This is a genomic window from Paraburkholderia sp. BL25I1N1, assembly GCF_003002025.1.
In the GTDB taxonomy this organism is placed as follows: Bacteria; Pseudomonadota; Gammaproteobacteria; order Burkholderiales; family Burkholderiaceae; genus Paraburkholderia.
Map to the genome: position 1 here is coordinate 172,832 of NZ_PVZB01000016.1, position 44,307 is coordinate 217,138.

Sequence of the window (44,307 nt, forward strand, 5' to 3'; positions counted from 1 at the left end):
GCCGGCGATCGGCGCGGCGAAACGGCTCTTATGGGTGTCGCTGGCGAGCGTCGGCGTGAACGGTTTTCTCAATTACGGCCTGATCCACGGCGCCTATGGCCTGCCGCGGCTCGGCTTTCTCGGTTCGGCGGCCGCGACCTCGATCACCGTCTGGCTGAGCGCGCTCGTGTTGATGGCGCTGTTGCATTTGCGGCCGCGTTATCGTCATTTTGTCGTCGCCACCCGGCCGAACGTGCCGCTGATGGGCGAATTGTTCGGCATCGGCTGGCCGGTCGCGATCACCTACGGCGTCGAGTCGACGCTCTTTCTCGCCACCGGCCTGATGGTCGGACTGCTCGGCGAGTCGCAACTGGCCGCGCATCAGATCGCGCTGAATGTGGCCTCGGTGGCCTTCATGGTGCCGCTCGCGATCGGTCAGGCGGCCAACGTGCGCGTCGGCTTCTGGTCCGGGGCCGGCCAGCCGCTCGCCGCGCGCCACGCCGGTTTCGTCGCGCTCGCGCTCGGCGTCGCCTTCATGACGCTGTCGGGCCTCGTGCTGATCGCCGCGCCGCACTGGATCGTCGGCCTCTATCTGCATCTCGACGACCCGGCCAATGCGGCCACGGTCAAACTCGCGAGCTCGCTGCTCGGCGTGGCGGCAATCTTCCAGATTGTCGATGGCATGCAGACGGTCGGCTCCGGCTGTCTGCGCGGCTTGAAAGACACACGCGTGCCGATGATCGCGGCCGCCTTCGGCTACTGGGTGATCGGTTTTCCGACCGGCTACACGCTGGCGTTTCACTTCGGCCTCGGCGCGCGCGGGTTGTGGTGGGGGCTAGCGGCCGGCCTCGCCAGCGTCGCGCTGCTGATGACGCTGCGCTTCCACAAACTGAGCCTGCGGCGCGTGCCGGCAATGTCCGGCGGGTCGCCGGTCAAATCCGTTTGACGTTGGGTTAGAGGCGCCGTGTTGCCCGAGCCCGCCGGGTCGCCGATCAATCACGCGCGAAGTTACACCCACGGCGCCATCGGACAACGCGCGGCCCGTCGTCGGCCAAATCCACGTGAAGCCTAACCATCAACGCGGTACTGCCACGCTCGGCGCGCCGCCGCCCGCCCCCAGTGGAACGGTGCGCACCTGGTTGCGCGTGCAACCATAGACGCACGTGCAATGCGCCGCGAACGGTAAAATATCGCGTTCCGGCTGAGAGACGCGCACCCGCGCCTCACGCCAAAAACCCGCTCGCGCGCCTCAAAAAGGCCAGCGCCGCCCGAAGGCCCATCATCCGCCGACAAGGCTTGCCGAATTCACGCGGCAGACTCCCGCAAGCGCGCCACCGCCGGTGGCGCGCCGCTCGACCAACCCTGCTTCTCGCCATAAAACATAATCAAGGACCACCCGTCATGCTCGCCCGCGTCACCCGTCTTTTCCCGCTCTGGGCCGTGCTCGTTTCGATTGCCGCGTACTTCTCGCCCGCCTCGTTCGCCGGCGTCGCGCCGCACGTCACCACGCTGCTGACGATCATCATGCTGGCGATGGGCGTCACGCTCTCCGTGGCCGATTTCCAGCGCGTCTTCACGCGGCCCGCGCCGGTGATCGCCGGCATCGTGCTGCACTAACTCGTCATGCCGCTTGCCGCCTGGGTGATCGCCAAGGCGCTGCGCATGCCGCCCGATCTCACCGCCGGCATGGTGCTGGTGGGCAGCGTGGCAAGCGGCACGGCGTCGAACGTGATGATCTATCTGGCACGCGGCGACGTCGCGTTGTCAGTCACGATCAGCGCGCTGTCGACGCTAGTCGGTGTCTTCGCGACGCCGCTGCTTACGCGTCTGTATGTGGACGCGTCGATCGCCGTCGACGTGCACGGCATGCTGATGAGCATTCTGCAAATCGTCGCGTTGCCGATCGTGGTCGGCCTGATCGTCAATCACCTGTTCGGCAAGTTCGTGCGCAAGATTGAACCGATCCTGCCGCTGATCTCGATGGTCGCGATCGTGCTGATCATCGGCGCGGTGGTGGGCGGCACGCAGAAGAGCATCGCGTCGGTCGGCCTCGTGGTGATGCTGGGCGTGGTGCTGCATAACGGGATCGGTTTGCTCGGCGGCTACTGGGGCGGCCGTCTGCTTGGTTTCGACGAAGCCGTGTGCCGCACGCTCGCAATCGAAGTGGGCATGCAGAACTCGGGCCTCGCCGCGACGCTCGGCAAGCTCTATTTCACGCCGATCGCGGCCTTGCCCGGCGCGCTGTTTTCGGTGTGGCACAACCTGTCGGGCTCGCTGCTCGCGGGGTACTGGGCAGGACGTCCCGCGAAAGGTTCGACGCATGTGGACGGCGGAGAGGTGTTGAACGCCGAACGCGGATAACAGGCGAGCCGCGCGCGTTGCACCTGTCACGGCCCGATGCGCGCGGCCTGCACGATCGGCGTTCAATAACGGTTACTGCGGTTGTCTCCATGGCGTAACCGCAGAACCCGCAACGCGCGTGCTTCAAGGCGAAAGCGCGCCGCCGCGCCCATCTGCAAGATCAAAAGCCCAGCAGCCTGATTCCCCTTAGAATGGATTTCTCGGCAGCGTGAGCCGTTCGCCCGCTGCCGCCATGACAAGTCTGCAAACTAGGGGAAAAGCGTGCCGTCGCATCAAGATCAAAGCCGGGCCGCACTGCAACGCATAGGCGAGTCCGGCATGCCTCAACGAAAATCCGCCTTGGGGACAACGAGACATTTCTTCCTTCTGTGCTGCGCAACGGCATTTTTGACTGCCTGCGCGAGCCGACCGCCCGCCACCGCATTCGACCGTCAGGTCACCCACGCACTCCCCGCCACGGAAACGACACCGCTGCACACGGCGCTCGCGCCGCTCGAAGCCGCGCATCCGGATCAATCCGGTTTCCGCGTGCTCGCAAGCGGCACCGACGCCCTGCAGATGCGCATCGCGCTCGCACGCGCCGCGACCAAAACCCTCGACATGCAGTACTACATCGCCAACGAGGACACCACCGGCAAGCTGCTGCTCGGCGCCGCGCTTTATGCGGCCGACCACGGCGTGCGGGTGCGCATGCTGGTCGACGATCTGAACTTCAAGGACATCGACCGGGTGATGGCGGGCCTGAACTCGCACGACAACATCGAGATTCGCGTGTTCAATCCGTTTGGCAGCGCGCAACAAGGCGTATTCGAACGCACGACCAACGTGTTCACGCAGATCGGCCATTTCACGCGCCGCATGCATAACAAGGCGATGATCGCGGACAACCAGATCGCGATCGTGGGCGGCCGCAATCTCGGCGACGAATATTTCAGCGCGAGCGAAACGCTGCAGTTCCGCGATCTCGACGTGCTGGCCGCCGGCCCGATCACCGCCGACATCTCCGCGAGTTTCGACGACTACTGGAACAGCAGCATTGCCTATCCATTGCGCGTGCTGAACAAGCAGAAGTTCGACGCGAAGGAACTGGACCAGACGCGCGACGACTTGCGTCAGCACTGGCGCACCAACGCGGATCCGTACAACGCCAAGCCGCTGAACGCGACGCCGCTCGCCGCGCAGATCGCCAACGACCAGCTCGGCTTGACCTGGGCGCCGGCCGAGTTCAAAGCGGACTTGCCGGAGAAGATCGTGCATCCGTCGCCGGATTATGTGAGTCCGCCCATGGAGCGGCTCGGCGAATTGATGCGCGACGCGCAGAAGGACTTCCTGATCATTTCGCCCTACTTCGTGCCGCACGATTCGGGCGTCAAGGCGGCCGGCGAACTGACGCATCGCGGCGTTCGCATCGCCGTGCTGACCAATTCGCTCGCCGCCACCGACGCGGTCGCCGTGCAGGCGGGCTATAGCCCGTTTCGCGTGCCGCTGCTGAAACAGGGCATCGAGTTATACGAATTCAAGCCGCAGCAGGACACACCGACCGCGGGCGTTGCCGGCTCGCGCTCGCGCGCCAGTCTGCACGCGAAAACCTATGTGATCGATCGCAAGATTCTGGTGATCGGCTCGATGAATCTCGACCCGCGTTCGGCCAATCTAAACACCGAACTTGCGCTGGTGATTCACAGTCCGCCGCTCGCCGAACAGGTCGCGGGAATTTTCGAGCGCGCCACCGGGCCCGAGGAAAGCTATCGCGTCACGCTCGCGGACGACGCGCAACTCGCCTACCTGCGCTCGATCGGCGCGCCGCTCTCGCCGCTCGTGTGGACCGACGTCGAAAACGGCGCGCACCGCACCTACATTTTCGATCCGCAGGCCGGCTTGTACCGGAATGCGCTAACAGGTCTATTCTCCCTATTGCCCGTCAACGCAGAACTTTGATCAGCGGAGTGGAACATGACTGAAGACGTACGAATGGAGCGCGACACGTTCGGCGAAATCGCCGTGCCGAACGCGCGTCTGTGGGGCGCGCAGACCCAGCGCTCGCTGCAGAATTTCCGCATTTCGACCGAGAAGCAATCGCCCGAACTGATCACCGCGCTGGCCGTGATCAAGCGCGCCGCCGCCGAAGTCAACCTGGGCCTCGGCGTGCTCGACGAAAGCAAGGCGAAGGCGATCATGCAGGCCGCCGACGAGATCATCGAGGGCAAGCATCCGGATGAATTTCCGCTCGCTGTGTGGCAGACCGGCTCCGGCACGCAGACCAACATGAACCTCAACGAGGTGATCGCGAATCGCGCCAGCGAGCTGCTCGGCGGCGAGCGCGGCGAAGCGCGCAAAGTGCATCCGAACGACGACGTGAATCGCGGGCAATCGTCGAACGACGTGTTTCCGACCGCCATGCACGTGGCCGCGGCGTACGCGATCGTCAAGCATTTGCTGCCGGCGCTGAAGACGCTGCGCGACACGCTCGACGGCAAAGCGAAGGCGTTCGCCGACATCGTCAAGATCGGCCGCACGCACTTGCAGGACGCCACACCGCTTACGCTCGGTCAGGAGTTTTCCGGCTACGTCGCGCAACTGGATCATGGCAGTCGTCACGTGGAATCGGCGCTGCCGCATCTTTACGAGCTGGCGCAGGGCGGCACCGCGGTCGGCACCGGTTTGAACGCGCATCCGCAGTTCGCCGACAAGGTGGCGGCCGCGATCGGCAAGCTGACCGGTTTGCCGTTCGTGTCGGCGCCGAACAAATTCGAAGTGATGGCCGCGGCCGATGCGCTGGTGTTCGCGCACGGCGGGCTGAAGACTGTGGCGGCGAGTCTGAACAAGATCGCCAACGACGTCCGCTGGCTGGCAAGCGGCCCGCGCTGCGGCCTCGGCGAACTGTCGATTCCGGAGAACGAGCCGGGTAGCTCGATCATGCCGGGCAAGGTCAATCCAACCCAGTCAGAAGCACTGACAATGCTGTGCGCGCAGGTATTCGGCAACGACGTCGCGGTGAATATCGGCGGCGCGAGCGGCAATTTCGAGTTGAACGTGTTCCGGCCGATGATCGCGCACAACGTGCTGCAATCGGTGCGTCTGCTCGCCGATGGCGCGCGCAGTTTCAACGACAACTGCGCGGTCGGCATCGAACCGAATCACGAACGCATCGGGACGTTGCTCAACGAATCGCTGATGCTGGTGACGGCGCTCAATCCGCACATCGGCTACGACAAGGCCGCGAAGATCGCCAAGAAGGCGCACAAGGAAGGCACCACGCTGAAGGCCGCGGCGTTGGCGCTCGGTTTCGTCACCGAGCAGCAGTTCGATGAATGGGTGCAGCCGAAGGATATGGTCGGCAATTCGGCGAGCTAAGCGAATGCCTGTGATCACGCGCGCGGCGGCTGGCCGCGCCGGTCGCGTGCTTCGCCGAGCAGCGTGATTCAAAACGACGGCAGTCCGCGCGGATTTCAGCTTCGCGCGGCCCGCGAGCGGCGCCTTCAGGCGTCGCTTAAACCTTCCCCTGCGCCACCTCTTCCGGCTTCAGTTCGACGATCGCGTCGAGCGCTTCCTTCACGTCCATCGCGTACCTGGCGAGGCGCTTCTGTTCGTCCGTCTCCGGTACGAAGGCCGGCACGGGCACCGGCTGACCGTTCTCGTTGACGGCGACCATCACGATCAGGCAATCCGTGGTTTGCAGCAGTTCGCCGCCTTTCGGGTCGCCCGCGTGGACCGAAACATGAATGTGCATGCTGGTGCGGCCCGTGGCCACCACCCGGGCGCGCAGCTCGACCAGGTTACCGACGAGAATCGGCCGGCGAAAGCGGATATTGCCCACGCTGACCGTCACGCAATAGCGACCGGACCACACCGCCGAGCACGCGTACGCGGTTTCGTCGATCCACTTCATCAACGCGCCGCCGTGCACCTTGCCGCCGAAGTTGACCGAGCTCGGCTCGGCCAGAAAGCGGAAAGTGGTTTCGGAACGGTCCAGCGGCGCTACGGAAGGGTTGCTCATCTTGACTCCGGTCAATCGGATGCATTGAAAGGAGGCGATTATACGAGCGCAATATTGACCCGTCGTAGCTCGGCATGCAGCGCGCGGGAAAAGTCCTCTGGGAGCGCGAGTTTGGCTTTCGGGGAGCTTTCGCTGTGGTTGCGCGTTCAACCCGCCTCGGCAATCTCGGAGGCGGCCTCGGGAACGGCCGCGTTTTGCGGCGCGGCCGCCGACATGAAGCGCTCGCGATAATCGAGCGGCAGCACGCCGAAACGCCGCAGAAAAGCCCGCCGCAAGTTCTGTTCGCTGCCGAATCCGCAGTCGAGCGCGATCCGCTTGAGCGGCCGTCGCGATTCGGCGAGCGCGCGCGAAGCCGCTTCCAGCCGCAGCGCCGAGACGGTTTTAGCCGGCGTGCGGCCGACCTCGTCGACGTAGCGCCGCGCGAAGGTGCGCGGGCTCATCAGGGTTCGTTCAGCGAGCCGCTCGACCGACAGGTCGTCGCGCAAATGCGCCGTCATCCAGCTATGCAGCGCCTCGAACGGCCCATTCGCCGAGGCCTGCGCCGCCAGCGCCGCGCTGTACTGCGACTGGCCGCCCGGCCGCTTCATGAAGACCACCAGCCGCCGCGCCGCCTGCATCGCGACCGCGTGGCCGACGTCCTCCTCGATCAGCGCCAGCGCCAGATCGATGCCCGCCGTCACGCCCGCCGAGGTCCACACGACGCTGTCGCCTTCGCCGCGCCCGGCATCGCGGATAAAGATCGGATCGGCATCCACGCGGACGTTGGGAAACCGCTGCGCGAGGCGCGGCGCTTCGCGCCAATGCGTGGTCGCGCGACGGCCGTCGAGCAGGCCCGCCGCCGCCAGATAGAACGCGCCGGTGCACACCGAGCACACGCGCCGCGCGCGCGGCGCATGGCGCCGGATCCACGCGACGAGCTCCGGCTGCAGCGTGCAGTGTTCGTCGACGGGGACGCCGGGAACGATGAGCGTGTCGATCGGTTGATCGTCGAGTGAATCGAGCCGTTCGGTGACGATCGGCAAACCCGGGAAGGTCTGCAAGATGCCGCCGTCGATCGAGGCCACTGTCGTGCGGTAGGCCACGGGTTGCGGCGCGCGGCGACTGGGGCTGGGTGAACTGGCCGAAGTGGCTGAACCGGCTGCACTAGCCGCGCTGTACGGATTAGCCGCGTCGTCCGAACTAGCCGAACTTGCCGAATTACTTGAATCAGCCGAATTGGCCGAACTGACCGATATGCCCGTTCGGCCCGCGTCGCGGCTAACTCCCTTGTCTCTGTCCAGAGCTTGGGCGACGCCAGCGCCGGCCGTTCCGGCGACCGTCAACTCCGCACGCCAGAACGCCTCCAGCGGTCCGCAGGCGTCGAGCAGCACCAGATCCGGTGCGACCGCGAACACGATATGACGCACCGCCATCAGGACACCTCCGCCATTAACTGCCGCTTGCGCGACCACGCGTACCCGAGCGTGGCCAGCGCCGCCGCCGCGAGCAGCGGAAATATCGCGGCATTGATCGTCGCCCAGCCGAAACGGGCCAGCAATTGACCTGCAAACAGCGAACCCAGCGCGGAAAACGCGAACGTCGTGAACTCGCTGGTGGCCTGCGTCTTGGCCCGCTCCGACGGCCGGTACGATTGCGCGAGCAGCGTCGAGCCGCCGACAAACATGAAATTCCAGCCCACGCCGAGACAGGCGAGCGCCGCATAGAAATGCGGCAGATCGGTCGAACGCAAGGCGAGTACGCCGCACAGCGCAGACAGCGCAATGCCCGCGCCGATCACCCGCAGCACGCCGAAGTGCTTGATCAGCCGCGCGGAAAAGAGCGACGGCGCGAACATGCCGACCAGGTGCCACTGGATGATCTGCGCGCCGTCGCCGATCGTGTGGCCGCAGGCGACCGCGGCGATCGGCGTCGCGGTCATCACGAACATCATCACGGCGTAGCCGAGCGCGTTGTTGGCGAGCGCCGCCGCGAAGATCGGCTGCCGCACGATCTCGCCGAGCGGCCGCGCCGCCTCGTGAGTTGCCGCTGTGCTCGCGATGGGCGCCTTGTCGCGATACAGCAGTGTCAGCAACGCAATCGATAAAAGCCCGAAGCCCGTGACCAGCGCATACGAACCCGCGAATGCGACCGGCGCCAGCCAGTCTTTGCTCCACGCGGCAAGCAGCGGTCCGCAGACGGCGGCCACCACGCCGCCCGCCAGCACGGTCGAAATCGCGCGACTTTTGTCGTCGATGCCGACTGCATCTGCGGCGGCGAGCCGGTAGTACTGCGCGAATGCCTGGAACACGCCAACTGTCGCCGTGCCGGCACAGAAAGCCCAGAAACTCTGATGAAAGATCGCCCATACGGACACCGCGCCGCCGAGCGCGCCGACGCCCGCGCCGAGCAAGAAGCCGGCACGTCGGCCCACGCGCGCCATCAGGAACGACGCGAAGATGGTCGTCAGCGCGGCGGCGACGGTGATCAGCGAGAACGGCAGTGTGGCGAGCGCTTTATCGTCGGCGAGTGTGTAGCCGACCAGACCGGTCAGCGTCAGATCGATCGATACCGATGACGTGTACAGCGCCTGGCACACGGCCAGCACGCGCGCGGCGCGCCGGTCGTGTGGATCGCTGCCGCGTAGGCCGGTTGAACGGGCGGAGATGGTGGAAGCGGCGGACGGTGGCATCGAAAGGTCCAAGGCGGCGGAAGGGAGATGACCCGATCGTCACATGAATGCCGGTGGCAGAAATGCCAATGGTGCATCAATTTCTGCCACACGTGATCAGTGGCCGGCCGCTCGCCTATTTGCGGACCGAGATACCTTCGTCGATGGTGCCGTACATCGTGATGCTGCCGGTGCCCGCGCCTGAGCCCGACGCGCCGCCGCCCTGCGCACATGCGCCGAGCAGCAATGCCGCGGCAACGACGGCAAGGAGAGTTTTCATGGCTGCTTGTTTCCTGCTAGGACAGGCTTCGATTCTAGCCTGGCGGTCTTGGGCGGCACCGAAGCGCGGCTCGGGGGCCAACAGCCAACCCGCGACACGCTACCCGCCTGCCAGGTTTTCGTAGCTGCTGCATCCGACACTTCACGCTAAGCTGAAACATCGAATCGCGCAGGCCGATACAGTGGCCTACATGGCGCGACAAAAGCGCCGCTCTCCGGAGACATCAGATGCCTGCCACCCTCGCAGACGAACAGAACCAGCACCATTTCCCCGGCTTGAGCCGCATCGGCGCACTGCTCGCCGATCCCGGCCGCGCCGCCATGCTGTGGGCACTGATGGACGGCAGCGCTCGCCCGGCCGGCGAACTGACGATGATCGCGGGGCTCTCGCCATCGGCGGCCAGCGCCCATCTCGCGCGCCTGACCGACGGCGGCCTGCTCGCGCTCGAAGTGCGTGGCCGGCATCGCTATTTCCGGATCGCCTCGCCGGATATCGCCGCGTCGATCGAAGCGCTCGCCAACGTCGCGCAAGTCAGCGCGCCGCAGCGTCCCGTGCCGCGCCCCGTGCGCACCGTGCCGCTCGACATGCGTTACGCGCGCACCTGCTACGACCACATGGCCGGCGAATTGTCGGTGCGCGTGTTTGAGCGGCTGGTCGAAGGCGGTCTGCTGACGCTGCATGGCACGTCGCTGGAAGCGACCGCCGACGGCATTGCCCGCCTCGCCGACTGGGGCATCGACACGTCGGCCCAGAAAAGCCGGCGCCGGCGCTTTGCCTGCACCTGCCCCGACTGGAGCGAACGGCGTCCGCACCTGGGCGGCGCCCTCGGCGCGGCGCTGCTCGATTCGTGGACTTCGCACGGCTGGGTCGAGCGCGCCGAGCGGCCGCGAATTCTGCGCATCACGCCGGCTGGGCATCGTCATTTCGACGCGTTTCTCGCCGCGTGAGGCGCCCTTGAGTGCGTGACTCGGTTACAGGAAATCGGCAACCAGCTTACGAATCGCCTTATCGAGACCTTTTGTTACACGCTGGTGAGCCGGCCTTACAAAAGTGGGGGTCTTGAAACAAACGCCGCGGGTACAGTGACTGCACGGATGCCGCACGATGCCGCGTCCGTCGGAGCCAAATCATGAGAACAGTCATCCCACACCGCTATTCGAACCGCCGCGTTGTCGGCTGTACGCTGATCGCAGCCGCCACCTTCCTGCTGGCAGGCCAGGCCACCTTTGCTCAGGAAATCGAACAGGCGCCGCAGAGCGCCGCCGCCGCGCAGAACACGGATCCGCCTGGCCGCGTCGCGCGTCTGAACTACACGGCGGGCGCGGTGACCACCGAACCGGCCGGCGCCACCGACTGGTCCTACGCGCAGGTCAATCGCCCGCTCACCACCGGCGACCAGTTGTGGAACGATCAGAACGCGCGCTCGGAGTTGCACATCGGCTCGACCGCGGTGCGCCTCGGACCGTCCACCAGCCTCGATCTGCTCAACCTCGACGACAACAGCGCGCAACTCAAAGTCGCGCAAGGCACGTTGTCGGCGCGCGTGCGCGAGCTCGCACCGGGCTCGTCCTACGAGATCGATACGCCTAATCTCGCGCTCGGCCTGAACGGCCCCGGCGACTATCGCGTCGATGTCGCACCCGACGGCAGCAGCACGACCGTCACCGTGCGCAGCGGCGCCGCCACGGTATACGGCGACGGCGGCCAGGTGCCGCTCGCGGCCGGCCAGCAGATCCGCTTTAGCGGCACCAACCTGCAACAGCTCGCCGACAATGGCGCGCCTGGCCTCGACGCCTTCGACCAATGGGCCGCCAGCCGCGACGCCGCGGAAGACCGCTCGGTGTCGGCGCGCTACGTGTCGCGGGACATTCCCGGCTACCAGGACCTCGACGCCAACGGCACGTGGCAAAGCTCGCCGCAATACGGCGAAGTCTGGGTGCCGCGCGGCACGCCCGCCGGCTGGGCGCCGTATCGCGACGGCCACTGGGTGTGGCAGGCGCCGTGGGGCTGGACGTGGGTCGACGACGCGCCATGGGGCTTCGCGCCCTACCACTACGGCCGCTGGGCTCAGGTCGACGACTCGTGGGCGTGGGTGCCGGGACCAGTCGCGGTCAGCGAGCCGCCCGTCTACGCGCCGGCCCTCGTTGCCTTCGTGGGCGGCGGCGGCGGCGGCGTGAACTGGGGAGTGGATCTGGCGATCGGCGGAGCGGTCGCCGCCGGCGTCGCGTGGTTCCCGCTCGGGCCAGGCGAGCCGTGGCATCCGCATTGGGGCGGTCACGATCACTGGAGTCCCGGCTACTACAACCGCGTCAACCGGACGACGATCGTCAACAACTACAACCGCAACGTGAATGCGACCAACATTCACAACACATACATCAACTACCGCGCGCCGGGCGCCGTGACCGCAGTGCCGGCGACGGCCTTCGTGCACGGACAGCCGGTCGGACGCTTTGCCCAGAAGGTCGATCCGCGGCAATGGCGCAACGCACAGATCAACCCGGGCGGTCCGGGCATCGCGCCGGTGCGGGAGAGTTTCGGGCCGGGCCAGCGCAACGCGAATTACCGGCCGCCGGCGGCGGTAACGACACGTCCGGTGGTGGCAACGCGTAGTCCGGTGATGCCGGCGGCCTACCACGACAGCCTCGCGCAGCGTTTCGCGCAAAGCGGCGGACGGGTGCCGGGCGGCGGTCAGCCTATCGTGCGGACCTCGGTGCCGGCGCACATGGCGGGTGGACCGGGCGCGCTGCCGGTGCAGAACGTGCGGGTCGTGCAATCGCATATCGCCGGACGTGCGCCGGGGATGGCAGCCGGTGCGCCGGGTGGACCGAATGGGATGCAGCAGCGACCGGGCGAAGCACCGCGCGGCGCAGAGCAGCAAGCGCATCCAGGGACGCCGCCGGGCGCGCCGGGTGGAGCCGGCGCCATGCAACAACAGGCCGCTCAGCGGCCGAGCGAAGCACCGCATAGCGGCGAATCGCAAGCGCGGCCAGGCATGCCGCCGCAGATGGCCAACCAGCGGCCGCAGGCTGGCGAGGCGGGTCATCCGTCGAACGGTGTGCCGCGTCCGCCGCAAGCGAACAGCGGCAATCCGGCGGGGTTTGCACAGCAGCAGCAGCAGCAGCGGGGTATGCCGCAGCAGGCGGGTCAGCAGCCAGGCGCGAACCCGGGTTTAAACCAGCGTCACGAGCCCGCCTGGACCCAGCCGCACACGCCGATGGCGCAGCAAGCCCAGCAGCACGGCGGCCCGCAGCCGCAGACAGGACGGCCAGAGTTCGCGGCGCAACAGCCCGGCGCGCAGCAGCACGGTGCGCCGCGTCCCGGGGAGAATCCGGCGGTCCAGCAGCAACAGCAGCAGCAGGCGCGTCAGCAGGAGATTCGCCCGCAACCCCAACCGCAACCGCCGCAGCAGCAGGCCCAACCGCAGCGTCAGCCTGAGCCGCGGGCGCCGCGTCCGGCAGAAATTCAGGCGCAGCAACAGCCGCGTCAGGAATATCATCCGCAGCCCGTGCAGCAACCGATGCAGCAGCCGCGCCAGGAACCACGTCCGGAGCCGCGCCAGCAGCAAGTGCAGCAGCAACCCCGGCCGGAGTTCCATCCGCAGCCGCAGCCTCAACAGCAGCCGCGCCAGCAGCAGGTGCAACAGCAACCCCGGCCGGAGTTTCATCCGCAACCGCAACAGCAACCGCGTCAGGAGCCGCATCCGCAGCAGGCGCAGCAGCCGCGTCCTCAGGCACAGCCGCAGCACGGTGACCAGCATTCGGGCGGCGGCAACCACGACGAGCATCGCAGAGGCTGAGCGCCTCCCGCCGGCGAATCGGCACGGAGCGTAAAAAAACCGCCGCGATTCGCATCGCGGCGGTTTTTTTCTTTATGCGAGCGGGCGGCTTTCCGACCCGGCCGACGATCAAACGGCCATCGGCGCCGTGAGCGGCTCATGATGCCGGTAGCCGACCATCGAGAAATCCGACGGCTCGATCTTTTCGAGCCATTCCGGCTCGTACACGCCGGTCTTCGCATACTCCGGCACGCGCTCCGAGATCGCGAAGGCCGGGCTTTCGTACGGTTCACGCTTGAGCTGCTGCTGCAACATGTCGAGCTGGTTCTCGTAGATGTGCGCGTCGCCGATGAAATAGGTGAACCAGCGCGGCGTGTAACCCGTCAGTCGTCCGACCAGATGCAGCAACGCCGCGCCTTCGGTCAGATTGAACGGCGTGCCGAGCCCGATATCATTACTGCGAATGTACAGGCACAGCGAAATCTCCTTGGTCACCACATTCGGCAGGAACTGATACAGCAGGTGGCAAGCCGGCAACGCGATCTGGTCGAGCACAGCGGGGTTCCACGCATGAAACAGAATGCGCCGGTCCGCCGGGTTCTGCATGATCGTGTCCAGACATTGGCGCAGCTGGTCGATCGCCTTGTACAACAGGATTTTGTTGCTGCCGTCTTCCTCGAATTCGGTCACCACCTGGAAGCCGCGTGCGGTCGCGTCGGCCAGCTGCGCGCCCGCAGTCGCGTCCAGCACCTTGTAGGCCGGCCACTGGCGCCACTGCACGCCATATACGTCGCCGAGGTCGTCCGGACCCTGGCGATACGGATTGGCGAGCCATTGCGGATTCTGGTTCGCGTTCGCGTCCCACACCTTGCAGCCGAGATCGCGGAAATCCGCGGCGCTGCGCGAGGCGCGCAGGAACCCGACCAGTTCGCCCACCGCCGATTTGAACGCCAGCTTCTTCGTGGTGACCGCGGGAAAACCTTGCTGAAGGTCGAAGCGCAACATCGCGCCCGGCATGCTGATGGTGCGGATGCCAGTGCGATTCTCCTGCCACGTGCCGGTGTCGAGAATCGTGCGGACGAGGTCGAGGTATTGTTTCATTCGGGTTCCTTCGAGGCGCGTGCGAGTCGATCCGGGCGCCACGGAGATTGAGCGGAAAACCCGATTTTAACAAGCGCGGCGGGACGACGCCCGGTCGTGGCGCGCGGCATCGAAAATATCGAGGGAAAAGGTGAGACGAAGTATTGCGAGTTCGGCGCGAGCGAACGGCACACGGCCGGTCGCAGGATTGCTCGAAAGGTGCTGAACGCGCTGCTGGAATCCGCTGTTGAAATCGTTTTCCGGCCCACGAGACCCGCGAGGCCCGTCAAACGATTTACAGATGCGGCACCGAAGCCGGCAATTCGCCGTGCGGCGTGGCGAGCGGCTCCCCTTCCATATGGCGCATGCCATGCGAGCACAGCAGCCGGTACAACGTAACGCGCGAGATGCCGAGTTCCTGGGCGGCGTCGCCGAGACGCCCGCGGTGACGCAATAGCGCCAGCTCGATCGCCTGACGTTCGGCCGCTTCACGCGCCTGCGCAAGCGACACCGGCACGATCTCCACGTACTCGGCAAGCTCGAGATCGCGCGCCGTGATCGCGCGCCCTTCCGACATCACGATGGCGCGCCGCACGCGGTTGATCAGCTCGCGCACATTGCCCGGCCAGCCGTAGTTATGCAGCGCCGCGATCGCGTCCGGCGCGAAGCCGCGCAAGCGACGGCTTGCATCTTTCTTGAAACGTTCCAGCATGTGCCGCGCGAGCAGTTCGATGTCCTTACCGCGTGCACGCAGCGGCGGTTCATCGATCTGCAATACGCACAGACGGTGGTAGAGGTCGGAGCGGAACCGTCCTTCGATCATCGCCGCGGTCATGTCCACGTGCGTGGCCGAGATGATTCGCACGTCGACGTCGATCGCGCCGTGTCCGCCGAGGCGCTCCACCTTGCGCTCCTGCAGGAAGCGCAACAGGCTCGCCTGGCTTTCGAGCGGCAGGTCGCCGATCTCGTCGAGGAACAGCGTACCGCCGTTCGCCGCTTCCACCCGGCCGATCTTGCGCTGATTGGCGCCGGTAAACGCACCGCGTTCGTAGCCGAATAGTTCGGATTGCAATAGATGCGGCGGGATCGCGCCGCAGTTGATCGGCACGAACGGCGCATTGCGCCGCGCCGAGCGTTCGTGAATGGCGACCGCCGTCAGTTCCTTGCCGGTGCCCGATTCGCCCGAGATGAACACCGGCGCGTCGGTCATCGCCACTTTGCGGATTGAACGGAACAGCGCGAGCATGGCGTCGCACGAGCCGACCATTTCGCCTTCGGCGCCTTGCGATGCATCGTTGGAAGCCGTTTCGCCGAGGGAAATCATGCCGTAGGCGTGACCCACCGAATCGACGATCCTGTCGCCCGAATACGGCACCGTGACGTAGTCGAAACAGTAGTCGCGCACGAGCCGGCGCAACGCGGCGTCTTGCAGTTGTCCCGGCATGGTGGCCGCGACCCAGCCGACATTCGGCATGGTCAGGCAGGATTCGAACGCAGCGATTTCGTGTGGCTGAAATTCGCTAGACAGATCAAGCAGGCCGCCAGCCGCCATTCCGGCGCGAACAGCCCGGCGCACGTCGCGCGCCGACCCCACGACTTCGACATGCCAGCCGCGCTGGTGAAACCGAGTATTCAGCTCCGCGCTCGGATCGCGCGAAACGTAAATCAGTTGCCGCGTTGCGGGTTCCATTATTCAGATCCTCTCGTCAACGAACGTTAAGGATGACGCACGCACCTGAAACGAGTTCAGACACGCTGACTCATTCGGGATTCGCGATATGGCAAAAACCGAACGGCCATTCCATTCCGTGCGGACAGCTGATCCCCAAGAAAGCGGCGTGTGTGTTTGAGACGGCCCGTTAGCGGGCTTTTTTAAATGTGAAGTTCTTTTTCGAGAGCTTACTATACGCGCGCCGCTTGGAAAACAATTATGCGAATTTAATCGCGCACTCCTTACGCCGTGTGGTTTCGCAGGCGATAAACAGTTATTCAGCCGACGAATAAAAGATTAGTGGAAGCGCTTCTCCTTGTGTAGACCGCAAGGTAGTTCGTACCGGCCAATTTAACGAATTACAGGTATTTCCTGCCTATCGTTTCAGCGTTGAAACGTTTTTGTCCCATTTCCAAATTCTGACTCCCACGTTTTCACTCGCATCCTCATCCATCAATGGATTGCGCGTGATGGCACATGTTTCGCTAATTGCCGTGCACCAGGGAGACACATCATGCAACTCGCTTTCCGCATCGATCTGGGCAGCATTGCACCATGCGCGGCACTTTGCGCCGCCATCGCGCTGCCCATTGGCGCCAATGCACAGGAAGCCGGACAGGCTCCATCCGCCACGCTGACGGAATCCGCCGCCTTCCCAAAAGACGCGCACGCCACACTCGCCCCACCCGATCCGACGACGCGCGCCGCCGATCGGTTCTCCCGGCTTGCCGCCAACGCGCTGAGCATGCCGGCCGATGCTGCATCGGTGAACGATTTTTCGCTCGACGAGCAGGCGCTCGGGCGGCAAGGTGGCGGCGCGGTCGGCATGGTGATGGTGGCCGCAACGCCGCAGCTCATGCGCGGCAACGGCGGCAGCGGCAACAACGTGACGCTGTGGGACGAGATCGCCCCGCCCGCGCCTTTACCGATTCCAATCGACGCGGCGCGCGCCGCCAAGGGCAACGCCGCCTGAATGTTTCGCGTGTGACGCTGTATCGGCTGATGGGTCAGCATGGGTTGCGCGAATTGAGGACCGCCGACGAGAAAGCGGCGTCTGCCGCGGACGATAGCGCGCCGGAACGAGGCGGCGCGGGCCGGAGCGGCCGGTGGCGTTTCGTGAACCTGTATGACGCTGCGTGAAGCCGCGTGGTCAGGCAGCCGCATTCTGCGGTGGCGAGCGCGCGGCTTGCCGGGCGCGTTCCGGCCGACTACACGGCCGCCGTGCCGAAACCCGTCGCCGCGGCGCGCAGCCGCGCGTCAGGTAGAATCAGTCCGGTTACGTTCCCCTTTCCATTCGATGACGACGCTGACCCTGATCGTCGCTCGCGCCAACAACGGCGTGATCGGCCGCGACAACCAGTTGCCCTGGCGACTTCCCGAAGATCTCGCGTTCTTCAAGCGCACCACCATGGGCGCGCCCATCATCATGGGACGCAAGACGCACGAGTCGATCGGCCGGCCGTTGCCGGGACGCCGCAACATTGTCGTGACACGGGATGCCGCCCGGCGCTTTCAGGGCTGCGACGCGGCCACCACGCTCGAAGACGCGCTCAAGCTCGCCGCTCAGGATCAGGCGCCGGAAGCGTTTCTGATCGGCGGCGCGCAGTTGTATGCGGAAGGTTTGCGGCAGGCGGACAAGCTGATCATCACCGAGATTTCCGCCGACTTCGAAGGCGACGCCACTTTTCCCGCGCTCGACGAAAACGAATGGGAAGAAGTCGCGCATGAAACACATCGCGCGGATGCGCCGAACGATTTCGACTACGCGTTCGTGACATATAAGCGCAAAGGCGCTTAAAGGTTTTTTTGGCTCGAGACGACGTTAGCGCCGCGCGCAAAGCAAACAGCCGGCGCCGGCCGTCCGATCATGGATAAAAAAAACGCCACGCGGTGACTTGCGTGGCGTTCTGCTTCTTACGGGCCAGCTAAAAACGCTGGCCGCACAGAGGCTAAACCCGCTTACTGCCCCGCGATCGTCATCCGTTCGATCAGCACCGAGCCGGTCTGCTTGGTGCCGCGCGTGATCGTATCCGCGCCGATCGCGACGATGTGGTGGAACATCTCCTGCAGCGTGCTCGCCACCGTGATTTCCTCGACCGGATACTGGATCTTGCCGTTCTCGACCCAGAAACCCGACGCGCCGCGCGAGTAGTCGCCCGTCACGTAGTTCACGCCCTGCCCCATCAGTTCGGTCAGCAACAGGCCCGTGCCGAGCTTGCGCAGCATCTCTTCGAAGTCGTCCTCGGGACGCGTGTTCGAGCTGCGCAGCGACAGGTTGTGCGAGCCGCCCGCGTTGCCGGTGGTTTGCATGCCGAGTTTGCGCGCCGAATAGGTGGACAGGAAATAGCCTTCCACCACGCCGTCTTTCACCACCGAACGCTGTTTGGTGCGCACGCCTTCTTCGTCGAATGGCGCGCTGCCCATGGCGCGCGCGACATGCGGGTCTTCGACCACTTGCACGTGCGGCGCGAACACCGGCTTGCCGAGGCTGTCGACGAGGAACGAGGTCTTGCGATACAGCGCGCCGCCGCTCGTAGCTTGCACGAACGCGCCGAGGATGCCCGCGGCGAGCGGCGCTTCGAACAGCACCGGCACCTTGCGCGTATCCAGGCCGCGCGCGCCGATGCGCGCCAGCGCGCGTTGCGCCGCGTAACGGCCGACCGCTTCCGGATCAGCCAGTTCTTCCGCGCTGCGGGTGGACGTGTACCAGTCGTCGCGCTGCATGTTGCGGGCGCTGCCAGCAATCGGCGCGCACGCGATGTAGTGGCGCGAGTACGGATAACCCGCCAGGAAACCGCGCGAGGTGGCCAGCACGAACTGCGAGTGCTGTGCCGAGACGCTCGCGCCTTCCGAATTCTTGATCTGCGGATCCGTCGCGAATGCGGCATCTTCCGCGCGGCGGGCAATTTCCACTGCTTCGTCGGCGGACAGATTCCACGGGTGATAGAGATCGAGGTCGCGCGGCGCCGTTTCCAGCAGTTCCGCTTCGGCGAGGCCCGCGCAATCGTCTTCCGCCGTGAAGCGGGCGATGTTGTACGCCGCCGCGACCGTGTCCTTCAAAGCCTGCGAAGAAAAGTCCGAAGTGCTCGCATTGCCGCGCTTGTTGCCGATGAACACCGTCACGCCGACCATCTTGTCGCGGTTGTGTTCGATCGTCTCGACTTCGCCGCGCCGCACGGAGACGGACAGGCCGTCGCCTTCGGAAATCTCGGTCGCCGCGTCGGTGCCGCCGAGCGACTTCGCGTGACGAAGGATGTCCGAGGCGATTTCCTTCAGTTCATCCTGGGTATGCGGAAAAAAGCGCTGCTTGACGTCCATGTCTGCTGCCATTGTCGTTGCCGTCCTGTTCGGGGCCGAGCGGCCCTGGGTGGGTTCGCTATGTTCGCTGTGTTTGCTGTGTTCGCACCGGTCACGCTCATGCCTGACGCCTGCGCGTGCCCGTGTTCGCGCGTGTGTGCTGCGCGTGTGTCTGGTTGCGTATCCCGCGATCATAGCAAGGTACGCGACGCCGTACCTGGCATTCGCTGCGCCTCGCGTCAGGTCGGTCGAGCGCCGCCGGAGCGCCGCCCTGTGGTCGCTTCGCAATGCGCGAGTCCTTGCGCGCGGCGGCGCCGCGGGTTCGGTGGGCGCGGCACGTTACAATATCGGCATGACACGCAAAACCCGCATTCAACCCATCGAAACCGCCGAGCCGGAAGTCGACGAGAACGGCTACGACCGTCCCAGCAAGTCCCAGCTCAAGCGCGAAATGCACGAGTTGCAGGAACTGGGCTCGGCGCTGATCGCGCTGCCTAAAGACGCGCTCAAGCGCATGCCGATGCCCGAAAAGCTCGACGACGCCGTGCGCGAAGCGCGCCGCATCACCGATCACGAAGGCAAGCGCCGCCAGGTGCAATATGTCGGCCGCGTGATGCGCTCGCTGCTGGACGAGGAAACCGCCGCGCTGCGCACCGCGCTCGACACCTATAACGGCGTCAACAAGGCGGAAACGGCCAAACTCCACTGGATCGAGCGCACCCGCGAAAAGCTGCTCGCCGACGACGCCGCGCTGACCGATTTCATCCGCCAGCATCCGAACGCCGACCCGCAACAAGGCCGCACGCTGATCCGCAACGCCCGCAAGGAAGCGCAGCAGAGCAAGCCGCCGCGCTATTTCCGCGAACTGTTCCAGTGGATCAAGAACGCGGACGGACCGTCCGCGCAGACCGATTCCGACGCCGACGACGCCCTGGACGAAGACGACGATGACGACCGTGACGCCTAAGGCAGCACGTCGGCACCCCGACGAAATCGTAATCGGCCTCGTGTCGATCAGCGATCGCGCGTCCACCGGCGTGTACGAGGACAAAGGTATTCCGGCCTTGCAGGAATGGCTTGGCGCGGCGCTCACGTCGCCGTGGCAAGTGGTCACGCGCCTGATTCAGGACGACGCGCCGACCATTTCCGCCACGCTGACCGAACTGGTCGACGAGGTGGGATGCGATCTGGTGCTGACCACCGGCGGCACCGGCCCGTCGCGCCGCGACGTGACGCCTGAGGCGACGCTGGCCGTGGCCACCAAGGAAATGCCGGGTTTCGGCGAGCAGATGCGGCAGATCAGCCTGAATTTCGTGCCGACCGCGATCCTGTCGCGTCAGGTCGCGGTGATCCGCGAAACGGCCGAGCACGCGGCGCTGATCATCAACCTGCCGGGTCAGCCGAAGTCGATCAAGGAAACGCTGGAAGGTTTGCGCGACGCCGAAGCCGGCGGCGCGGTGAAGGTGCCGGGCATTTTCGCCGCGGTGCCGTACTGCATCGACCTGATCGGCGGACCGTATGTGGAAACCAACGCCGACGTGGTGAAGGCGTTCCGGCCGAAGAACGCGCAGCGCGCGCCCCGGCCGGCTTAGGCGATTTTATTCGGCGCCGTCGGCGGCCTGCGGTGCCGACGGAATCAGAAAGTGCTCGCGGTAGTACTTGAGTTCGTCGATCGACTCGTGGATATCGGCCAGCGCCGTGTGCATCGCGCGCTTCTGGAAACCCTTGTAGATGGTCGGCTGCCAGCGGCGGCACAGTTCCTTCAGCGTGCTGACGTCGAGATTGCGGTAGTGGAAGAAGCGCTCCAGATCCGGCATCCAGCGCGCCATGAAGCGGCGGTCCTGGCAGATCGAGTTGCCGCACATCGGCGATTTGCCCGGCGGCACGTAGACGCTCAGGAAATCGCGGATCTGTTCGGTGGCGTCGGCCTCGCTCACCGTCGAGGCCTTCACGCGATCGATCAAGCCCGAGCGGCCATGCGTGTTCTGATTCCACTGATCCATTTTGGCGAGCGTCTCGTCGCTCTGATGAATCGCGAGGACGGGGCCTTCGACCAACCTGTCGAGCGTCGAATTCGTCACCACCACCGCGATTTCAATGATGCGGTCGGAATCGGGCTCGAGCCCGGTCATTTCCATGTCCAGCCAGACGAGATTCATGTCGCTGCGCACGAGCGGCGGCTGTTCGGTGGATGCGAGGATGTCAGTCATGAAGGCAACCCTGAGGGCCGCGCAAACGGCTTGATGCAAGCCCGCCTGCCACGGCGATTGTTCGTTTGAGATTGGTTTGAGCGTGTTCCCGCCGCGCGGCGGGAAGAAACATATAATTCTCGCATAGATACCACGGAATCCCCGGATGCCTACCCTGTACTTCACCGTTCTGTTCGTCGTCGCCGTCGTGGCGATGGTCGGCACCAAACTGTGGCTCGCGTCGCGGCAGATCCGCTTCGTGGCCGGCCATCGTGAGCAGGTGCCGAGCCAGTTCGCCGGCACCATCGCGCTGACCGCGCATCAACGCGCCGCCGACTACACCGTCGAGCGCACGCGTCTCACCATGATCGAGATCGTCGTCAGCGCAGCCGTGCTGATCGGCCTCACGCTGCTCGGCGGTGTGCAGGCGCTCGATCTGGGCATCTCCGACTGGCTCGGCCGCGGTTACGTCGGCCAGATCGCGCTGGTCGCCGCGGTGATCGCGATCACCAGCGTGATCGACCTGCCGTTCGATTACTACCGGCAGTTCGTGGTCGAACAGCGCTTCGGCTTCAACCGCATGAGCAAGGGCATTTTCTTCGTCGACCGGATCAAGGGCGTGCTGCTCGGCGCCGCGTTCGGCCTGCCGCTGCTGTTCGTCGTGCTGTGGCTGATGAACCAGGCCGGCAGCCTGTGGTGGCTATGGACGTGGATCGTCTGGGTCGCCTTCCAGATGCTCGTGCTGGTGCTGTATCCGTCGTTTATCGCGCCGCTTTTCAACAAGTTCGAACCGCTCAAGGACGAAGCGCTGAAAAGCCGCATCGAAGCGCTGATGCAGCGCTGCGGCTTCGCCGCCAAGGGCCTCTTCGTGATGGACGGCAGCCGCCGCTCGGCGCACGGCAATGCGTACTTCACCGGCTTCGGCGCGGCCAAGCGGATCGTGTTCTTCGACACGCTGCTCGCGCGCCTGTCGGGCAGCGAGATCGAAGCCGTGCTCGCGCATGAACTCGGCCACTTCAAGCGCCGTCACGTGATCAAGCGCATGCTCGTCACCTTCGCAATCAGTCTCGCGATGCTCGCCCTGCTCGGCTGGCTCACGCAGTGCGTGTGGTTCTATGAAGGACTGGGCGTACGGCCGTCGCTGATCGGCGGTAATAGCGGCCTCGCGCTGGTGCTGTTCTTCCTCGCGCTGCCGGTGTTCCTGTTCTTCGTGACGCCGCTCGGCAGCCTCAGCTCGCGCAAGCACGAGTTCGAAGCCGACGCATTCGCCGCAACGCAGACCGACGCGCAAGACCTGGTCAACGCGCTCGTCAAGCTGTACGAGGACAACGCGTCGACCCTGACGCCCGATCCGCTCTACACCGCGTTCTACTATTCGCATCCGCCGGCGTCGCAGCGGATCGACCGCCTGCTGCGGCACGCATGAGCGGCCGCTCCCCGAAAGCGCCGCGCGCACCGTCCAGCGCACGCGTAGGCGGCCTCGTGGTGGCCGCGCATGGCCGCCACTATCTGGTCGCGCCGGATGACGGCAGCGCCATGCTCCAATGCTTCCCGCGTGGCAAGCGCAGCGAGGTGGCGGTCGGCGATCGCGTGATTTACGAGTTGGCTTCGGCGGATCAGGGCGTGATCGTCGAGATCGGCGAACGGCGCAATCTGCTGTATCGCTCGGATCAGTACAAGTCGAAGCTGTTCGCCGCCAACCTCGATCAACTATTGGTCGTGTTGGCCACCGAACCGCATTTCAGCGAAGACCTGCTCGGGCGCGCGCTCGTCGCGGCTGAGGCGAACGAGTTGAAGCCACTGATCGTGCTGAACAAGACCGATGTCACCGCTGAACTCGCAGGCGCGCGCAAGCGGCTCGAGCCGTATCGCGCGCTGGGTTATACGGTCGTGGAAGTGTCGATCAAGACACAGCCCGAAGCCGCGCGCGCCGCGTTGATCGAACATCTGCAGGGTCATTCGACGCTGCTGCTCGGCCAATCCGGCATGGGCAAATCGACGCTCGTGAATCTGCTGATTCCCGATGCCGAAGTCGCCACCCGCGAGATTTCGACCGCACTGAACAGCGGACGCCATACGACGACCTTCACACGTCTCTATCCATTGCCGGGTAGCGCGGACGGCGAAGGCGGCGCGTTGATCGACTCGCCGGGTTTCCAGGAATTCGGTCTACACCATTTGACCGAAGGTCGGCTTGAGCGCGCGTTTCCCGAGTTCCGGCCGCTGTTGCCGAACTGCCGGTTCTACAACTGCCATCATTTGCAGGAACCCGGTTGCGCGATTCTCGAAGCGGTCGCGGACGGCCGCATCCGCCGCGAACGGCATGCGCTGTACGCGCAACTCGTGCACGAAGCCAGCCAGATCGTCCGCTGACATGAGACTGATGCGCGCGCCGAATCTGATCATCGGCCAGCATTGGGTCAATGTGCTGGCCACCGCCGGCATAGCCTGCGAATTGCACAATCGTTATCTGAACGGTGCGCTGGGGGATATTCCGGCGGATCAGTGTTCGCCGGAGCTTTGGCTCGTCGATGAGCGCGACGAGGCGATGGCGCGTAGGCTGATCGCCGCGGCTTCGCATGGTCCGGCGGCGGGGTCGCCTGGATGGACGTGCCGTCAGTGTGGCGAGGCACTCGAGGCGCAGTTTACGGTCTGCTGGCAGTGCGGGACGGCGCGCGATCCGCTGGATGGGTGAAGCGGCTCATAGCTGACCGGCGGGTTGGGCACGGCGCCGCGGCATGAACGGAAGAGGCCAAGGGCGGTGCGCCCCCCTACACGATTGATTTCCCCATGCCTGAAAAGCGAAACCCTACGCTTCGAAGAAACGTAGGGTTGGGCGACAGACCGACTGCGGATTGCGCTTTCTTTACAGCTAGTAGCGCCGGCTTGGCGGCGTTAAGCCAGCCACACCGCAATCGTCAGCATCAACAACAGAATCATCCACAGCACCACCGCGCGCCACACCAGGCCCACGGCGGATTGCAGCGTGCGTGGCGTGCAGTCGTCGCCGACTTGCATCGGGCCGCCGTCGCCGGTGGCGAGCGCGTCGAGGCTTGACGGCTCAGCCAGCGGCCCGCTCAGACGGGCGCCCAGCGCACCACTACCTGCCGCCAGCAACACGCCGTCGTTCGCGTCCGGCCATTGGCGCGCATGGTTGCGCCATGCATAAATCGCGTCTTCGAAATTACCGACGATCGCAAAACCCATCGACGTCAGCCGCGCCGGCACCCAGTCGATCACGAAGAAAGCACGCTGCGCAAAGCTCGAAAACGCGACGGTGCGATCGTCGACCGGCCGCGCCCACGTGCGCGCCAGATACTCGGCAATCCGGTACAGCACCGCGCCCGCCGGGCCGACCGGAATCAGAAACCAGAAGAACACCCCGAACACGTGCCGATGCGAAGCGACCACCGCGTGAATCAGCGTGTGACGCACGATCTCGCTGACCGGCATGTCGACGGTATCGAGCCCGGTCCATTCGCTCAGGACTTCGCGCGCGCGCGGCACGTCGTCGTTATTCAACGCGAGATGGATGTCCGTGAAATAGTGGCTGAACTGGCGGAAGCCCAGCGTGAAGTACAGCACCGCGACATTCCACAGGAACGCCAGCGCAAAGTGAATGTGATACAGCACGTAGTAGACGAGCGCGACGACCAGCGTCCACGGCACCACCACCACGAGCCAGGCGAGCAGGCCATGCTTCGGCTTGCCGGCATCAAATCCGTGCGCTGCCGACTCCGCATGGTATTGAAGCAACGCGGACACCGGGTTATTCGGCGACAACGCGCGTATCTGTTCAATGATCAGAGCCAGCAATACGGAGAAAAAAGTCATGCGATGCGCCGTGCTTTTCGAGTTTTACGATTGTTTTATAACGATAGCACAGGGTCGGATGCCACTGAACGCCGACCTCGACAAACACCCGACAAGTGCACAAGTCATGCCGCGAGGAAGCGATAGAAGTTGCGCAGCATCGCTGCCGTCGCGCCCCAGATGAAATGGTGGCTGCCGACTTCGCTGCCGCTCTCGTCACCTTCAGCTTCAGCCGATGCGGCGCGCGGATACGGCATCGCGAAAAAGCGGCGCTCGCCGCCTTCATAGCGGAACACGCGCACTTCGTGGCGCGCAGGGTTCATCAGAAACGCGAGCGGCACTTCGAAAACTTCGGCGACCTCGAGCGCGTCCGCCTTCACCGTGAACGGCGGATGCACGAGGCCGATCACCGGCGTCACGCGAAAACCGGTGCCGGTCAGATAGTCGGGCAATGCGCCGAGAATTTCCACACGCGAGGGATCGAGGCCCACCTCTTCTTCCGCTTCCCGCAGCGCGGTTGCGGTGGCGTCGGCGTCGAAGGGTTCGTGACGGCCGCCAGGAAAGCTCACCTGACCTGCGTGATCGTTCAGATGGTCGGCGCGCTGAGTCAGCAGGACGGTCAGGCCGTGTTCACGGACCACCAGCGGCACCAGCACCGCCGCGACTCGCGGATCGGCGTGGGTATCGCGCCAGGGCGCATCGACGACCATCTCGGGGGTCCAGTGAAGGCGTTGCTCGAAGCGTGCGCGCAGGCCATCAGGCGTGAGACGGTCGGCCGCCACCGGCGGCAGATCGGCGCCTGTCGCTTCGACAGGCAGGGTTTCAGGCTCAAAGACGGGGCGGGTCAACGGGTCTCTCGAAATGAGCGGATAGGGACATTCCGCTATTTTGACCTGGCAAACAAAAAAGCACCCGCGAGGGGTGCTTTTTCTTACAGCATTTACGCTTCGGCAGCGTTGCGATCTTTCTTCGCAACCAGCTTTTCCTTGATCCGGGCAGACTTGCCCGAACGGTCGCGCAGGTAGTAGAGCTTCGCACGACGCACATCGCCACGACGCTTCACGACGATGCTTGCCAGCAGCGGCGAGTACGTCTGGAACGTACGCTCGACGCCTTCGCCCGACGAAATCTTGCGGACGATGAACGACGAATTCAGACCACGGTTACGCTTGGCGATCACGACGCCTTCGTAAGCCTGAACACGCTTACGCGTACCTTCAACCACGTTCACGCTGACGATCACCGTATCGCCGGGGGCGAATTCGGGGATGGTTTTCTCGCCGAGAGCGCGGCCGATTTCTTCCTGCTCGAGAATTGCAATCAGATTCATCACTGACTCCTAAGTCCATCTTGTCGACGTTCGTACCTGCCTCGTGAAAACACTTGGCTACGGCCCCGATAGAGGATGGGTTCACATCTGGCACCGTGCACGCATGCGCGGCGCCGCCTAATGTCCGCTTGCAAGACCCAAGGCTTTACGCCTTCGACTCTTCCTTCGCGAGACTCGCAAGCCATGCCTCGTCGGCACGGCTCAACATCTTGTTCTTTCTGGCCTTCACGATCAGATCGGGCCGTTTGTTCAACGTATTGCGCAACGCTTCACGCCGGCGCCACGCCTCGATCTCCGCATGATGGCCGCCGAGCAGCACATCCGGCACACGCACGCCGTTGTATTCCTCGGGGCGCGTGTAATGCGGGCAATCCAGCAGCACGTCGACAAAACTATCCTGCACCGCCGACTGCGAGTCGTTGAGCACGCCCGGCAACTGACGCACCACGGCGTCCATCAAGGCCATGGCCGGCAATTCGCCGCCCGACAGCACGAAGTCGCCCAGGCTGACTTCTTCGTCGACGACACGGTCGAGCAAACGCTGATCGATCGCCTCATAGCGCCCGCACAACAGGATCAAACCGGGCTCGGCCGCGAACTGCATGACGCGGTCGTGATTCAACGTGGCGCCTTGCGGCGACATCATCACGACGCGCGACGCGCCGATGCCCTGCTCCGCCTGCGCTGCTTTCGCGGCGCCGATCGCGTCTTCCAGCGGTTTGGCCAGCATCACCATGCCCGGGCCGCCGCCGTACGGGCGATCGTCGATCGTGCGGTAGTTGTCGGTTGTGAAATCGCGCGGATTCCACGTACGCAACCCGTAGCGCTCCTGCTTCGCGGCACGGCTGGTGATACCCCAGTCGGTCAGCGCGCGAAACATGTCAGGAAAGAGCGTGACGACATCGAACTGCATCGCTCTCTCCATTCAGCGAAATTATTTAGTAATCAGCTTCCCAATCGACAGTGATCTGCTTCGCCGCCTGGTCCACCGTTTTGACAAAGACGCCGACGAACGGGATCAAACGCTCGCCGGTAACCGGCTTGCCGCTTTTGTCGGTATCCGGGTATTCGATGCGCAACACCGAGTGCGCACCGTTGTCGATCATGTCTGCAACTTTGCCGAGATTGACCCCGGCAACGTTCACCACATCCAGGCCGAGCAGGTCGACCCAGTAGAACTCGTCGGCTTCGAGAGCCGGAAATTCGCTGCGGCTGATATAGACGCGGGAGCCTCGCAGTGCCAGCGCCACATCGCGGTCAGTGACGCCGCCCAGATGGGCAACCACACTGTCGCTATGCGTTTTCGCCTGCAACGACGGCGCCGACTTGCGCTCCTGGCCTTTGATCAGCCACCAGCGCTTCGCGCTCAGCAACGCATCGCCGCCGTGGCCGGCATCCGCGTGCGCGGCCACCTTGACCCAGCCTTTGAGGCCGTAAGCGTCGACGATTGCGCCGACCTCGACCGCGTCGGCAGGCCAGCTTTCCACCGTTTCCATGCGCATTTCTGCCGCACCGGCCCCGGCGTTTGCAACTTGGGCTTTCGCCTTGCCTTCGGTTTTTTCGACCGGCTTGCGGACGAATGCACCGAACGGCGCCTGACCAGACGTCTTCGCGCGCGGGGCTGCTGCCTTTACGCGACCTGAACTGCCGGAATCACGTTCAGACATAAGAACACCTTGAAGAGAACCTCGCTGCCAGCTTCGACGCCTGCTTCAGCAAAACACCTTGCGCATCGCACCGCTCACTCAAACCGCGCGAACCGACGACGATACGCATGCTAGCCGCCATTAAGCAGCCGGCTGCGCCTTTGCAGCTTCCTTCACGAGGCGCTCGACGGTCGGCGACAGTTGTGCGCCAACGCCTTGCCAGTACGTCAGGCGGTCCTGAGCGATACGGAGGGATTCACCCTTCGTAGCGACCGGGTTGTAGAAGCCAACGCGCTCGATGAAGCGGCCGTCACGACGGTTACGCGAATCGGTTGCGACGATGTTGTAGAACGGGCGCTTCTTGGAGCCGCCACGAGCCAAGCGGATGATGACCATACTAGAATCCTTGAAAACCGGGGTTCGGAACGACTGAAACACGCGATTATAGCGGGAAACCGACGCCATAACAAACACTTACCCGGATAAACTGAACGACGGGGTTGCGCCGGCCGTACAGGCGGGAGCCTGAAACCACGCCGAAACGCCCGAATTACCTGACGGAGCGCCCGTGAAACTCCTGCCGCCAACCGTGTTTTTGCGCGCTTTCTATACCGCCGCCACGCGATTCATCGCCTCGGCGCGCGATTTGCGAAGCCGGGCGCTTCGCACGGGCACGGCCGTGTTACTCACCGCAACTGCCCTGCCATGCCTCGCCGCGCTACCCGTGGACCGAATCAAATTGCCGCCGGGCTTCCATATCGAGGTCTTGTCGGATGCCGTGCCGAGCGCGCGAGCCATGGCGCTCTCGCCGAAGGGCGTTCTCTATATAGGCAGCCTCGACGGCCACGTCTACGCGCTCGAATTGCAGAACGGACGTGTGACGGCCCGCCACGTGATCGCTTCCGGCCTGGAAACGCCGGCGGGTGTCGCGTGGCACGATGGCGCGCTCTATGTATCCGCGGTGTCGAAAATTGTACGCTTCGATGCGATCGATACTCACCTGAACGGTCCGCCCAAACCCGCCGTCGTAATCGACACCTTCCCCACGGAGACGCACCACGGCTGGAAATTCATCGCGTTCGGCCCGGACGGCAAGCTCTACGTGCCGCAAGGTGCGCCCTGCAACGTCTGCCTGAAAGATCGCAACCGTTTCGGGCTGATCGGCCGCATGGACCCGGACGGCAGTCACTACGAGATCGTGGCGCGTGGCATCCGCAATTCGGTCGGCTTCGCGTGGCATCCCGCGACGCATGAACTGTGGTTCACCGACAACGGCCGCGACCTGCTTGGCGACGACGTGCCGGACGACAAGCTCAACCGCGCGCCGCGCGCCGGGATGGATTTCGGCTTTCCGTACTGCCATGGCGGCGACACGCCCGATCCCGAGTTCGGCAAGGACCACCCGTGCAGCGCGTTTACGCCACCCGCGGTCAAACTCGGTGCGCATGTCGCGGCGCTCGGCATGCGCTTTTACGACGGCCCGATGTTTCCGGCCGCCTACCGGAACAGTATTTTTATCGCCGAGCACGGTTCGTGGAATCGCAGCAAGAAGGTCGGCTATCGCGTTGTGCACGTGGTTACGAATCCCGATGGCAGCAATGCCCGCCAGGAAGTGTTTGCCGAAGGCTGGCTGCAATCCGGCGAAACCGAGTGGGGACGCCCGGCCGACGTGCTGCCACTGCCCGACGGTTCGCTACTCATCAGCGACGACTACGCTGGCGCTGTCTATCGCGTCACCTACTCGGCGCCGTAGCCCGCTTCGCGTGGCAAGCAGCGTCAGACGCCGTCCGCACGAAAAGTCTGGCCAGAAATGAGCGTCGGCACCCACGCCACCTATCCGGCCGGGTTCGGCGCTCGTCACGCCACTAGCCAAGCCGGTATGATCAGCCGCCGCACCGCCGCCATAATCACGCCCCCTAGGACTCGTGGTCAACGCGGCCTCGCCCATGGCTGCCCTACCCTTCACCCCACGGCCGAGAGCGCCTTCGACCCTGCCGCGACTACCCGTCACGTGACCGGCGGCCCATGGCGGGCGTAGAATGCGCGTCGGTCCGCGCGCGCTGCGCGCCGCTCCTTTCGACCGCCTGTCACTCTGCTCTGGCCTACATGTCCACCCTTGTCTCGACTTCCCCGCGTTTTAGATCCAAGACGATTACCGCCGCACTTGCGTTCTTCTTCGGTAGCCTCGGCGCTCACCGGTTCTATCTGTACGGCATGCGCGACATCTACGGATGGGCACATGTGCTCGGCACGCTGATCGGCATTCCGGGGGCCATGCTCCTCGTGGCGAGCGAACGCGCTTCGATGCTCGGCTGGGTGCTGGCCTTTCCCGGCGCGATCTCGCTGCTCGCCGCGTTTCTCGCCGCGATCGTCTACGGGCTGCGTCCGGACGAAAAGTGGGACGCGCAATTCAACGCCCAGACCCAGCGCAAAAGCCGCTCCGGCTGGACCGTCATTTTCATCGTGATCTTTTCGCTGCTGATCGGCGCCTTCCTGCTGATGACAGGTCTCGCCATTTCGTTTCAGACGTACTTCGAAAGCCAGGTGCAGGCGGCCAAAGCGCTCTCGCAATGATCCGCCGCGCGGCGCGCTAGAAAAGATTCAGTTGAGGATCGTCGTGTGCCGGCTTATCGGCACGCGGCACGTCGACCGGGCGAAAGTGCGACATATCCAGAATGCCGCGGTCCCGGCGGTTCAACCCCAAACGGCGCACCGCCTTGTGGAATCGCTGCTTGAGCAGATCCGCCCACAAGCCCTCACCTTTCATGCGCGTGGAGAACGAAGAGTCGTAGTCCTTCCCACCCCGCATGTCCCGCACGCGACTCATCACCCGATCGGCACGATCTGGAAAGTGCGCCGTGAGCCAATCCTTGAATAGCGGCGCGACTTCCCACGGCAGACGCAACACGATGTAGCTCGCGTTGCTCGCGCCGGCTTCCGCGCAGGCCTCCAGCACGCGCTCCATGTCCGGTTCGGTGACGAACGGAATCACCGGCGCGATGCTGACGCCGACCGGAATGCCCGCCTCGCTCAACGTGCGGATAGCGCGCAAGCGCCGCGACGGCGTGGCCGCGCGCGGCTCGAGCGTGCGAGCGATCTCAGCGTCCAGCGTGGTGATGGTGATGGCCGCCATGAATTGCCCGCGCGCCGCCATGGGCGCCAACAGATCGAGATCGCGTTCGATCAGCGACGACTTGGTGATCGCCGCAAACGGATGCTGACGCTCGCTGAGCACTTCGATCACCCTGCGCGTGAGTCGCAGATCGCGCTCGACGGGTTGCCAGGCGTCCGTATTAACGCCCAGCGCGATCGGCTCCGGCACATAGGACTTCTTCGACAGTTCCCGCTCGAGCAACTCCGGCGCATTAATCTTGGCGTAGATCCGGCTTTCGAAGTCGAGGCCCGGCGACAGTCCCAGATAAGCGTGCGTGGGCCGCGCAAAACAATAAATGCAGCCGTGCTCACACCCACGATACGGGTTCAGCGACACGCTGAACGGAATATCCGGCGACGCATTGCGCGTAAGAATGGTCTTGGCCCGTTCTTCGAAGACCTGCGTGCGCAAGACCTTGGGCTCGTCGTCTTCCGGTGCCGACAGCCAGCCGTCGTCCACCGCTTCGCGCTGGTCGACTTCGTAGCGGCCTTGCAGGTTCGTCACCGCGCCACGGTGTTTGCGAGGCGCGGGCGGCGCGATCGGAAATTCGTTGACGGAGTGGGAGTCGGAGTCGGAGTCGGTCACGGCTGGAACACGTAAAAACGCAAAACGGAAAAACGGCGTAAAACACCTGTACAAATATACAGTGTTTACGCCGTTTGTCGAGCCCCGCCGAGTGCTGTCGAGGTCTGGCCAGGATTCGCAAAAAAATCCGCCACATCTTGCCCTAAGCCGCTGATCTGGATACGAAATCGATGGTCGGATCGGGCGGTGGCACGGAGCGTTGCAGATCCAGCCGATAGTGAGGAGGCAGCGGGGCTGCGTCATCGATAGCCTGCGACCGCTTCCGCCTCGAACACATCGGTACCCGGCAGATGCGCCCATTCATTCGGGCCCGCGACAATTTCAGTAACGGTCAGCAGACACGCATCGAGCTCCTGCCGCAGCCGGTCGTGGTCGATCGCCTGTCCGATGAACACGATTTCCTGCCGGCAATCGCCCACCGGCTCATCCCATTTGTCGAGTATGCCCTGACGGCGATAGTCGTCGCGTGGCCAGTCCGGCTGCGGAACGAAGCGCCACCACCGGCCGACGTAGCCCCATTGAAAGCGCCGGCCGGTCTGCACGAGCATGCCGATATCGACATGGCGATGCGCAGTCCAGAAATAGCCCTTGCAGCGAAGCAGGCGGCCGTTGCTCCACGGTTGATGTAACCACGCGAGGAGACGCGCCGGATGAAACGGCGCTCGCTCGCGATAGACCCATGACGCGATCCCATACGACTCCGATTCCGACGGCCGTTCGTCGGCCCGCATCCGCTGCATCCAGCCCGGCGATTCGACGAGCGCCGGCAGATCGAACCGGCGGGTATTCAACACGTCCGACGGATCGACTTTGCCGTTCGCCATCGGAAGTATCCGCGCGGACGGATTCAGCAAGGCGAGCGCGGCGCGCAGCCGGTCGAAACCCGCTTCGCCGATCCGGTCGATCCGGCTGACCAGGATCACGTTCGCATATTCGACCTGCTCGATCAGCAGATCCGAGAGCTTGCGCGGCCCGGCGTCGTCATTGCCATCATTGCCGTCGTCGCTATTGTTTCCCGCCGCAATCGGGTCCGTCGACTCCAGCATCGCCTCGAACGTTTCGCCGTTCACGACAGTGACGAGCGTATCGAGCCGCGCGAGCTCGCTAAGGCTGAAGCCGTTCTTGTCGAGAAACGCGAACGTCTCCGCGACCGGCATCGGTTCCGAGACGCCGCTCGATTCGATCAGCAGGTAATCGAAGCATCGCTGCCGCGCGAGCACGCTGATCTGCTCGAGCAGATCGGCGCGCAGCGTGCAGCAGATACAGCCGTTGCTCATCTCGACGAGTTCGTCCTCGCCGCGATGCAGTTCGACGTGCCGCCGCACGTCGTCCGCGTCGATGTTCACCTCGCTCATGTCGTTGACGATCACCGCGACCTTCAGCCCCGCGCGATTGCGCAGGATGTGGTTCAGCAGCGTCGTTTTCCCCGCGCCGAGGAACCCGGACAGCACGGTCACCGGGATCCGTGCCGCCGGGTTGTCCGGCGCGGGTGATGACGCGAACGATAGCGCGAGCGTATTCATGCCGGCATACCGTCGGCGTGTTTCCCACCTCGCGCGGCTGCGGCATCGGCGCGTGCCGGCGCGCGGTCCAGATAGCCTTCGAACAGATCGGCAACCACGTAGCCGTCGTCCGCGGCATCGCCCCACAGATCCTTCACGCGAAATTCGACGTGATAGGTCGGCTGATGCACGGCGCTGGTATCGCCGTGGCCGATTGTGTCCGGGAACGGCCACGATTCGGTCGTCCGGTGCAGCACGATGCCTTCCTTTCCGCGCACGTACCCCGGAGCGCGGATGTGCCCGCTCACGTGTTCGTCGCGCACGATCACGCGGTCGCCGACTTCGAACCGCGTCGAGCCGGCGTGGGCCGCGCGGCCCGGCGAATGTGGCGGATTCGCGAGCCTGAACCGCGAGCCGAGCGCGCGGTCGAGTTCTTCCTGCGTCAGCACGCCGGTTTCGACGAGCAGCGTCGCGGTCGCGATCACGTAGCGCTCGTAGTAGCGCGTGCCGACGTGCTGGCGCACGTCGATCCGCTCGACCGCGTGCCGCACCTCGTCGACGCTGAATTTTTTCAACTGATCGACGCCGACGAACATCAGGCTGTACGCGAGATGTTCCCAGTCTTCCTTGAATACCGGCTTGTAGCCGAGGCTGTTGATCGAATGCGGAACCCGGCCGAAGCCCTGGAAGCCGCCGAGGTCGTGAAAACCGTCCATGTGTGTACTCCGAAATGAATGTCGATGGGAGAGGCCGGCGAGAATCAGCTGACGCGCGGCAACGCGACGCCGATCAGCACGTCCTTCGAGACAAGCGTTCGCAATTCTTCCTCGCTCATGTGCTCGCTGCCTTCCGGACGCATCGGCAGCACGAGATAGCGGCTTTCGGCTGTCGTGTCCCAGACCTTCACAACGATGTCGTCGGACAGATCGGTGCCGAGTTCGCGCAGCACCGTGCGGCCTTCCCGAACGAGTCGCGCGCGGTATTCGAAGCCCTTGTACCACTCGGGCGGCAGACCGAGCACCGGCCAGTTCGTGCACGAGCAGAGGCTGCAGACGATCACGTTCTTCAGCGTCGGCGTATCTTCGAGTGCGACGATGTATTCGCCTTGCGGGCCGGTGTAGCCGAATTGTGCGCACGCCGCGGTGCCGTCCTTCAGTAGCAGCTCGCGGAATGCCGGATCGACCCACGCGCGCGCGACGATGCGCGCGCCGTTCGCCGGATCCCAGGTCGTCGACATCAGCTCCGTCAGGCCTTCGATATAGCCGTCGGGGATCAGGTTCTTTTCCTTCATGACCCGGAACAGCGCCCAGGCACGTTCGCCGGGCGTCGAGGTCGTTTCCGCGGATGGGTTCGCGCTCATTGGTGGGGACTCCTTGTGGTGGATCGGGATGACCGTCGCGGTGTCGATGCCGCTGCCGTGTCCGTGGCGGGACGCGGTCTTGACCGGTCACGCTCGACGAACAGGGTAAGAAGAGAAAATGCGCGGTTCTTTGTCCGCACGGATCGGAAACTGTGTTGGGACGGATCCGGACGCGTGTTCGGAGGCATGGCGCGAAGGAGGCGCCTCAACCTGCTGTATACAGCGCGGCTGGCGGGTACATGTGGCGACGAGCGGAGGGTTGCGCCAGCGCGAAACGAGAGCGATCGACGCGCGTTGTGTTGCCGCCGCGTGACGCCGATCGCGGAAGCCCGTCACAGCCAATTTCTTGTTCCGTCAGGAAACAGAACCGCACATTTTGCCTTCCTATTCTCTCTCTCAAGCGATGACCCGCCAGGTTGTCGCGAATCGGCGGCGCTGCCGACGCGCCGCTGGATAAAAACTACGCAGCACACCACGATACCGACGCCCGGCAACGGCGCACGTTCCTCGCACGTCGGGCGCGGTGGTGTTTGCTCATCCAGGTGAAGGGAATGATGGTCAACGGCAACAGAACGAAACTGAAGCGGATCGCGCGCTGGATCGGCGCATCGCTGATGCTGGTCGCATCGCACTACGCGGGTGCGGTCGAGGTCGATCCGGGCGACTACGAGCAGTACCCGGTCGGCGCGACAATCGGCGTGCTGTACTACAACTACTCGACGACGAACGCGCTCTATTCGAACGGCAGCAAGACGTCGGATTTCGACCTGCAGTCGAACGTCGGCATAGCGCGCCTCTTGCATGTGTTCCAGCTGACCGAGCGGCTGACAATCGATCCGCAGATTCTGCTGCCGTTCGGCCACATCAGCAGCTTCGGCAGCGCGAGCGCACTCGGCAGCACGACCGGTGTCGGCGACGTGATCCTGACCGCACCGTTGAAGTTCCGCCTGAACGACGCGAAGGACGTGGCTGCCGCGACCGTGTACCTGTACGCGCCGACCGGTAGCTATCAACAGAACCGTGCTCTGAATTTCGGCGCGAACCGCTTGTCGCTCGACTTCCAGGCCGCGTACGTGAAGCACTTATCACCGCACTGGGCGGTTGATCTGGTCGGCGACGCGATCTGGTACGGCAACAACACGTCTTACGGCGCGAGCGGCGCGACGCTGCACCAGCGGATGAGCTACAGCGCGCAGGCGATGGTCCGCTACATGCCGGATCCGGGCACGTCGATTGGCCTCGGCGTCACGCAGTTCTGGGGCGGCGAGACCAGCGTCGACGGGATCGATAACCACGACGCGCTGCGCACGACGCGGATGCGGGTGACCGCGTCGAAGTTTGTGACGAAAGCCGACCAGGTGCAGATCCAGCTCGGCACCGACCTGAGCGTGCGCAACGGTCCGAAGGACAGCCTGCTCGCCGGTCTGCGCTACGCGCACATCTTCTGAGCACGAGTGCGAGCCACACCGGCTCGTCATCCTTGCCTTTAGTTTTTCGACATCCCATCAATTTCGAGCGAGGTCATTCATGGAATCCGCCATCGACAAACACCTGGTCTGCCCGCGCACACTGTCGCGCCGCGTCGCCGACGATTACCAGCCGCCGTTCCCGATGTACGTCGCCCGTGCGGCAGAAGACCTGAACCAGGTCGTGATGGGCTATTTCGGCGTGCAGTATCGCGGCGCCGACAAGCGTGCCGCCGCGCTGGCCGCGTTGCGCCGGATCGTCGCCGATTTCGGCGCGGCGGACGGCCCCGCGAATCACGACCTGACGCAGCACACCGACAACCAGGGCTACGACAACCTGATGGTTGTCGGCTACTGGCGCGACCCGGCTGCATACGAGCGCTGGCTGGCTTCGCCCGCGGTCGCCGAATGGTGGGCGTCCGACGAGCGTCTCGCCGACGGGATCGGCTATTTCCGCGAAATCGTCGCACCGCGTGCGGAGCAGTTCGAAACGCTGTACGCGTTTACCGACGATTTTCCGGGCGTCGGCGCGATCATGGACGGCGTCAGCGGCGAGGTCGAGGAACACGGCTACTGGGGATCGATGCGCGACCGCTTTCCGATCTCGCAGGTCGACTGGATGCGGCCCGACGGCGAGCTGCGAATCGTGCACGGCGATCCGTCGAAAGGCGGCCGCGTCGTCGTGCATGCGCACGACAACATCGCGTTGATTCGATCCGGGCAGGACTGGCGCGCGACCGAGAACGACGAGCGCCGGCTGTATCTCGACGAGATCGAGCCGACGTTGCGCGCCGGCATGGATTTCCTGCGCGATAACGGCGCCGACGCCGGCTGCTACAGCAACCGCTACGTGCAGTCGATCGATCTCGACGGCAACCTGCTCGACGAGAGCTACAACATTGGCCACTGGCGTTCGCTCGAGCGGCTCGAACGCTGGGCCGAATCGCACCCGACGCATCTGCGGATCTTCGTCACGTTCTTCCGCGTCGTCGCCGGGTTGTCGAAGCTGCGGCTGTATCACGAGGTGTCCGTGTTCGACGCGAAACATCAGGTGTACGAATACGTGAACTGCCATCCGCGAACCGGGATGATGCGCGACGCTGTCGCGATCGCCACCGCCCGCTGAATGGTCCGGGCGCCGCGTGCGCGGCGCCGCCTTACCGATCTGGAGAACATTGATGGCTATCAAGCGGCCGACCCGTGAACAACTTCTCGACATCGCAGCCGGCTTCGGCTTCCATGTCGATCAACGGCAGCTCGCCGATTACGACGAAGCGCTGCAGGCGAATTTCGATGCGTACGACGCGATCGACGCGCTGCCCGACTATCTGCCGACCGTCGCGTATCGACGCACGCCCGGTTATCGCCCGGAAGGAGACGAGAACCGCTACGGCGCGTGGGCGCGCAAGAGCACCATCCACGGTGCGCCCGACGGCAAGCTGCGCGGCAAGACCGTCGCGGTGAAGGACAACATCTGCGTGGCCGGCGTACCGATGCGCAACGGTGCGAGCACGTTCGAGGGCTACGTGCCGGACGTCGACGCGACCGTCGTCACGCGGATGCTCGATGCCGGCGCGACGGTCGCCGGAAAATCCACTTGTGAGTATTACTGCTTTTCTGGCGGCTCGCACACGAGCGCGTCCGGGCCGGTGTACAACCCGCGCAAGCGCGGGCATTCGGCCGGCGGCTCGTCGTCCGGCAGCGGTGCGCTGCTCGCGAGCGGTGAGGTCGACATGGCGCTCGGCAGCGACCAGGGTGGCTCGGTGCGGATTCCGTCCGCGTATTGCGGTGTCTACGGGATGAAGCCGACGCACGGGCTCGTCCCGTACACCGGCGCGATGCCGATCGAGGCGACCGTCGACCATCTCGGACCGATGACCAACAACGTGCTCGACAATGCGCTGCTGCTCGACGTGATCGCCGGCTACGACGGACTCGATCCGCGCCAGCAGGCGCTGCCGCCGCGCGCCGATTATCTCGGCGCGATCCGCGACGGCGTCGCTGGGCTGCGGATCGGGATACTGCGAGAAGGGTTCGGGCTCGCGAATGCGGAACCCATAGTCGACGAGGCGGTGCTACTCGCCGTGCATCGGCTTCGCAAGCTCGGCGCGAGCGTCGAGGAGGTGTCCGTGCCACTGCATGCGACGGGCACCGCGATCTGGCTGCCGATCGCGGCCGAAGGCGCAACCCAGCAGATGATGAAGGGCAATAGCCACGGCTTCAACTGGGGCGGCCTGTACATGACAGGGATGATCGATCACCACGCGGGCTGGCGCGAACGCGCCGACGAGCTGCCGGATACCGTGAAGGTGACGATGCTGCTCGGCGAGTACTTCACGAGCCGGTATCGCGGGCGTTATTACGCGAAGTGCCAGAACCTCGCGCGGCGGCTGCGCGCGGATTACGACGCGGCGCTGCAATCGTACGATCTTCTGCTGATGCCGACAGTGCCGATGCGCGCGTCGAAGCTGCCGGAACCCGGTTGCACGATGTCGGAATCGCTGACGCGCGCGTTCGAGATGCTCGCGAACACCGCCCCGTTCGACGTGTCCGGGCATCCGGCAATGTCGCTGCCGTGCGGGGTTGCCGAGGATCTGCCGATCGGGCTGCAACTGGTCGGCCGCCGTTTCGACGAGGCGACGATCTATCGGTGCGCGTATGCATATGAACAGTCGTCCGACTGGCGGCAAACAGCGCTCGCCTGAGGCCTGCGACGCGCGTCGGCGTGACCGGCAGTGTGGCTTTTGCGAACGAGCGGGGCCGCTACGTTGGGCGTCGCGCCGGCGCAGGACGTGACGTAAGCTGCCGGACCGGTTGGACAATGACTTTTTGAACGGGCACGCTACCGGATCCCCCGTTCGCTTATCCATGTTGGGGCACGATCATGACGATGCGACCGATCATTCCCGCCGAGCGCGACGCCGTACCGAACGTCGTGTCCGGCGGGGCGCCGTTCGAGTGGACGAGTTCGTCGATCGAGCTGGCAGCCGACGGCTCGATCGGCCAGCGCATCGAATTCTGGCGCGAGATGATCCTGCGCCTATTCGCGGACGTGCAGATCGCGGCCGTGCAGAAGGCCGATTTCTTCGGACAGGTGCGGCAGCGCAAATGCGACAAGCTGCGGATCTCGGAGATCCATGCGAGCGAGCAGGCGGTGATCCGGCGCTATCGGCAGGCGCGCAGCGAGTACGAGGACAAATACTTCGCGGTGCTGATGCTCGAGGGCAGTCAATCTGTCGAGCAAGACGGCAAGATCGTCACGCTGCATCCGGGGGATTTCGCGATCTACGACGCGACACGCCCCCATCACCTTCAGTTCGGACAGTCGTGGCGCGAGATCGTCGTCAGCATTCCGCGCACGACTTTGAACCAGCTCGTCGTCGGGATGGAGCACCGCACCGCGTGCCCGATTCCTACCGCGCAGGGCGTCGGCAGCGTGATGCGTGGTTTTCTGGAGCAGATGTCGTTGCAGATCCGCCATGTGTCCGAGGACGAGATGCTGCAGTTGTCGGACACCGCGATTTCTTTGATCGCAATGACACTCGGGAACCTGCAGCGCAACGATGTCGTGCAATCAAGGATGAAGGCGCTAACGTTAACGCGCGTAAAGCGACATCTGCTCGAGCACCTGCGGGACCCGGAGTTGAACCCAACGATGATCGAGCAGGCGATCGGAATTTCGTCGCGATACATCAACAAGCTGTTCGAGGCTGAGAACACGTCGCTGATGCGTTACGTATGGAACTTCCGGCTCGAACGCTGTGCGGAGGATCTCGCGAATCCGCAGTGCGCGGTGCTGCGCGTGTCCGATATCGCGTTGCGGTGGGGGTTTAACGACATGTCGCATTTTAGTCGCGCATTCCGTGAGCGCTTCGAGACATCGCCGCGCGAATGGCGCAATCGGGCGGTGACACGTCCCGACGACCGATGATGCGTGTGTACGGCCCACTCGCCGCAACGTGAGATTGCCTGGCCGTGGTCTGCACAACTGGTTTGGCTGCACATGCAGATTTAACGAATCCCGGCCAGACCTCCTGTCGCGGATCAATCCCCTACCGGAATCGTCAGCGTCTCCTTGATCTCCTCCATCACCACGTAGCTCTTCGACTGCACCGCGCCTGGCAGTTGCAGCAGGATATCGCCTAGCAGCTTCCGGTAATCGGCCATTTCGCCGATGCGCGCCTTGATCAGATAGTCGAAATCGCCCGACACCAGATGGCATTCCAGCACCTCGGGAATCTTCTGCACCTCACGGCGGAACTGGTCGAACATGTTGCCGCTCTTGTGATCCAGCGTGATCTCGACGAACACCAGCAGCGCCGCGCCCAACTCCGCGGGATTCACGCGCGCGTGGTAACCGGTGATCACGCCGTCGCGCTCCATGCGCTTGACGCGCTCGATACATGGCGTGACTGACAGTCCGACCTGTTCGGCCAGATCCTTCATGGCGATGCGGCCGTCCTGCTGCAGCAGCCGCAGGATCTTGCGATCAAGCTTGTCGAGGGCCCGGACCGGTTGGCGCTGTGTACGCATGGTGTTTTTGCTGAAAATCTTGAAAATACAATAACAAAACCTGCCTGACTGTTAATAGTATAGCGGTTAACACTGGGCGATCCGCGATACACCTTGTTAATCGAACGAATTCCACCGAATCGACAAGCGCACCGTCCTCAGACCTCATTTGAATACCTGGAGCATCTATGCGAGTCGTCATTTTGGGCAGTGGCGTCGTCGGCGTGACCAGCGCGTATTACCTGGCGCGCGCGGGGCACGAAGTGACCGTGATCGATCGCGAGGCCGGCCCGGCGCTCGAAACCAGTTTCGCCAATGCGGGCCAGATCTCGCCCGGCTATGCGTCGCCGTGGGCCGCGCCTGGCGTGCCGCTGAAGGCCGTCAAGTGGATGTTCCAGAAACACGCGCCGCTGGCAATCCGCCTCGACGGCACGCAATTCCAGTTGCAATGGATGTGGCAGATGCTGCAGAACTGCACGTCGTCGCGCTATGCGGTGAACAAGGGCCGCATGGTCCGCCTCGCCGAATACAGCCGCGACTGCCTGCAAGCTCTGCGCGCGGAAACCGGCATTCAATACGAAGGCCGCACCGGCGGCACGCTGCAGGTGTTCCGCACGCAGCAGCAATTCGATGGCGCCGCGAAAGACATCGCCGTGCTGCAGGAAGCCAATGTGCCGTACGAACTGCTGTCGCCGGCCGAACTCGCGCGGGCCGAACCGGCGCTCGCCGCGGTGTCGCACAAGCTGACCGGCGGTCTGCGCCTGCCGGGCGACGAAACCGGCGACTGCCAGATGTTCACCACGCGCCTCGCCGCGCTGGCTGAAGAACTTGGCGTCAAATTCCGCTACAACACGCCGATCGACGCACTCGCTATGGCCGGCGACCGCATCGCCGGCGTGAAGTGCGGCGAAGAACTGGTGCGCGCGGATTCGTTCGTCGTCGCGCTGGGCTCGTATTCGACCGGCTTCCTGTCCGGTCTCGTGAAGATTCCGGTTTATCCGCTCAAGGGTTATTCGATTACCGCGCCGATCGTCAACGAAGCGTCGGCGCCGGTGTCCACCGTGCTCGACGAAACCTACAAGATCGCGATCACGCGTTTCGACGACCGGATTCGTGTGGGCGGCATGGCCGAGATTGTCGGCTTCGACAAATCGTTGCGCCAGGCGCGCCGCGAAACGCTGGAACTGTGCGTGAACGATCTGTTCCCGGGCGGCGGCGATACGTCGAAGGCGACCTTCTGGACCGGTCTGCGCCCGATGACGCCGGACGGCACGCCGATCGTCGGCCGCACTCCCGTGCCGAACCTGTTCCTCAACACGGGCCACGGCACGCTGGGCTGGACGATGTCGTGCGGGTCGGGCCAACTGCTCGCCGACGTGATGTCGGGCAAGCAACCGGCCATCAAGGCGGACGATCTGTCGGTGCATCGCTATCTCGGCGAGGTTGGTGCCGCGCCTCGCCCGGCTTATGCCTAAGTTTTAGCAGCGACGCTTCACCAGAACGGTAGCGCTGGTTCGTGATCTCACAGACCAGCGCCACAAAAACAAACGGCGCCCGTCAAGGCGCCGTTTGTTTTTTCAAGCGATGTGAGAAGCCGCGTCAGAACTGATCTTCCGACAAAGCCAGCACACTCTCTCCACCCTTCGCGTTGACGATCGACGCCTCGAACGCCGACGCCAGCGGCAGCACATGCTCGGCGTAAAACTGCGCGGTCGCGATCTTGGCGCCGTAGAACGAAGGGTCTTCGTCGCGCTTTTGAGCCGCCACCAGCAACGCACGCGCCATCTGCCAGCCGCCCAGCACGACGCCCGCGAGTTTCAGATACGGCACGCTGCCGGCGAACACCGCGTTCGGATCGCCCTTCGTATTGGCGACAACGAAATCCACCGCGGCGCCCAACGATTGATAGCCCTGCGCGAGGTACTTCTTCATCGAGTCGAACACCGGGCCTTGCTGCGCGCCGAGTGCCTCAATCGTCGCAGCCACCTCGGCGAGCAGCGACTTCGCCACCTTGCCTCCGTCGCGCACGGTCTTGCGGCCGATCAGGTCGTTGGCCTGAATCGCGGTCGTGCCTTCGTAGATCGGCAGAATGCGCGCATCACGGTAGTACTGCGCCGCGCCGGTTTCTTCGATAAAGCCCATGCCGCCGTGTACCTGCACGCCGAGGCTCGTGACATCGATCGACAACTCCGTGCTCCAGCCCTTCACGATCGGCACGAGGTATTCATAGATCGCCTGATGCTCCGCGCGCGTTGCTTCGTCGGGATGACGATGCGCGATGTCGCAGTGCGCCGCGGCCACATAGGCCAGGGCGCGCGATGCTTCGGTGAGGCCGCGCATGGTCGCGAGCATACGGCGCACGTCGGGGTGCTGAATGATCGCGACTGATTGCTTCGCGGAACCATCCACGGGACGGCTTTGCACGCGATCTTTCGCGTACGCCACGGCCTTCTGGTAAGCGCGATCCGAAATGCCGACGCCTTGCATGCCGACAGCAAAACGGGCCGCGTTCATCATAATGAACATGTACTCGAGGCCGCGATTCTCCTCGCCGATCAGATGACCGATCGCGCCGCCGTGGTCGCCGAATTGCAGCACCGCGGTCGGGCTCGCCTTGATGCCGAGCTTGTGTTCGATCGAGACGCAATGCACGTCGTTGCGCTCGCCGAGCGAACCGTCTTCGTTGACGAGAAACTTCGGCACGATAAAGAGCGAAATGCCTTTCACGCCCTCCGGTGCATTCGGTGTGCGCGCCAGCACGAGATGCGCGATGTTCTTCGCCATGTCGTGCTCGCCCCACGTAATGAAAATCTTCGTGCCGAACAGCTTGAACGAACCGTCGCCCTGCGGCTCGGCGCGCGTGCGCACCAGCGCGAGATCGGACCCGGCCTGCGGCTCGGTCAGGTTCATCGTGCCGGTCCACTCACCGGAAATCAGCTTGGGCACATAGGTTTGTTTTTGCGCTTCGGTGCCGGCGGTGAGCAGCGCTTCGATCGCGCCGTCGGTCAGCAGCGGACACAGCGCGAACGACAGGTTCGACGCGTTGAGCATTTCGACACACGGCGTCGCGATCAGCTTCGGCAGGCCCTGGCCTTCGTAATCGACGGGATGTTGCACGCCTTGCCAGCCGCCTTCGCCGAACTGGCGAAACGCTTCCTTGAAGCCGGGCGTCGCGGTGACCACGCCGTCTTTCCAGCTACTCGGATTGCGATCGCCTTCGACATTCAGCGGCGCCAGCACGCCGCCGCACAGTTTCGCCGATTCTTCGAGGACGGCTTGCGCCGTTTCGAGGTTCGCGTCTTCGAAGCCCGGCAAGCTCGCGATGTCTTCGAGACCGGCCAGTTCTTTCATCACGAACAGCATGTCCTTGATGGGCGCCGTATAGCTCATTTCAGTTCTCCTCCCGCTTCTGATATAAAAAAGGGCGCTGGACTCGATCGGTCCCGCGCCCTTCCTGTGCTGCCAGACGCCTTTTATGCGGCGTTACGGCGCTTAGCCGAGTTCGCTAACGAGCTCGGGCACGACCGTGAACAGATCGCCCACCAGTCCGTAATCGGCGACGCTGAAGATCGGCGCTTCTTCGTCTTTATTGATCGCAACGATCACCTTGCTGTCTTTCA

General features: G+C 64.3%; 39 protein-coding genes and 2 pseudogenes (1 of these 41 running past the window's edge). 20 read left to right on the forward strand and 21 right to left on the reverse strand.

Annotated elements, in window-relative coordinates:
- From B0G73_RS24360 to fumC, 4 genes and pseudogenes are all read left to right on the forward strand, one after another.
- A protein-coding gene (locus tag B0G73_RS24360) for an MATE family efflux transporter (protein ID WP_106283788.1) crosses the window boundary here: on the forward strand, window positions 1–925 show its 3' portion. The gene continues 488 nt to the left of window position 1, outside the view; the window shows 925 of its 1,413 coding nt (coding positions 489–1,413); its start codon lies off the left edge, out of view; it ends in the stop codon at window positions 923–925.
- A gap of 455 nt (window positions 926–1,380) precedes the next feature.
- Window positions 1,381–2,340, forward strand: a pseudogene (locus B0G73_RS24365) (bile acid:sodium symporter family protein).
- 318 nt (window positions 2,341–2,658) lie between these two features.
- On the forward strand, window positions 2,659–4,278 hold the full coding sequence (locus B0G73_RS24370; RefSeq protein WP_106283789.1) for a phospholipase D family protein: 1,620 nt from the start codon (window positions 2,659–2,661) through the stop codon (window positions 4,276–4,278).
- A 15-nt stretch (window positions 4,279–4,293) separates the two neighbouring features.
- Window positions 4,294–5,694, forward strand: a complete 1,401-nt coding sequence (fumC, locus tag B0G73_RS24375; RefSeq protein WP_106283790.1) for a class II fumarate hydratase — start codon at window positions 4,294–4,296, stop codon at window positions 5,692–5,694.
- Window positions 5,695–5,830: 136 nt separating this feature from the next.
- Here the strand turns inward: fumC and B0G73_RS24380 are convergent, their stop codons facing one another.
- The 4 genes from B0G73_RS24380 to B0G73_RS40630 all read right to left on the reverse strand — a co-directional run bounded on the left by B0G73_RS24380 (window position 5,831) and on the right by B0G73_RS40630 (window position 9,264).
- Complete coding sequence (locus B0G73_RS24380; protein WP_106283791.1) at window positions 5,831–6,337, reverse strand: acyl-CoA thioesterase; 507 nt, start codon at window positions 6,335–6,337, stop codon at window positions 5,831–5,833.
- Window positions 6,338–6,483: 146 nt separating this feature from the next.
- Window positions 6,484–7,749 carry a GlxA family transcriptional regulator gene (locus B0G73_RS24385; protein WP_106283792.1) on the reverse strand — a complete coding sequence of 422 codons (1,266 nt, stop codon included), beginning with the start codon at window positions 7,747–7,749 and terminating at the stop codon, window positions 6,484–6,486.
- Window positions 7,749–9,005, reverse strand: coding sequence for an MFS transporter (locus B0G73_RS24390; RefSeq protein ID WP_106283793.1), 1,257 nt, complete (start codon window positions 9,003–9,005; stop codon window positions 7,749–7,751). The genes B0G73_RS24385 and B0G73_RS24390 overlap by 1 nt, the downstream gene beginning before the upstream one ends.
- A 115-nt stretch (window positions 9,006–9,120) precedes the next feature.
- Entirely contained in the window at window positions 9,121–9,264 is a 144-nt protein-coding gene (locus tag B0G73_RS40630; protein ID WP_181196635.1) for a hypothetical protein, read from the reverse strand.
- Between the two features lie 227 nt (window positions 9,265–9,491).
- On the opposite strand from B0G73_RS40630, the gene B0G73_RS24395 reads away from it, so the two are divergent.
- Both B0G73_RS24395 and B0G73_RS24400 read left to right on the forward strand, forming a co-directional pair.
- Window positions 9,492–10,211 (forward strand): helix-turn-helix transcriptional regulator, encoded by a 720-nt coding sequence (locus B0G73_RS24395; protein ID WP_106283794.1) that lies wholly within the window; start codon window positions 9,492–9,494, stop codon window positions 10,209–10,211.
- Window positions 10,212–10,393: 182 nt separating this feature from the next.
- The gene (locus tag B0G73_RS24400; protein WP_106283795.1) at window positions 10,394–13,063 is read left to right on the forward strand and encodes a DUF6600 domain-containing protein; all 2,670 of its coding nucleotides are present in this window, start codon (window positions 10,394–10,396) and stop codon (window positions 13,061–13,063) included.
- A 108-nt stretch (window positions 13,064–13,171) separates the two neighbouring features.
- Here B0G73_RS24400 and B0G73_RS24405 read toward each other — a convergent pair whose 3' ends face one another.
- A complete protein-coding gene (locus B0G73_RS24405) occupies window positions 13,172–14,143 on the reverse strand; it encodes a thymidylate synthase (protein ID WP_106283796.1) in 972 nt (323 codons plus the stop codon).
- A 274-nt stretch (window positions 14,144–14,417) separates the two neighbouring features.
- Window positions 14,418–15,812 carry a sigma-54 dependent transcriptional regulator gene (locus tag B0G73_RS24410; RefSeq protein WP_106283797.1) on the reverse strand — a complete coding sequence of 465 codons (1,395 nt, stop codon included), beginning with the start codon at window positions 15,810–15,812 and terminating at the stop codon, window positions 14,418–14,420.
- Window positions 15,813–16,347: 535 nt separating this feature from the next.
- On the opposite strand from B0G73_RS24410, the gene B0G73_RS24415 reads away from it, so the two are divergent.
- Together B0G73_RS24415 and B0G73_RS24425 are read left to right on the forward strand one after the other, a co-directional pair.
- Entirely contained in the window at window positions 16,348–16,806 is a 459-nt protein-coding gene (locus B0G73_RS24415) for a hypothetical protein (protein WP_106283798.1), read from the forward strand.
- A 324-nt stretch (window positions 16,807–17,130) separates the two neighbouring features.
- Complete coding sequence (locus B0G73_RS24425) at window positions 17,131–17,631, forward strand: dihydrofolate reductase (protein WP_106283800.1); 501 nt, start codon at window positions 17,131–17,133, stop codon at window positions 17,629–17,631.
- A 161-nt stretch (window positions 17,632–17,792) separates the two neighbouring features.
- Here B0G73_RS24425 and pmbA read toward each other — a convergent pair whose 3' ends face one another.
- The gene (gene pmbA, locus B0G73_RS24430) at window positions 17,793–19,163 is read right to left on the reverse strand and encodes a metalloprotease PmbA (protein ID WP_106283801.1); all 1,371 of its coding nucleotides are present in this window, start codon (window positions 19,161–19,163) and stop codon (window positions 17,793–17,795) included.
- 319 nt (window positions 19,164–19,482) lie between these two features.
- Here pmbA and yjgA point away from each other — a divergent pair, with 319 nt between their 5' ends.
- Together yjgA and mog are read left to right on the forward strand one after the other, a co-directional pair.
- The gene (gene yjgA / locus B0G73_RS24435) at window positions 19,483–20,097 is read left to right on the forward strand and encodes a ribosome biogenesis factor YjgA (RefSeq protein WP_106283840.1); all 615 of its coding nucleotides are present in this window, start codon (window positions 19,483–19,485) and stop codon (window positions 20,095–20,097) included.
- Window positions 20,078–20,722: a molybdopterin adenylyltransferase gene (gene mog / locus B0G73_RS24440; protein WP_106283802.1), complete on the forward strand. Its 645-nt coding sequence runs from the start codon at window positions 20,078–20,080 to the stop codon at window positions 20,720–20,722. The genes yjgA and mog overlap by 20 nt, the downstream gene beginning before the upstream one ends.
- A 6-nt stretch (window positions 20,723–20,728) precedes the next feature.
- On the opposite strand, the gene orn is transcribed toward mog, so the two are convergent.
- Window positions 20,729–21,340 (reverse strand): oligoribonuclease, encoded by a 612-nt coding sequence (gene orn, locus B0G73_RS24445; RefSeq protein WP_106283803.1) that lies wholly within the window; start codon window positions 21,338–21,340, stop codon window positions 20,729–20,731.
- Window positions 21,341–21,485: 145 nt separating this feature from the next.
- On the opposite strand from orn, the gene B0G73_RS24450 reads away from it, so the two are divergent.
- From B0G73_RS24450 to B0G73_RS24460, 3 genes are read left to right on the forward strand one after another with little or no spacing between them, the layout of a single operon-like run.
- Window positions 21,486–22,745 (forward strand): M48 family metallopeptidase, encoded by a 1,260-nt coding sequence (locus tag B0G73_RS24450; RefSeq protein ID WP_106283804.1) that lies wholly within the window; start codon window positions 21,486–21,488, stop codon window positions 22,743–22,745.
- Complete coding sequence (gene rsgA / locus B0G73_RS24455) at window positions 22,742–23,692, forward strand: ribosome small subunit-dependent GTPase A (RefSeq protein ID WP_106283805.1); 951 nt, start codon at window positions 22,742–22,744, stop codon at window positions 23,690–23,692. The genes B0G73_RS24450 and rsgA overlap by 4 nt, the downstream gene beginning before the upstream one ends.
- 1 nt (window position 23,693) lies before the next feature.
- The gene (locus B0G73_RS24460) at window positions 23,694–24,014 is read left to right on the forward strand and encodes a putative signal transducing protein (protein ID WP_106283806.1); all 321 of its coding nucleotides are present in this window, start codon (window positions 23,694–23,696) and stop codon (window positions 24,012–24,014) included.
- Between the two features lie 200 nt (window positions 24,015–24,214).
- Here B0G73_RS24460 and B0G73_RS24465 read toward each other — a convergent pair whose 3' ends face one another.
- The 6 genes from B0G73_RS24465 to rpsP all read right to left on the reverse strand — a co-directional run bounded on the left by B0G73_RS24465 (window position 24,215) and on the right by rpsP (window position 28,504).
- The gene (locus B0G73_RS24465; protein ID WP_106283807.1) at window positions 24,215–25,153 is read right to left on the reverse strand and encodes a CobD/CbiB family protein; all 939 of its coding nucleotides are present in this window, start codon (window positions 25,151–25,153) and stop codon (window positions 24,215–24,217) included.
- Window positions 25,154–25,257: 104 nt separating this feature from the next.
- On the reverse strand, window positions 25,258–25,980 hold the full coding sequence (locus B0G73_RS24470) for a CoA pyrophosphatase (RefSeq protein ID WP_106283808.1): 723 nt from the start codon (window positions 25,978–25,980) through the stop codon (window positions 25,258–25,260).
- A 92-nt stretch (window positions 25,981–26,072) separates the two neighbouring features.
- Complete coding sequence (gene rplS, locus B0G73_RS24475) at window positions 26,073–26,462, reverse strand: 50S ribosomal protein L19 (RefSeq protein WP_106283809.1); 390 nt, start codon at window positions 26,460–26,462, stop codon at window positions 26,073–26,075.
- A 145-nt stretch (window positions 26,463–26,607) separates the two neighbouring features.
- Window positions 26,608–27,375, reverse strand: coding sequence for a tRNA (guanosine(37)-N1)-methyltransferase TrmD (trmD, locus tag B0G73_RS24480; protein WP_106283810.1), 768 nt, complete (start codon window positions 27,373–27,375; stop codon window positions 26,608–26,610).
- 25 nt (window positions 27,376–27,400) lie between these two features.
- On the reverse strand, window positions 27,401–28,129 hold the full coding sequence (rimM, locus tag B0G73_RS24485; protein WP_106283811.1) for a ribosome maturation factor RimM: 729 nt from the start codon (window positions 28,127–28,129) through the stop codon (window positions 27,401–27,403).
- Between the two features lie 120 nt (window positions 28,130–28,249).
- Window positions 28,250–28,504 (reverse strand): 30S ribosomal protein S16, encoded by a 255-nt coding sequence (rpsP, locus tag B0G73_RS24490; protein WP_007180912.1) that lies wholly within the window; start codon window positions 28,502–28,504, stop codon window positions 28,250–28,252.
- A 172-nt stretch (window positions 28,505–28,676) separates the two neighbouring features.
- Between rpsP and B0G73_RS24495 the strand changes: the two genes are divergently transcribed.
- Window positions 28,677–29,861, forward strand: coding sequence for a sorbosone dehydrogenase family protein (locus B0G73_RS24495; protein WP_106283812.1), 1,185 nt, complete (start codon window positions 28,677–28,679; stop codon window positions 29,859–29,861).
- A gap of 353 nt (window positions 29,862–30,214) precedes the next feature.
- Window positions 30,215–30,682, forward strand: a complete 468-nt coding sequence (locus B0G73_RS24500; protein WP_106283841.1) for an NINE protein — start codon at window positions 30,215–30,217, stop codon at window positions 30,680–30,682.
- A gap of 16 nt (window positions 30,683–30,698) precedes the next feature.
- On the opposite strand, the gene B0G73_RS24505 is transcribed toward B0G73_RS24500, so the two are convergent.
- From B0G73_RS24505 to nthA, 4 genes are all read right to left on the reverse strand, one after another.
- Entirely contained in the window at window positions 30,699–31,847 is a 1,149-nt protein-coding gene (locus B0G73_RS24505) for a PA0069 family radical SAM protein (protein ID WP_106283813.1), read from the reverse strand.
- Between the two features lie 239 nt (window positions 31,848–32,086).
- Window positions 32,087–33,370, reverse strand: coding sequence for a GTP-binding protein (locus tag B0G73_RS24510; protein WP_106283814.1), 1,284 nt, complete (start codon window positions 33,368–33,370; stop codon window positions 32,087–32,089).
- Window positions 33,367–34,065, reverse strand: a complete 699-nt coding sequence (gene nthB / locus B0G73_RS24515) for a nitrile hydratase subunit beta (RefSeq protein WP_106283815.1) — start codon at window positions 34,063–34,065, stop codon at window positions 33,367–33,369. The genes B0G73_RS24510 and nthB overlap by 4 nt, the downstream gene beginning before the upstream one ends.
- A 44-nt stretch (window positions 34,066–34,109) precedes the next feature.
- Complete coding sequence (gene nthA, locus B0G73_RS24520; RefSeq protein WP_106283816.1) at window positions 34,110–34,709, reverse strand: nitrile hydratase subunit alpha; 600 nt, start codon at window positions 34,707–34,709, stop codon at window positions 34,110–34,112.
- A gap of 551 nt (window positions 34,710–35,260) precedes the next feature.
- Here nthA and B0G73_RS24525 point away from each other — a divergent pair.
- The 4 genes from B0G73_RS24525 to B0G73_RS24540 all read left to right on the forward strand — a co-directional run bounded on the left by B0G73_RS24525 (window position 35,261) and on the right by B0G73_RS24540 (window position 40,106).
- The gene (locus B0G73_RS24525) at window positions 35,261–36,157 is read left to right on the forward strand and encodes a transporter (protein WP_106283842.1); all 897 of its coding nucleotides are present in this window, start codon (window positions 35,261–35,263) and stop codon (window positions 36,155–36,157) included.
- Between the two features lie 79 nt (window positions 36,158–36,236).
- Window positions 36,237–37,301 carry a phenylacetaldoxime dehydratase family protein gene (locus B0G73_RS24530; protein WP_106283817.1) on the forward strand — a complete coding sequence of 355 codons (1,065 nt, stop codon included), beginning with the start codon at window positions 36,237–36,239 and terminating at the stop codon, window positions 37,299–37,301.
- A gap of 52 nt (window positions 37,302–37,353) precedes the next feature.
- Complete coding sequence (locus B0G73_RS24535) at window positions 37,354–38,880, forward strand: amidase (protein ID WP_106283818.1); 1,527 nt, start codon at window positions 37,354–37,356, stop codon at window positions 38,878–38,880.
- Between the two features lie 179 nt (window positions 38,881–39,059).
- A complete protein-coding gene (locus tag B0G73_RS24540; protein ID WP_106283819.1) occupies window positions 39,060–40,106 on the forward strand; it encodes a helix-turn-helix domain-containing protein in 1,047 nt (348 codons plus the stop codon).
- 113 nt (window positions 40,107–40,219) lie between these two features.
- On the opposite strand, the gene B0G73_RS24545 is transcribed toward B0G73_RS24540, so the two are convergent.
- Window positions 40,220–40,708, reverse strand: a complete 489-nt coding sequence (locus B0G73_RS24545; RefSeq protein ID WP_106283820.1) for an Lrp/AsnC ligand binding domain-containing protein — start codon at window positions 40,706–40,708, stop codon at window positions 40,220–40,222.
- Window positions 40,709–40,875: 167 nt separating this feature from the next.
- On the opposite strand from B0G73_RS24545, the gene B0G73_RS24550 reads away from it, so the two are divergent.
- The gene (locus B0G73_RS24550; RefSeq protein ID WP_106283821.1) at window positions 40,876–42,162 is read left to right on the forward strand and encodes a D-amino acid dehydrogenase; all 1,287 of its coding nucleotides are present in this window, start codon (window positions 40,876–40,878) and stop codon (window positions 42,160–42,162) included.
- Between the two features lie 124 nt (window positions 42,163–42,286).
- On the opposite strand, the gene B0G73_RS24555 is transcribed toward B0G73_RS24550, so the two are convergent.
- Window positions 42,287–44,077, reverse strand: coding sequence for an acyl-CoA dehydrogenase (locus B0G73_RS24555; protein ID WP_106283822.1), 1,791 nt, complete (start codon window positions 44,075–44,077; stop codon window positions 42,287–42,289).
- Between the two features lie 102 nt (window positions 44,078–44,179).
- Window positions 44,180–44,307, reverse strand: a pseudogene (locus B0G73_RS24560) (electron transfer flavoprotein subunit alpha/FixB family protein); the annotation flags it as partial.

Coding starts and splice junctions, on each gene's coding strand:
- B0G73_RS24370 (WP_106283789.1), top strand. CDS start 2,659: ATGCCTCAACGAAAATCCGCCTTGGGGACAACGAGACATTTCTTCCTT.
- fumC (WP_106283790.1), top strand. CDS start 4,294: ATGACTGAAGACGTACGAATGGAGCGCGACACGTTCGGCGAAATCGCC.
- B0G73_RS24380 (WP_106283791.1), bottom strand. CDS start 6,337: ATGAGCAACCCTTCCGTAGCGCCGCTGGACCGTTCCGAAACCACTTTC.
- B0G73_RS24385 (WP_106283792.1), bottom strand. CDS start 7,749: ATGGCGGTGCGTCATATCGTGTTCGCGGTCGCACCGGATCTGGTGCTG.
- B0G73_RS24390 (WP_106283793.1), bottom strand. CDS start 9,005: ATGCCACCGTCCGCCGCTTCCACCATCTCCGCCCGTTCAACCGGCCTA.
- B0G73_RS40630 (WP_181196635.1), bottom strand. CDS start 9,264: ATGAAAACTCTCCTTGCCGTCGTTGCCGCGGCATTGCTGCTCGGCGCA.
- B0G73_RS24395 (WP_106283794.1), top strand. CDS start 9,492: ATGCCTGCCACCCTCGCAGACGAACAGAACCAGCACCATTTCCCCGGC.
- B0G73_RS24400 (WP_106283795.1), top strand. CDS start 10,394: ATGAGAACAGTCATCCCACACCGCTATTCGAACCGCCGCGTTGTCGGC.
- B0G73_RS24405 (WP_106283796.1), bottom strand. CDS start 14,143: ATGAAACAATACCTCGACCTCGTCCGCACGATTCTCGACACCGGCACG.
- B0G73_RS24410 (WP_106283797.1), bottom strand. CDS start 15,812: ATGGAACCCGCAACGCGGCAACTGATTTACGTTTCGCGCGATCCGAGC.
- B0G73_RS24415 (WP_106283798.1), top strand. CDS start 16,348: ATGCAACTCGCTTTCCGCATCGATCTGGGCAGCATTGCACCATGCGCG.
- B0G73_RS24425 (WP_106283800.1), top strand. CDS start 17,131: ATGACGACGCTGACCCTGATCGTCGCTCGCGCCAACAACGGCGTGATC.
- pmbA (WP_106283801.1), bottom strand. CDS start 19,163: ATGGCAGCAGACATGGACGTCAAGCAGCGCTTTTTTCCGCATACCCAG.
- yjgA (WP_106283840.1), top strand. CDS start 19,483: ATGACACGCAAAACCCGCATTCAACCCATCGAAACCGCCGAGCCGGAA.
- mog (WP_106283802.1), top strand. CDS start 20,078: ATGACGACCGTGACGCCTAAGGCAGCACGTCGGCACCCCGACGAAATC.
- orn (WP_106283803.1), bottom strand. CDS start 21,340: ATGACTGACATCCTCGCATCCACCGAACAGCCGCCGCTCGTGCGCAGC.
- B0G73_RS24450 (WP_106283804.1), top strand. CDS start 21,486: ATGCCTACCCTGTACTTCACCGTTCTGTTCGTCGTCGCCGTCGTGGCG.
- rsgA (WP_106283805.1), top strand. CDS start 22,742: ATGAGCGGCCGCTCCCCGAAAGCGCCGCGCGCACCGTCCAGCGCACGC.
- B0G73_RS24460 (WP_106283806.1), top strand. CDS start 23,694: ATGAGACTGATGCGCGCGCCGAATCTGATCATCGGCCAGCATTGGGTC.
- B0G73_RS24465 (WP_106283807.1), bottom strand. CDS start 25,153: ATGACTTTTTTCTCCGTATTGCTGGCTCTGATCATTGAACAGATACGC.
- rplS (WP_106283809.1), bottom strand. CDS start 26,462: ATGAATCTGATTGCAATTCTCGAGCAGGAAGAAATCGGCCGCGCTCTC.
- trmD (WP_106283810.1), bottom strand. CDS start 27,375: ATGCAGTTCGATGTCGTCACGCTCTTTCCTGACATGTTTCGCGCGCTG.
- rimM (WP_106283811.1), bottom strand. CDS start 28,129: ATGTCTGAACGTGATTCCGGCAGTTCAGGTCGCGTAAAGGCAGCAGCC.
- rpsP (WP_007180912.1), bottom strand. CDS start 28,504: ATGGTCATCATCCGCTTGGCTCGTGGCGGCTCCAAGAAGCGCCCGTTC.
- B0G73_RS24500 (WP_106283841.1), top strand. CDS start 30,215: ATGTCCACCCTTGTCTCGACTTCCCCGCGTTTTAGATCCAAGACGATT.
- B0G73_RS24510 (WP_106283814.1), bottom strand. CDS start 33,370: ATGAATACGCTCGCGCTATCGTTCGCGTCATCACCCGCGCCGGACAAC.
- nthB (WP_106283815.1), bottom strand. CDS start 34,065: ATGGACGGTTTTCACGACCTCGGCGGCTTCCAGGGCTTCGGCCGGGTT.
- nthA (WP_106283816.1), bottom strand. CDS start 34,709: ATGAGCGCGAACCCATCCGCGGAAACGACCTCGACGCCCGGCGAACGT.
- B0G73_RS24525 (WP_106283842.1), top strand. CDS start 35,261: ATGATGGTCAACGGCAACAGAACGAAACTGAAGCGGATCGCGCGCTGG.
- B0G73_RS24530 (WP_106283817.1), top strand. CDS start 36,237: ATGGAATCCGCCATCGACAAACACCTGGTCTGCCCGCGCACACTGTCG.
- B0G73_RS24535 (WP_106283818.1), top strand. CDS start 37,354: ATGGCTATCAAGCGGCCGACCCGTGAACAACTTCTCGACATCGCAGCC.
- B0G73_RS24540 (WP_106283819.1), top strand. CDS start 39,060: ATGACGATGCGACCGATCATTCCCGCCGAGCGCGACGCCGTACCGAAC.
- B0G73_RS24545 (WP_106283820.1), bottom strand. CDS start 40,708: ATGCGTACACAGCGCCAACCGGTCCGGGCCCTCGACAAGCTTGATCGC.
- B0G73_RS24550 (WP_106283821.1), top strand. CDS start 40,876: ATGCGAGTCGTCATTTTGGGCAGTGGCGTCGTCGGCGTGACCAGCGCG.
- B0G73_RS24555 (WP_106283822.1), bottom strand. CDS start 44,077: ATGAGCTATACGGCGCCCATCAAGGACATGCTGTTCGTGATGAAAGAA.